This window comes from Streptomyces sp. GESEQ-35, assembly GCF_017948485.1.
Taxonomy (GTDB): domain Bacteria; phylum Actinomycetota; class Actinomycetes; order Streptomycetales; family Streptomycetaceae; genus Streptomyces.
Genome location: NZ_JAFFSX010000023.1, coordinates 115,343 through 170,623 on the forward strand (window position 1 = coordinate 115,343; position 55,281 = coordinate 170,623).

Annotated in this window: 62 protein-coding genes and 1 tRNA gene (2 of these 63 only partly in view); 14 read left to right on the forward strand and 49 right to left on the reverse strand. The window is 66.7% G+C overall.

What is annotated here, in order from left to right:
- From KCH87_RS34745 to KCH87_RS34765, 5 genes are all read left to right on the forward strand, one after another.
- Positions 1–10: the 3' end of a glycoside hydrolase family 26 protein gene (locus KCH87_RS34745; RefSeq protein WP_247197277.1), read on the forward strand. 1,334 nt of this gene lie to the left of the window's left edge; 10 of the gene's 1,344 nt are visible here — the last part of the coding sequence; the start codon falls outside the window, past its left edge; the stop codon is at positions 8–10.
- Positions 11–262: 252 nt separating this feature from the next.
- Positions 263–1,714, forward strand: a complete 1,452-nt coding sequence (locus KCH87_RS34750) for a glycosyltransferase family 2 protein (protein WP_247197258.1) — start codon at positions 263–265, stop codon at positions 1,712–1,714.
- A 21-nt stretch (positions 1,715–1,735) separates the two neighbouring features.
- The gene (locus tag KCH87_RS34755; RefSeq protein ID WP_210591617.1) at positions 1,736–2,965 is read left to right on the forward strand and encodes a hypothetical protein; all 1,230 of its coding nucleotides are present in this window, start codon (positions 1,736–1,738) and stop codon (positions 2,963–2,965) included.
- A gap of 15 nt (positions 2,966–2,980) precedes the next feature.
- Complete coding sequence (locus KCH87_RS34760; RefSeq protein WP_210591619.1) at positions 2,981–4,078, forward strand: NDP-sugar synthase; 1,098 nt, start codon at positions 2,981–2,983, stop codon at positions 4,076–4,078.
- 35 nt (positions 4,079–4,113) lie between these two features.
- The gene (locus KCH87_RS34765) at positions 4,114–6,141 is read left to right on the forward strand and encodes an acyltransferase family protein (protein ID WP_308298992.1); all 2,028 of its coding nucleotides are present in this window, start codon (positions 4,114–4,116) and stop codon (positions 6,139–6,141) included.
- A 6-nt stretch (positions 6,142–6,147) separates the two neighbouring features.
- On the opposite strand, the gene truA is transcribed toward KCH87_RS34765, so the two are convergent.
- The 37 genes from truA to KCH87_RS34950 form a co-directional block, all read right to left on the reverse strand.
- Complete coding sequence (gene truA, locus KCH87_RS34770) at positions 6,148–7,008, reverse strand: tRNA pseudouridine(38-40) synthase TruA (protein ID WP_210591622.1); 861 nt, start codon at positions 7,006–7,008, stop codon at positions 6,148–6,150.
- Positions 7,009–7,135: 127 nt separating this feature from the next.
- The gene (gene rplQ, locus KCH87_RS34775) at positions 7,136–7,633 is read right to left on the reverse strand and encodes a 50S ribosomal protein L17 (RefSeq protein ID WP_210591624.1); all 498 of its coding nucleotides are present in this window, start codon (positions 7,631–7,633) and stop codon (positions 7,136–7,138) included.
- A 117-nt stretch (positions 7,634–7,750) separates the two neighbouring features.
- Positions 7,751–8,773: a DNA-directed RNA polymerase subunit alpha gene (locus tag KCH87_RS34780; RefSeq protein ID WP_003966937.1), complete on the reverse strand. Its 1,023-nt coding sequence runs from the start codon at positions 8,771–8,773 to the stop codon at positions 7,751–7,753.
- Positions 8,774–8,893: 120 nt separating this feature from the next.
- Positions 8,894–9,298, reverse strand: coding sequence for a 30S ribosomal protein S11 (rpsK, locus tag KCH87_RS34785; RefSeq protein WP_003956432.1), 405 nt, complete (start codon positions 9,296–9,298; stop codon positions 8,894–8,896).
- Positions 9,299–9,367: 69 nt separating this feature from the next.
- Positions 9,368–9,748 (reverse strand): 30S ribosomal protein S13, encoded by a 381-nt coding sequence (gene rpsM, locus KCH87_RS34790; protein ID WP_053753917.1) that lies wholly within the window; start codon positions 9,746–9,748, stop codon positions 9,368–9,370.
- Positions 9,749–9,971: 223 nt separating this feature from the next.
- Positions 9,972–10,085 carry a 50S ribosomal protein L36 gene (gene rpmJ / locus KCH87_RS34795; protein WP_003998809.1) on the reverse strand — a complete coding sequence of 38 codons (114 nt, stop codon included), beginning with the start codon at positions 10,083–10,085 and terminating at the stop codon, positions 9,972–9,974.
- Positions 10,086–10,142: 57 nt separating this feature from the next.
- Positions 10,143–10,364: a translation initiation factor IF-1 gene (gene infA, locus KCH87_RS34800; RefSeq protein WP_003948620.1), complete on the reverse strand. Its 222-nt coding sequence runs from the start codon at positions 10,362–10,364 to the stop codon at positions 10,143–10,145.
- Between the two features lie 251 nt (positions 10,365–10,615).
- Positions 10,616–11,452, reverse strand: coding sequence for a type I methionyl aminopeptidase (gene map, locus KCH87_RS34805; protein WP_210591626.1), 837 nt, complete (start codon positions 11,450–11,452; stop codon positions 10,616–10,618).
- A 134-nt stretch (positions 11,453–11,586) separates the two neighbouring features.
- Positions 11,587–12,249 carry an adenylate kinase gene (locus tag KCH87_RS34810; protein ID WP_210591628.1) on the reverse strand — a complete coding sequence of 221 codons (663 nt, stop codon included), beginning with the start codon at positions 12,247–12,249 and terminating at the stop codon, positions 11,587–11,589.
- On the reverse strand, positions 12,249–13,562 hold the full coding sequence (gene secY, locus KCH87_RS34815) for a preprotein translocase subunit SecY (RefSeq protein ID WP_210591630.1): 1,314 nt from the start codon (positions 13,560–13,562) through the stop codon (positions 12,249–12,251). Before secY ends, KCH87_RS34810 begins: the two co-directional genes overlap by 1 nt.
- A gap of 243 nt (positions 13,563–13,805) precedes the next feature.
- The gene (gene rplO / locus KCH87_RS34820; protein WP_031041533.1) at positions 13,806–14,261 is read right to left on the reverse strand and encodes a 50S ribosomal protein L15; all 456 of its coding nucleotides are present in this window, start codon (positions 14,259–14,261) and stop codon (positions 13,806–13,808) included.
- A gap of 2 nt (positions 14,262–14,263) precedes the next feature.
- Positions 14,264–14,446, reverse strand: a complete 183-nt coding sequence (gene rpmD, locus KCH87_RS34825; protein ID WP_005481207.1) for a 50S ribosomal protein L30 — start codon at positions 14,444–14,446, stop codon at positions 14,264–14,266.
- A complete protein-coding gene (gene rpsE / locus KCH87_RS34830) occupies positions 14,446–15,054 on the reverse strand; it encodes a 30S ribosomal protein S5 (RefSeq protein WP_013001409.1) in 609 nt (202 codons plus the stop codon). Before rpsE ends, rpmD begins: the two co-directional genes overlap by 1 nt.
- Positions 15,055–15,094: 40 nt before the next feature.
- Positions 15,095–15,478: a 50S ribosomal protein L18 gene (rplR, locus tag KCH87_RS34835; protein ID WP_210591632.1), complete on the reverse strand. Its 384-nt coding sequence runs from the start codon at positions 15,476–15,478 to the stop codon at positions 15,095–15,097.
- 3 nt (positions 15,479–15,481) lie between these two features.
- A complete protein-coding gene (rplF, locus tag KCH87_RS34840; protein WP_210591634.1) occupies positions 15,482–16,021 on the reverse strand; it encodes a 50S ribosomal protein L6 in 540 nt (179 codons plus the stop codon).
- Positions 16,022–16,045: 24 nt separating this feature from the next.
- A complete protein-coding gene (gene rpsH / locus KCH87_RS34845; protein ID WP_013001411.1) occupies positions 16,046–16,444 on the reverse strand; it encodes a 30S ribosomal protein S8 in 399 nt (132 codons plus the stop codon).
- Positions 16,445–16,655: 211 nt separating this feature from the next.
- Positions 16,656–16,841 carry a type Z 30S ribosomal protein S14 gene (locus KCH87_RS34850; RefSeq protein WP_003948630.1) on the reverse strand — a complete coding sequence of 62 codons (186 nt, stop codon included), beginning with the start codon at positions 16,839–16,841 and terminating at the stop codon, positions 16,656–16,658.
- Positions 16,842–16,846: 5 nt separating this feature from the next.
- Positions 16,847–17,404 (reverse strand): 50S ribosomal protein L5, encoded by a 558-nt coding sequence (gene rplE, locus KCH87_RS34855; protein ID WP_210591636.1) that lies wholly within the window; start codon positions 17,402–17,404, stop codon positions 16,847–16,849.
- Complete coding sequence (rplX, locus tag KCH87_RS34860) at positions 17,404–17,727, reverse strand: 50S ribosomal protein L24 (protein WP_210591638.1); 324 nt, start codon at positions 17,725–17,727, stop codon at positions 17,404–17,406. The genes rplE and rplX overlap by 1 nt, the downstream gene beginning before the upstream one ends.
- A gap of 2 nt (positions 17,728–17,729) precedes the next feature.
- Positions 17,730–18,098, reverse strand: a complete 369-nt coding sequence (gene rplN / locus KCH87_RS34865) for a 50S ribosomal protein L14 (RefSeq protein WP_003992364.1) — start codon at positions 18,096–18,098, stop codon at positions 17,730–17,732.
- Between the two features lie 100 nt (positions 18,099–18,198).
- Positions 18,199–18,486, reverse strand: a complete 288-nt coding sequence (gene rpsQ, locus KCH87_RS34870; RefSeq protein WP_053753927.1) for a 30S ribosomal protein S17 — start codon at positions 18,484–18,486, stop codon at positions 18,199–18,201.
- Complete coding sequence (gene rpmC, locus KCH87_RS34875; RefSeq protein ID WP_005481220.1) at positions 18,486–18,710, reverse strand: 50S ribosomal protein L29; 225 nt, start codon at positions 18,708–18,710, stop codon at positions 18,486–18,488. The genes rpsQ and rpmC overlap by 1 nt, the downstream gene beginning before the upstream one ends.
- On the reverse strand, positions 18,710–19,129 hold the full coding sequence (rplP, locus tag KCH87_RS34880; RefSeq protein ID WP_210591640.1) for a 50S ribosomal protein L16: 420 nt from the start codon (positions 19,127–19,129) through the stop codon (positions 18,710–18,712). The genes rpmC and rplP overlap by 1 nt, the downstream gene beginning before the upstream one ends.
- Before the next feature lie 5 nt (positions 19,130–19,134).
- On the reverse strand, positions 19,135–19,986 hold the full coding sequence (rpsC, locus tag KCH87_RS34885; protein WP_210591642.1) for a 30S ribosomal protein S3: 852 nt from the start codon (positions 19,984–19,986) through the stop codon (positions 19,135–19,137).
- Positions 19,986–20,333 (reverse strand): 50S ribosomal protein L22, encoded by a 348-nt coding sequence (gene rplV / locus KCH87_RS34890; RefSeq protein WP_210591645.1) that lies wholly within the window; start codon positions 20,331–20,333, stop codon positions 19,986–19,988. Before rplV ends, rpsC begins: the two co-directional genes overlap by 1 nt.
- Before the next feature lie 40 nt (positions 20,334–20,373).
- Positions 20,374–20,655: a 30S ribosomal protein S19 gene (gene rpsS, locus KCH87_RS34895; RefSeq protein WP_007384069.1), complete on the reverse strand. Its 282-nt coding sequence runs from the start codon at positions 20,653–20,655 to the stop codon at positions 20,374–20,376.
- 12 nt (positions 20,656–20,667) lie between these two features.
- Positions 20,668–21,504 (reverse strand): 50S ribosomal protein L2, encoded by an 837-nt coding sequence (gene rplB, locus KCH87_RS34900; protein ID WP_093824855.1) that lies wholly within the window; start codon positions 21,502–21,504, stop codon positions 20,668–20,670.
- Between the two features lie 38 nt (positions 21,505–21,542).
- A complete protein-coding gene (gene rplW / locus KCH87_RS34905) occupies positions 21,543–21,962 on the reverse strand; it encodes a 50S ribosomal protein L23 (RefSeq protein ID WP_210591648.1) in 420 nt (139 codons plus the stop codon).
- Positions 21,962–22,618 (reverse strand): 50S ribosomal protein L4, encoded by a 657-nt coding sequence (gene rplD, locus KCH87_RS34910; RefSeq protein WP_210591651.1) that lies wholly within the window; start codon positions 22,616–22,618, stop codon positions 21,962–21,964. Before rplD ends, rplW begins: the two co-directional genes overlap by 1 nt.
- A 7-nt stretch (positions 22,619–22,625) precedes the next feature.
- Complete coding sequence (rplC, locus tag KCH87_RS34915) at positions 22,626–23,270, reverse strand: 50S ribosomal protein L3 (RefSeq protein ID WP_030619125.1); 645 nt, start codon at positions 23,268–23,270, stop codon at positions 22,626–22,628.
- 17 nt (positions 23,271–23,287) lie between these two features.
- Entirely contained in the window at positions 23,288–23,596 is a 309-nt protein-coding gene (rpsJ, locus tag KCH87_RS34920; protein ID WP_003948644.1) for a 30S ribosomal protein S10, read from the reverse strand.
- 482 nt (positions 23,597–24,078) lie between these two features.
- Complete coding sequence (locus KCH87_RS34925; RefSeq protein ID WP_374199078.1) at positions 24,079–25,227, reverse strand: acyltransferase family protein; 1,149 nt, start codon at positions 25,225–25,227, stop codon at positions 24,079–24,081.
- Positions 25,228–25,530: 303 nt separating this feature from the next.
- Positions 25,531–26,724: an elongation factor Tu gene (gene tuf, locus KCH87_RS34930; protein ID WP_147995149.1), complete on the reverse strand. Its 1,194-nt coding sequence runs from the start codon at positions 26,722–26,724 to the stop codon at positions 25,531–25,533.
- Positions 26,725–26,879: 155 nt separating this feature from the next.
- Entirely contained in the window at positions 26,880–29,009 is a 2,130-nt protein-coding gene (fusA, locus tag KCH87_RS34935; protein WP_210591657.1) for an elongation factor G, read from the reverse strand.
- A gap of 39 nt (positions 29,010–29,048) precedes the next feature.
- Entirely contained in the window at positions 29,049–29,519 is a 471-nt protein-coding gene (gene rpsG, locus KCH87_RS34940; protein ID WP_007384059.1) for a 30S ribosomal protein S7, read from the reverse strand.
- 2 nt (positions 29,520–29,521) lie between these two features.
- The gene (gene rpsL, locus KCH87_RS34945; RefSeq protein WP_003948652.1) at positions 29,522–29,893 is read right to left on the reverse strand and encodes a 30S ribosomal protein S12; all 372 of its coding nucleotides are present in this window, start codon (positions 29,891–29,893) and stop codon (positions 29,522–29,524) included.
- Positions 29,894–30,203: 310 nt separating this feature from the next.
- Positions 30,204–30,824, reverse strand: coding sequence for a DUF1707 and DUF4190 domain-containing protein (locus tag KCH87_RS34950; RefSeq protein WP_374199076.1), 621 nt, complete (start codon positions 30,822–30,824; stop codon positions 30,204–30,206).
- 243 nt (positions 30,825–31,067) lie between these two features.
- On the opposite strand from KCH87_RS34950, the gene KCH87_RS34955 reads away from it, so the two are divergent.
- The 6 genes from KCH87_RS34955 (at position 31,068) to KCH87_RS34980 (ending at position 37,368) form a co-directional block, all read left to right on the forward strand.
- The gene (locus KCH87_RS34955; protein ID WP_210591659.1) at positions 31,068–31,784 is read left to right on the forward strand and encodes a Crp/Fnr family transcriptional regulator; all 717 of its coding nucleotides are present in this window, start codon (positions 31,068–31,070) and stop codon (positions 31,782–31,784) included.
- Between the two features lie 123 nt (positions 31,785–31,907).
- Entirely contained in the window at positions 31,908–32,648 is a 741-nt protein-coding gene (locus tag KCH87_RS34960) for a hypothetical protein (protein WP_210591661.1), read from the forward strand.
- A complete protein-coding gene (locus tag KCH87_RS34965; protein WP_210591664.1) occupies positions 32,645–34,795 on the forward strand; it encodes a hypothetical protein in 2,151 nt (716 codons plus the stop codon). The genes KCH87_RS34960 and KCH87_RS34965 overlap by 4 nt, the downstream gene beginning before the upstream one ends.
- A 12-nt stretch (positions 34,796–34,807) precedes the next feature.
- Positions 34,808–35,878: a hypothetical protein gene (locus KCH87_RS34970; protein WP_210591666.1), complete on the forward strand. Its 1,071-nt coding sequence runs from the start codon at positions 34,808–34,810 to the stop codon at positions 35,876–35,878.
- Positions 35,875–36,384, forward strand: coding sequence for a Pycsar system effector family protein (locus tag KCH87_RS34975; protein WP_210591667.1), 510 nt, complete (start codon positions 35,875–35,877; stop codon positions 36,382–36,384). The genes KCH87_RS34970 and KCH87_RS34975 overlap by 4 nt, the downstream gene beginning before the upstream one ends.
- A gap of 27 nt (positions 36,385–36,411) precedes the next feature.
- Complete coding sequence (locus KCH87_RS34980) at positions 36,412–37,368, forward strand: M48 family metalloprotease (RefSeq protein WP_210591669.1); 957 nt, start codon at positions 36,412–36,414, stop codon at positions 37,366–37,368.
- Positions 37,369–37,423: 55 nt separating this feature from the next.
- Here KCH87_RS34980 and KCH87_RS34985 read toward each other — a convergent pair whose 3' ends face one another.
- The 11 genes from KCH87_RS34985 to KCH87_RS35035 form a co-directional block, all read right to left on the reverse strand.
- Entirely contained in the window at positions 37,424–41,323 is a 3,900-nt protein-coding gene (locus KCH87_RS34985) for a DNA-directed RNA polymerase subunit beta' (RefSeq protein WP_210591671.1), read from the reverse strand.
- A gap of 102 nt (positions 41,324–41,425) precedes the next feature.
- On the reverse strand, positions 41,426–44,911 hold the full coding sequence (rpoB, locus tag KCH87_RS34990) for a DNA-directed RNA polymerase subunit beta (RefSeq protein WP_210591673.1): 3,486 nt from the start codon (positions 44,909–44,911) through the stop codon (positions 41,426–41,428).
- A gap of 608 nt (positions 44,912–45,519) precedes the next feature.
- Entirely contained in the window at positions 45,520–45,903 is a 384-nt protein-coding gene (rplL, locus tag KCH87_RS34995) for a 50S ribosomal protein L7/L12 (protein WP_210591767.1), read from the reverse strand.
- Positions 45,904–46,026: 123 nt separating this feature from the next.
- On the reverse strand, positions 46,027–46,557 hold the full coding sequence (rplJ, locus tag KCH87_RS35000; protein WP_210591677.1) for a 50S ribosomal protein L10: 531 nt from the start codon (positions 46,555–46,557) through the stop codon (positions 46,027–46,029).
- A 281-nt stretch (positions 46,558–46,838) separates the two neighbouring features.
- Positions 46,839–47,696, reverse strand: a complete 858-nt coding sequence (locus KCH87_RS35005; RefSeq protein ID WP_210591679.1) for a DUF1396 domain-containing protein — start codon at positions 47,694–47,696, stop codon at positions 46,839–46,841.
- Between the two features lie 92 nt (positions 47,697–47,788).
- The gene (locus tag KCH87_RS35010) at positions 47,789–48,625 is read right to left on the reverse strand and encodes a hypothetical protein (protein WP_210591681.1); all 837 of its coding nucleotides are present in this window, start codon (positions 48,623–48,625) and stop codon (positions 47,789–47,791) included.
- 134 nt (positions 48,626–48,759) lie between these two features.
- Positions 48,760–49,485 (reverse strand): 50S ribosomal protein L1, encoded by a 726-nt coding sequence (gene rplA, locus KCH87_RS35015; protein ID WP_210591683.1) that lies wholly within the window; start codon positions 49,483–49,485, stop codon positions 48,760–48,762.
- 74 nt (positions 49,486–49,559) lie between these two features.
- Positions 49,560–49,994, reverse strand: coding sequence for a 50S ribosomal protein L11 (gene rplK / locus KCH87_RS35020; protein ID WP_095853122.1), 435 nt, complete (start codon positions 49,992–49,994; stop codon positions 49,560–49,562).
- 167 nt (positions 49,995–50,161) lie between these two features.
- On the reverse strand, positions 50,162–51,016 hold the full coding sequence (gene nusG, locus KCH87_RS35025) for a transcription termination/antitermination protein NusG (protein WP_210591685.1): 855 nt from the start codon (positions 51,014–51,016) through the stop codon (positions 50,162–50,164).
- A 77-nt stretch (positions 51,017–51,093) separates the two neighbouring features.
- Positions 51,094–51,375 (reverse strand): preprotein translocase subunit SecE, encoded by a 282-nt coding sequence (gene secE, locus KCH87_RS35030; protein WP_210591687.1) that lies wholly within the window; start codon positions 51,373–51,375, stop codon positions 51,094–51,096.
- Between the two features lie 108 nt (positions 51,376–51,483).
- Positions 51,484–51,556 (reverse strand) — tRNA-Trp (locus KCH87_RS35035).
- Positions 51,557–51,828: 272 nt separating this feature from the next.
- Here KCH87_RS35035 and KCH87_RS35040 point away from each other — a divergent pair.
- Positions 51,829–53,055, forward strand: coding sequence for a pyridoxal phosphate-dependent aminotransferase (locus KCH87_RS35040; RefSeq protein ID WP_210591690.1), 1,227 nt, complete (start codon positions 51,829–51,831; stop codon positions 53,053–53,055).
- A gap of 136 nt (positions 53,056–53,191) precedes the next feature.
- Entirely contained in the window at positions 53,192–54,232 is a 1,041-nt protein-coding gene (locus KCH87_RS35045; protein WP_210591692.1) for an adenosine deaminase, read from the forward strand.
- Between the two features lie 153 nt (positions 54,233–54,385).
- Here the strand turns inward: KCH87_RS35045 and KCH87_RS35050 are convergent, their stop codons facing one another.
- The gene (locus KCH87_RS35050; RefSeq protein ID WP_210591695.1) at positions 54,386–54,988 is read right to left on the reverse strand and encodes a TetR/AcrR family transcriptional regulator; all 603 of its coding nucleotides are present in this window, start codon (positions 54,986–54,988) and stop codon (positions 54,386–54,388) included.
- Positions 54,989–55,097: 109 nt separating this feature from the next.
- Between KCH87_RS35050 and KCH87_RS35055 the strand changes: the two genes are divergently transcribed.
- A protein-coding gene (locus KCH87_RS35055; RefSeq protein WP_210591698.1) for an NAD(P)-dependent oxidoreductase crosses the window boundary here: on the forward strand, positions 55,098–55,281 show its 5' end (the start). It continues 449 nt past the right edge of the window; the window shows 184 of its 633 coding nt (coding positions 1–184); it begins with the start codon at positions 55,098–55,100; the stop codon falls past the right edge of the window.

Here is a 55,281-nt window from a genome sequence, read left to right on the forward strand (position 1 = left end):
CTTCACTTGATTAACTTTTGAACACATCTCCCTCACACCTGTTCCATGCACCCGACACGCATGCAAGTATCGTGCTCCTGTTCGGCCAATTTGTTTGGGCGCCTGGGGGGCATCTGAGCGGCGAGTGGCCGGCTAACGCCAACGAGGCGTTGAGGGGTGGGGATCCCAGAGTGAAGGTGCCGTGCTGCGCTCCGGCGTGCCACGGCTGAGATCTGTCGCTGCCTCAACGCACCACCGATCTCACGGGAGTTCCGCAGTCGTCATGGCATCGACACTGGTTGACGGGGGTGTGCCGCATTCGCGGCACAATCAGAAACTGGCCAAGCGCACGGCGGCTTGGCGGCCGGGAATTTTGCCGTTCCTCATTCCTCTGGTAGGGCTGCTCGTCTTCAGCCTCTGGTCGTACACACCCTCCGACTCACCGCTGGCCTGGCTGATCACCATCTGCTGGGCCCTGCCCGTCCCGGGTGTACTCGTGTCCATACAGGGCTTCGTCCTGATCCGCCGCCGTAACCGCAAGGCGCATCTGATGACCCCGCCCGCTCCGGTGGAGACGGATTTCCTGATCACGCTCGTGCCGACCATCGGCCGGCACGACACCTACCCGGCGCTGGAACGTTCCGTCTTGTCCTACGTGGAGCACCTCCCCGAGTGGTTCCCGTACATGCGGGTGGACGTCCTCACCGAGGAGGGCTGCGAGGCCGCCGACCGGATCGACGCCCTGGCGGCGACCAGCCCCCTGATCCGCGTGGTCACGGTCCCGAAGGTCTACCAGACCAGGAACGGCACCCGGTTCAAGGCCCGCGCCAACAACTACGCCCACGAGCTGCGCATCGAGGAGGGCGAGGCGCTGGAGAACGTCTGGGTGCTGCACATGGACGACGACACCGGCGTCGGCCCCGACACCGCGGCGTCCCTCGCCCAGTTCATCAACCGCCAGCGCCGGGCCACGCCCGACGAGGTCAAGCACATGGCGCAGGGCATCCTGACGTACCCGCGGGAGAACGCGGTCAGCATGTTCACGTGGTTCGCCGACGCCATTCGCCCGGCGGACGACATCGCACGATTCCGCGCCTTCACGGGCCTCGGCACGCCGGCCGCCGGCGTGCACGGCGAGCTCCTCGTCATCCGCGCGTCCATCGAAGCCGAGATCGGCTGGGACTTCGGCCCCAAGGAGATCGTCGAGGACGCCCGGCTGGCCCTGACCTTCTGCCGTATCTACCCGGGCCGCAGCGATTGGTTCAACGGCCGCTGCTACGGCGCCTCACCGGCCAACTCCAAGGACTTCATCAAGCAGCGCGAGCGCTGGGCCTGGGGCCTGGTCGCCCTCTGCTTCAACCGCAAGGTGCCGCTCCGTTACCGCTGGTTCCTGACCATCTGTGTGACGAGCTGGATCCTGGGCCCGCTCCAGCACGTCGGCACTGTGATCTTCCTGGGCTGGTTCATCGGCGACATGAACACCTCCCCCGTGACCCAGTCGGTCGTCGTGCTGTGGTCGATCAGCTTCGCCTATGTGATCTGGGCGTACTGGGAGGGCCTGCGGCTCAACGCGATCGCCTCGGCGAACGGCCGGCGCAAGTGGTGGGAGCCCTTCGCGGTGATCCTCATGCTGCCCCTGTTCTCCCTCATCGAGGGGATCGGCGGCATCAAGGGCCTGTGGAAGTTCATCCGCCGCGAGGAGAACAAGTTCGTCGTCATCGCCAAGCCCGCCTGACCCGGAAGAGACCGACACCTCATGAAGCGCGCCCGCTTGCCTCTGCTCGCCGTGCTGCCCGTAACCGTCATCTCCTTCGTGATCGCGGTCCCCTTCGTCGCCGGTGACCATCCGCTGCGCTGGGAGGCGGGCTCACTCCTGCCCGACCTCGTCCTCAACGGCGAGGACACCGGGCGGTCGGATGCCCCCGCCGACGGGACCACCGCCCCGGGCACCTCGACCCCGGGAGCCTCGGACATCGCCAAGGTGGACCAGGAATGGAAGGAGGGCATGCCGCAGTGGGGCGTCCAGCTCTACTGGGAGGACAACCCCAAGCACTCCACCGAGTACGTCGAGAAGCAGGCCAGACTGCACGCCGACTACCTGGTCGGTCTGCACGCCAACTCCGTCAGCGTGAGCTTCCCCTTCTTCACCGGCGACCTCGACTCCACCAAGATCAGCCAAGGTGGCAGGACACCCACGCCCGAGCGGCTCACCCGCGTCCTTCAGATCTTCCACGAGGCCGGGCTGCGCACGACCGTACGGCCGCTGATGGACGAGACGTCCCTCGATGTGGACAACGGCGGCTGGCGCGGAAAGATCGACCCCGCCGACCGCGACGCCTGGTTCTCCTCGTACAAGAAGTTCCTGACGCCCTACCTGAAGGCAGCGGAAGGTGAGCAGGCGGCGACCTTCGTCATCGGCACCGAGCTGAACTCCATGGAGGGCGACACCCGCTGGGACACCCTGGTCGCCTCCGCCGAGAAGACCTTCTCCGGCGAGGTCGCCTACGACGCCAACTGGGACAACTACGTCTCCGGCCGCATCAACATGCCGGTCAGCCACCTCGGCGTGGACGCCTACTTCCCCGTGAAGGTGGCCGACACCGCGCCCGTCGACACACTGGTGGACGGCTGGAACGACTGGCTGGACAAGAAGGCCACCGGCCCGCTGCCCAACATCACCATCGCCGAGGCCGGCATCGGCGCGATGAAGGGCGCCTACAAAGCACCCGGCGACTTCTACACCAAACGCGCGGTCAACCCCCAGGTGCAGGCCAACTGGTACACCGCCGTCTGCCAGGTCGTGCAGGAACGCCAGATGAGCGGCGTCTATTGGTGGTCGGTCTACTTCGACGACGACCCGAACTCGAAGCCGGACGACAAGGTCGCCTCCCGGCTCGACTTCGCCGGGCGCCCTCTCACCGAGAAAGCCATCAAGTCCTGCTTCACCTCTGATTACGCAGGCCCTGGGACCGACACCGCTAGCTGACCGAGCGAGGCAATCATGCAAGAAGCCATCATTTTGGTGGGCGGCAAGGGAACCCGCCTGCGCCCCCTGACGAACCACACCCCGAAACCGCTGCTGAACGTCGCGGGCTCGTCCTTCATCCGGCACCAGATAGCCAAGCTGATGGACGCCGGGGTCGAGCACGTGGTGTTCGCCACCTCATATCTCGCCAGTCTCTTCGAGGAGGAGTTCAGGGACTTCTCCCAGGAGCTGGAGATCTCCTACGCGGTCGAGAGCGTCCCGCTCGGCACGGGCGGCGCCATCCGCAACGCGGCCCGCCTGCTGCGCGGTACGTCGGATGCACCTGTTCTCATCCTCAACGGCGACATCCTGTCCGGCGTCGATCTGCGCGCCATCCTGGAGCACCACGAGGCGCACCGAGCGGATGTGACCCTGCACCTCACCCGGGTCGCCGACCCGCGCGCCTTCGGCCTGGTCCCCACCGACGAGACCGGAAGGGTGCTGTCCTTCCTCGAGAAGCCCAAGACGGCCGAGGAGTGCGTCACCGACCAGATCAACGCCGGCTGCTACGTCTTCAGCCGGTCCGTGCTGGACGCCATTCCGGCCGACCGCGAGGTCTCGGTCGAGCAGGAGACCTTCCCGCAGCTCGTCGCCCAGGGGCAGCGCGTTTTCGGCCACATCACGACCGACTACTGGCGGGACCTCGGCACACCGCTGGCCTTCGTCCACGGGTCCGCCGACCTGATCACCGGCACGGCGGCCTCTCCCCTGGTGGAGCGCCCGGCCGATGCCCTGATCCATCCCACAGCCACCGTCGACCCGACCGCCCGCATCACGGGCGGCTCGACGATCGGCCCGCACGCCGTCATCGGCGCACATGTGGTCGTCGACCGCTCCATCATCGGCGGGAACGTCACCGTGGCCGACGGTGCCCGGATCCACGAGTCCGTGGTCGACCACGACTCCTCGATCGGCAGCGAATCGTTCCTTCTCGAGGCCGTGGTGGGCTGCCATGCGCACGTCGGCGCCCAGAACGAACTGCCCGCCCAGCTCCGGCTGTCGTGCGGCATCCGCATTCCTGCCCAGGGTGTGCGCGTCAGCGGTACGGCTGTCGCCTGCCCGACGGTCCACTGAAGTCGCCGGCCCGCCCGGACAGTTACTGGAGAACCGTGACCCGCCATCGTTCAACGGCCGCGCAGACAGAGCCTCTTCGCAAGTACCGGCCGGACATTCAGGGCCTGCGTGCCGTCGCCATCATGATGGTGGTCAGCATGCACGTCGGCATACTCGACATCCACGGCGGCGTGGACGTCAGCTTCGTGCTGAGCGGCTTCCTCATCGGCAGCCAGCTCCTCGCCGAGATCGACAAGACCGGCAAGGTGTCACTGAGCAAGTTCTGGGCCCGCCGTATGCGGCGACTCGCCCCGGGCATGGCCGTCGTCATCCTCGCCACGGCGGCCCTGGCATGGGTCTACGGCAGCCCGCTCAGGTTCCGCGGCTACATGGAGGACGGTCTCGCCTCCGCACTGAGCATCATGAACTGGCGGCTCGTCGAGACGGGCACCGACTACTTCGCCAACGACGGAACCCAGTCCCCGTACCAGCACTTCTGGTCGCTGGGCATCGAGGAACAGTTCTATGTGGCCGCCCCGCTCGTCCTGTTCACCACGGTCTGGCTGAGCCGCACCGTCTTCCGCAACCGCGTCCTGGTGGGCCTGTTCCTCGTGGCCGTGGTGGGCGGGTCACTGTATCTGTCCGTCCAGCAGACCGCTTCGAACCAGCCCCTCGCGTACTTCGGCACCCACACCCGCATCTGGGAACTCACCTTCGGCATCCTGCTGGCCCTCGGTGCTCCGCTTCTCTCCCGAATGAATCGTGGGCTGGCGGCGTTCATCTCCTGGGCGGGACTGGCCACCGCGATCGGCACCGCGCTCCTCATCACCCCGGAAACCGCCTTGCCGGGATACGCCGTGGCCGGCCCCGTACTGGGCGCTTCCATGGTCATCGCCGGCGGGTGTGCCGCTCCCCGCCTGGGCGCGGAACGGCTGCTGAACAACCCGGTGTTCAACTCCGTCGCCAACGTCAGCTACGGCTGGTACCTCTGGCACTGGCCGATCCTCATCCTCTGGCCGGACATCACCGGCCACGAGCTCTCCTACTCGGACCGGTTCCGTGTCGCCTCGCTGTCGCTGATCCTGGCGTACGCCATGTTCTACATGGTCGAGGCCCGCTTCCGGAACAACCCCCAGCTGGTGGCCCGCCCCTGGAAGGGAATCTTCGCCGGCGGTACGGCCGTTGCGGGCACCGCCGCTGCCGCGGCCTTCGCCATGACCGCGCTCCCGCTGAACCTCTCGACCACGGCCGTCGCCGCGGACGGGACCGTCGGCTACTCCGGCCCGGATTCGGTGAGGAATTCCGTGCCCCAGACGAAGCTCTCCAACGTCGCCCAGAGCTCTCTGCCGAAGTCTCCCGACGACAAGACCCACTACGGCTGTATCGACAACACCGATGTCACCGAGTTCGTCATGCGCGACAACTGCGTCATCGGAGACCCTCAGGGGAAGGCCTCGATCGTCGTGATCGGCGACTCCCACGCCTGGCAGTGGGGCGACGCCTTCCATGAGATCGGGAAGAAGCTCAACGCCAAGATCATCACCATGGCGAAGGGCGGCTGCTCCCCCGAGGTCTACTCCATCAAGAACCCCGAGCTGAACCGCGAGTACTCCGAGTGCGACAGCTGGCGGGAATCGGCGTTCGAACAGCTCAAGAGCCTCAAGCCCGATGTCATCGTCGTCACCAACCGTGTCCGCCAAGAGGCGCGCGAAGCCGGCGCCGAAAAGGCCTTCCAGGTCTTCGAGGACACCGGCGCCAAGCTGGTCTACCTCACGGACACCCCGCAGCCCGGCAGGAACGTACCGGACTGTCTCGCCACCCACACCGACGACATCTCGGCCTGCAATCCCGCACAGGACCAGGCCATCGAGTATCCCGAGTACCGGGCGATGGAGCAGAAGGTGGCCAAGCGCCACGGCGCCGAAGTCATCGACACCCTGCCCGCGTTCTGTGCCGACAACGTATGCCCGACGGTGATCGCCGACCAGATCGTCTACTTCGACTCGAGCCACATCACGGCAGGCTACGCAAAGACGCTGGTTCCCTATCTCCAGCCGACCCTGAAAGCGGTCCTGGCCGACTGACCCCCCTCACCCGCAACACCCCGCCGACGGCAACGTCCGCTTGTTCCGCGCCTCCCTGTTCCGCGCGGCCAGCAACTCGTCGGCGGGGTAACCGACTTCCTCCAGCGTCAGCCCATGCGGCCGTACGACGTGCACGGCGGAGTCGCGTACGCCGGCGGCGAGCACCTTGCCGGGCCAGTCGGCCCCCCGATGCCCGTCCCCCACGAACAGCAACGCCCCGATCAACGACCGCACCATGTTGTGGCAGAAGGCATCGGCCCGAACCGTCGCGGTGATGATCCCGTCGTCGCCCCGCACCAGGCTCAGCTCCTGAAGGGTACGAATGGTGGTCGCCCCCTCCCGCTTCTTGCAGTAGGCGGCGAAGTCGTGCTCGCCCAACAGCCGCCCCGCCGCCTCGTTCATGGCGTCGACGTCGAGCGGCCAGTCGTGCCAGAGGACATGGCTGCGCAGCAACGGATCAACACCACCCGGATTGTCGGTGACGCGATACGCATACCGCCGCCAGACAGCCGAGAACCGTGCGTTGAAGCCGCTGGGCGCCTCCCGCAGGGCCCACACCCGAACATCCTTGGACAGCCGCCCGGCAAGCCGCTTGAGCAGCTTCTCGTGATGCTCCCCCCACACCTCCCGAGGCAGATCGACATGCGCGACCTGCCCCCGCGCGTGCACCCCGGCATCGGTACGCCCGGCCACGGTCAGCTCATACGTCGTGTTCCCCGACCGCGTGACAGTCCGCAGGGCATCCTCGATCTCCCCCTGCACGGTCCTGCGCCCACCGGCCTGCTTGGCCCAGCCGGAGAACTCGGTCCCGTCGTACGACAGGTCGAGCCGGACACGGACGTAACCGGGCTGAACTTCGTCACTCACCCCTGGATCCTTTCAGGTACACAAAAGCGGGCCCGCCCCTCGAAAGGAACGGACCCGCTGAGCGCCCCGTAAGGGGCGCGGGGAACTGCGCGAGCAACCACGACGGCGCCGCAGCCAAAGGACAGCCTTACGCGTCCTTGGACTCCTCGTCGGCCTTGGTCACGTCAACCTTGGCGTCCTCGACCGGAGCCTCAACAGCAGCCTCGCTGTCCTTGGCGGCACGCTTCGTCGCCGCCTCGGCCTCACCCGTCGCAGCCTGTGCAACGGTGAGCGCCTCGACCAGCTCGATGACAGCCATGGGCGCGTTGTCGCCACGGCGGTTACCGATCTTGGTGATGCGGGTGTAGCCACCCGGACGGTTCTCGTAGCGCGGGCCGATCTCGGTGAAGAGCGTGTGCACGATGCTCTTGTCCGTGATCACCTGGAGCACCTGACGGCGGTTGTGAAGGTCGCCGTTCTTCGCCTTGGTGACCAGACGCTCGGCGTACGGCCGCAGACGGCGGGCCTTCGCCTCGGTGGTGGTGATACGGCCGTGCTCGAACAGCGCCTTCGCGAGGTTCGCGAGAAGCAGCTTCTCGTGCGCGGCACCGCCGCCCAGACGGGCACCCTTGGCGGGCTTCGGCATGGTTCTTCTCCTGTGTGTCTGCCCCGGCCGTATCAGGTACCGGGGTCAGTATCCGAGCAGACGGTCGTCTGTCGGAGATCCGGGGTCCGCTGACGCGAACCCCGGAGGTGGAACCGATCAGTACTGCTCGGTCTCCACAAAGCCGGCGTCCGCGTCGTCGTCCGCGCCGAACGCGTCCGCAGCAGCGGTGGGGTCGAATCCGGGCGGGCTGTCCTTCAGGGCCAGGCCCATGCCGGCCAGCTTCGCCTTGACCTCGTCGATGGACTTCGCACCGAAGTTACGGATGTCCAGCAGGTCGGCCTCGGAGCGCGCAACCAGCTCACCCACGGAGTGGATGCCCTCACGCTTGAGGCAGTTGTACGACCGAACGGTGAGCTCCAGCTCCTCGATCGGCAGGGCGAGATCAGCGGCAAGGGCGGCGTCCGTGGGGGACGGGCCCATGTCGATGCCCTCGGCGTCGATGTTCAGCTCACGGGCGAGACCGAACAGCTCGACCAGGGTCTTACCGGCGGACGCCATGGCGTCACGCGGACGCATGGCCTGCTTGGTCTCGACGTCGACGATCAGCTTGTCGAAGTCGGTCCGCTGCTCGACACGCGTGGCCTCGACCTTGTACGTGACCTTCAGCACCGGCGAGTAGATGGAGTCGACCGGGATACGGCCGATCTCCTGGCCCACCTGCTTGTTCTGCACGGCGGAGACATAACCACGGCCACGCTCGACCGTGAGCTCCATCTCCAGCTTGCCCTTGCCGTTGAGCGTGGCGAGGACGAGGTCGGGGTTGTGCACCTCGACACCGGCCGGCGGCGCGATGTCGGCGGCGGTGACCAGACCCGGACCCTGCTTGCGCAGGTACATCACGACCGGCTCGTCGTGCTCCGAGGAGACGACCAGCTGCTTGATGTTGAGGATCAGGTCGGTGACGTCCTCCTTGACGCCCGGCACGGTGGTGAACTCGTGCAGGACACCGTCGATCCGGATGCTGGTGACAGCAGCGCCGGGAATCGAGGAGAGGAGGGTACGACGGAGGGAGTTGCCGAGGGTGTAGCCGAAGCCCGGCTCCAGCGGCTCGATCACGAACCGGGAGCGGAACTCGTCTACGACCTCTTCGGTCAACGAGGGACGCTGAGCAATCAGCATGTTGCGATCCTTCAGTCATGGGCGCCCGCTATTTGACGCCCTACTGCTACTGCAAGGGTACGGGCGATACGCCTCCGAAGAGCCGTACCGCCCGAAAGCCCAAAAACTACCGGCCGTGCGTCAGACGCGGCGGCGCTTCGGCGGACGGCAGCCGTTGTGCGGGGTCGGGGTGACGTCCTGGATGGAGCCGACCTCAAGACCGGTCGCCTGGAGCGAACGGATGGCGGTCTCACGACCGGAACCCGGGCCCTTGACGAACACGTCGACCTTGCGCATGCCGTGCTCCTGGGCGCGGCGGGCAGCCGACTCGGCGGCCATCTGCGCGGCGAACGGCGTGGACTTCCGGGAGCCCTTGAAGCCGACGTGGCCGGCGGAGGCCCAGGAGATCACGTTGCCGGACGGGTCCGTGATGGAGACGATCGTGTTGTTGAACGTGCTCTTGATGTGCGCGTGGCCGTGAGCGACGTTCTTCTTTTCCTTGCGGCGCACCTTCTTGGCAGCGCCCTGACGACCCTTGGGGGGCATCTATAACTCCTACGGGGAGGTGGTCGGTCCTACAGCGAAGACCGCTGATGAAGCGTTGTCCGCTGCGGACTACTTCTTGCCCGGCTTCTTCTTACCGGCGATGGCGCGACGCGGGCCCTTGCGGGTACGAGCGTTCGTGCTGGTGCGCTGACCGCGGACGGGCAGACCACGACGGTGACGGAGGCCCTGGTAGCAGCCGATCTCCACCTTGCGGCGAATGTCGGCCTGGACCTCACGACGGAGGTCACCCTCGGTCTTGATGTTGTTGTCCACGTACTCGCGGATCGCGACGAGCTGCTCCTCGGAGAGGTCGCGAACACGGGTGTTCGGGTCGATGCCCGTTTCCGCCAGCGTGAGCTGCGAAAGCGTCCGGCCGATGCCGAACACGTAGGTCAGGGCGACCTCCACGCGCTTTTCGCGCGGGATGTCAACACCGGAAACGCGTGCCATTCAATGGCTCCAGTTGTCGTTCGGAGGTCTGACGCGGAACCGACTCCCAGCCGCCGGCCTCTTCACGCTGTTCAAAAGATGCAGCCAAAGATTAGGTACGAACTGGGTCCCCGGCCTCCGACCGGGGGTATCAGGCCTGATGAGTCTCAGCCCTGGATTCCGCGTATGAACATGTACTGCTTACGTCGCGCGAAGTCTGCGGATGCAGAGGTTCGGTCTTGCGTCAGCCCTGGCGCTGCTTGTGGCGCGGGTTCTCGCAGATGACCATGACCCGACCGTGACGGCGGATCACCCTGCACTTGTCGCAGATCTTCTTGACGCTCGGCTTGACCTTCATTGGTGAGGTTCTCCGGGTCAGTGCCACCACCCCGGCGAGCCGGGGCACAGGCAAGATCTACTTGTAGCGGTAGACGATCCGGCCACGCGTCAGGTCGTACGGAGACAACTCCACCACGACCCGGTCGTCAGGGAGGATGCGGATGTAGTGCATACGCATCTTGCCGCTGATATGTGCCAGGACCTGGTGGCCGTTCTGGAGCTCGACCTTGAACATGGCGTTCGGAAGAGACTCAACGACAGTGCCCTCGATCTCGATGGCACCTTGCTTCTTGGCCACGCTTCGCCCTTCGAATCGACTACCTTGATCGACTCCCTTGCGGGGCGCATGCAGGCATGCGGGTGCACGAGAGCCGACGAGTCAGTCTACGTCAGCGCACCCGGAAAGACGAATCGTGGAAGTCTGCCCCGGCAGGCAGATCATTAAGCGCCCGGGACTGAAGCGCCCCGTAAGGGGCGCGGGGAACTGCGCGACAAGCCCCCACCGGGCTGCGGTCGCCACACAACAGGAACCCGCCCCCCATTGGGCGCTCAGCCCAGCGGATCCGGAGCAGCAACGACCCCGTACTCAGCCAATTTCGCCCGCCCCCCGTCGGGAGACGTCAGCACCAGCGGCCCCTGCTCGGTCAGCGCGACGGAGTGCTCCCAGTGGGACGACCACGTACCGTCCGTGGTGACAACCGTCCAGTCGTCCGCGAGGACCTCGGTCTTCGGGGTGCCCAGGGACACCATCGGCTCGATGGCAAGGCAGAACCCGGGCACCAGCTTCGGCCCCTTGCCGCGCCGCTTCTCGACGTAGTTCAGCAGATGCGGGTCCATGTGCATCTCCGTGCCGATGCCATGACCGCCGTAGTCCTCGATGATCCCGTACCGCCCGCCGCCGGGCTTGGGCTGCCGGCGGATGTACGTCTCGATGGCACGGGAGACGTCCACAAGACGGGACCCCTGCTTCATCGCCGCGATGCCGGCCCACATCGACTCCTCCGTCACCCGGGAGAGCTCGACCAGTTCCGGAGCATGACCGGAGCCGACGAAGACGGTGTAGGCCGCGTCACCGTGCCAGCCCTCGATGATCGCGCCGGCGTCGACGGAGATGATGTCGCCGTCCTTGAGGACGACCTCGTCGGACGGGATGCCGTGGACCACGACCTCGTTCACGGAGGTGCAGATGGTGGCCGGGAAGCCGCCGTACCCGAGGAAGTTCGACTTCGCTCCGTGCTCCGCGAGGACCTTCCGCGCGACCTCGTCCAAGTCCTTCGTGGAGGCACCCGGCACAGCCGCCTCCCGCGTCGCCGCGTGAATCGCGGCAACGACCAGCCCCGCCTCACGCATCTTGGCGATCTGCTCAGGGGACTTGATCTGGACCATGGCGGCGGGGGCCTTTCTGGAACGGGGAGAAAAGGGGCTGCTCCAACAACCATACGTGCGCGGTCTGCGTCCGCTCTCACGCAGGAGCCGCGGCCCCCCGACAGGGAACCGCGGCTACAGCAACGTACGAATGACTACTTCTCGACGCCCTCGCGCTTCAGCGCTTCCAGCGCGCGACCGGTGACCTCGTCCACCGGGCCCATCGCGTTGATCGTCACGACCAGGCCCTGCGTCTTGTAGTAGTCGATGATCGGCTCGGTCTGCGTGTGGTAGACCTCGAGTCGCTTACGAACCGTGTCCTCGGAGTCGTCGTCGCGCTGGTACAGCTCGCCGCCGCAGACGTCGCAGACACCGGCCTGCTTCGGCGGGCTGTACGTCACATGGAACACATGCGCGGAGTCCCTGCGGCAGATCCGCCGCCCGGCGATCCGCTTCACGACCTCTTCCTCGGGTGCTTCGAGGTCCAGGACCGCGTCCAGCTTGACGTCCTCGGTCTCCAGGACCTCGTCCAGCGCCTCGGCCTGCGAAACATTGCGCGGGAAGCCGTCGAGCAGGAAGCCGTTCTCCGCGTCGGGCTGCTCCATGCGGTCCTTGGCCATCGCGATGGTGACCTCGTCCGGGACCAGGTTGCCGGCGTCCATGTAGGACTTCGCGAGTTTGCCGAGCTCCGTCTGCTGGCTGATGTTCGCGCGGAAAAGGTCGCCCGTGGAGATGTGCGGGATGCGCAGCTTCTCGGCAAGGCGCGAGGCCTGCGTACCCTTACCGGCGCCCGGCGGCCCGACGAGGACGATTCGCATCAGCGGAGGAACCCTTCGTAATTGCGCTGCTGGAGCTGGCTCTCGATCTGCTTCACCGTCTCGAGACCGACACCCACGATGATCAGGATGCTGGTACCGCCGAAGGGGAAGCTCTGGTTTGCCCCGAAACCAGCCAACGCCACTGTCGGGACGAGAGCGATCAGACCCAGATACAGCGAACCCGGCCAGGTGATCCGATTGAGTACGTAACTCAGGTACTCAGCGGTCGGTCGGCCAGCCCGGATGCCCGGGATGAAGCCACCATACTTCTTCATGTTGTCGGCTACTTCTTCGGGGTTGAAGGAGATAGCCACGTAGAAGAACGCGAAGAACACGATGAGCAAGAAGTACATCGTGATGTAAATCGGGTGGTCGCCCTTCACCAGGTGTGACTCGATCCACGTCTTCCAGCTCGAGTTGCCACCGGAGAACTGAGCGATCAGCGCCGGGATGTAGAGAAGTGACGACGCGAAGATGACGGGAATCACACCCGCCTGGTTCACCTTCAACGGAATGTAGGTGGATGTACCGCCGTAGGACCGGCGGCCGATCATGCGCTTCGCGTACTGCACCGGGATACGGCGCTGGGCCTGCTCCACGAAGACCACCAGGCCGACCATGAACAGGCCGACGAGGATGACGGTGCCGAACTCGATCCAGCCGTCGGCCAGGGTGCCCTGCTGCTTGATGGCCCACAGAGCTGACGGGAACGTCGCGGCGATCGAGATGAACATCAGGATCGACATGCCGTTGCCGATGCCGCGGTCGGTGATGAGCTCACCGAGCCACATCACGGCGGCCGTACCGGCGGTCATGGTGATGACCATGGTGATGGTCACGAAGATCGACTGGTCCGGAACGATCTCGCCGGCCACGGGGCAGCCCTGGAAGAGTGCGCCGGTGCGTGCGGTGGCGACCAGGCCGGTGCCCTGCAGAATGGCCAGTGCCACGGTCAGGTAACGGGTGTACTGCGTGATCTTCGCTGTGCCGGCCGAGCCCTCCTTCTTCAGGGCCTCGAGCCGCGGGATCACCACCGTCAGCAGCTGCAGGATGATGCTCGCGGTGATGTACGGCATGATGCCGAGCGCGAAGATCGTGATCTGCAGCAACGCACCGCCGCTGAACATGTTCACCAGACCGAACAGCCCCTGGTTGCCCTTGGCCACGTCGATACAGGTCTGGACGTTCTGATAGTCGACACCCGGGATCGGGATGTGCGTACCGATCCGGTACACCACGATGATGCCGAGCGTGAAGAGCAGCTTCTTGCGCAGGTCGGGCGTCTTGAACGCCCGGGCGAACGCGGTGAGCACGGTGCCTCCTGCGACCCCCGCGCTACTGCGTCAAGGGTGACGGTTGTGAGCTTCCGATGGATAACGACATATGTAACGGTCAACTGCCGCTCTGAGTGCCTCATGCGACGCACTCAGTAAAAGTTGGCAGTGCAGGCCACCTTACCCGCGGGACTGCCACCCTTGGAACGACCAACCGGGGATACCCCATTTGTGGGGTATCCCCGGTCGGGATCGCTCAAGTCATCGAGACGCCTGTGGTGTTCAGACGAGCTCGGTGACGGTGCCGCCGGCGGCGGTGATCTTCTCCTTGGCGGAGCCGGAGACGGCGTCGACCGTCACCTGAAGCGCCACGGAGATCTCGCCCTGGCCGAGCACCTTGACGAGGCTGTTCTTGCGAACGGCACCCTTGGCGACGAGACCCTCGACGGTGACCTCGCCACCCTCCGGGTACAGCGCGGACAGCTTGTCGAGGTTCACGACCTGGAACTCGGTCTTGAACGGGTTCTTGAAGCCCTTGAGCTTCGGGAGACGCATGTGGAGGGGCATCTGCCCGCCCTCGAAGCGCTCCGGAACCTGGTAGCGGGCCTTGGTGCCCTTGGTACCACGACCGGCCGTCTTGCCCTTCGACGCCTCACCACGACCGACACGGGTCTTGGCGGTCTTGGCGCCGGGGGCCGGACGGAGGTTGTGGATCTTCAGCGGGTTGTTCTCCGCCATGATCAGTCGACCTCCTCGACCGTCACGAGGTGGCGGACGGTGTGCACCATGCCGCGGAACTCGGGGCGGTCCTCCTTGACGACCTGCGTGTTGATGCCCTTGAGACCAAGGGAGCGCAGGGTGTCACGGTGGTTCTGCTTGCTGCCGATGTACGACTTCGTCTGCGTGATCTTGAGCTGTGCCATTACGCAGCACCAGCCCCGGCACGCGCACGCAGCAGAGCCGCGGGAGCGACGTCCTCGAGGGGCAGACCACGGCGGGCCGCGATCTCCTCGGGACGCTGCAGACCCTTCAGGGCCTCCACGGTCGCGTGCACGATGTTGATCGCGTTCGACGAGCCGAGCGACTTCGACAGGATGTCGTGCACGCCCGCGCACTCGAGCACGGCACGCACCGGGCCACCGGCGATAACACCGGTACCGGGGGAAGCAGGCTTGAGCAGGACGACGCCCGCAGCCTTCTCGCCCGTGATCGGGTGCGGGATGGTGCCCTGGATACGGGGGACCTTGAAGAAGTGCTTCTTGGCCTCCTCAACACCCTTGGCGATGGCGGCCGGCACCTCCTTGGCCTTGCCGTAACCGACACCCACGGTGCCGTCACCGTCGCCCACTACGACGAGCGCAGTGAAGCTGAAGCGACGACCACCCTTCACAACCTTGGCGACGCGGTTGATCGCGACAACGCGCTCAACGTACGCGGTCTTCTCGGCGGCAGCTGCGCCGCCGTCACGGCCCTTCCGGTCCCGCCGCTCGCCGCCACCGGCACCGCCACCGCGGCGCTGGGGTCCAGCCATTGGAATTACCTCTCTTCGTTTTCCGCTAGCTACGAACGGCTCAGAACTTCAAGCCGGCTTCGCGGGCGGCGTCCGCCAGAGCGGCGATGCGCCCGGCGTACTGATTGCCACCACGGTCGAATACGACAGCCTCGACACCGGCGGCCTTGGCACGCTCGGCGACCAGGGCGCCGACCTGCTTGGCCTGGGTCGACTTGTCACCCTCGGCACCGCGGATCGAGGTGTCCAGGGTGGACGCCGACGCCAGGGTGTGACCCTGGATGTCGTCGATCACCTGGGCCACGATGTGGCGGTTGGAGCGGGTAACGACCAGGCGGGGACGCTCCGCCGTACCGGCGATCCGCTTACGGATCCGGATGTGACGGCGCTTGATCGCGGCGCGCTTGTAGGCGTCGCCCTTCAGGATCTTCTGTCCGTATGCCATGGCTTACTTACCCGCCTTTCCGACCTTGCGGCGGATGACTTCGCCCTCGTACTTGACGCCCTTGGCCTTGTACGGGTCGGGCTTGCGCAGCTTGCGGATGTTGGCCGCAACCTCGCCGACCTTCTGCTTGTCGATGCCCTCGACCGAGAACCGCGTCGGGTTCTCGACCTTGAAGGCGATGCCCTCGGGGGCCTCGACCAGGATCGGGTGGCTGTAGCCGAGCGCGAACTCGAGGTTCGAACCCTTGGCGGTCACTCGGTAACCGACACCGCTGATCTCGAGCTTCTTCACGTAACCCTGGGTCACGCCGGTGATCATGTTCGCCACCAGCGTGCGGGACAGGCCGTGCAGGGCCTTGTTCTGACGCTCGTCGTTGGGGCGGGTGACGTTCAGAACGCCGTCCTCAGCCTTGGCGATCTCGATCGGCGCGGCAACGGTGTGGCTCAGGGAACCCTTGGGGCCCTTGACCGAGACCGTACGGCCGTCGATGGTGACGTCCACGCCGGCGGGAACCGTGATGGGGAGCTTGCCAATGCGCGACATAGCTGTTTCCTCCGTTCCCTTCCGCTACCAGACGTAGGCGAGAACTTCTCCGCCTACGCCCTTCTTGCCGGCCTGCTTGTCGGTGAGGAGCCCGTGGGACGTGGAGATGATCGCCACGCCGAGGCCACCGAGCACCTTGGGCAGGGAGGTGGACTTCGCGTAAACCCGGAGACCGGGCTTGGAGATCCGCTTGATGCCCGCGATGGAGCGCTCACGGTTCGGGCCGAACTTCAGCTCGAGAACGAGGTTCTTGCCGACCTCGGCGTCCTCGACCTTCCAGCCCGTGATGAAGCCCTCCTGCTGGAGGATCTCCGCGATGTGCGACTTGATCTTCGATGCCGGCATCGTCACGGAGTCGTGGTATGCCGAGTTCGCGTTCCGCAGACGCGTAAGCATGTCTGCGATCGGATCAGTCATGGTCATGAATTGGCCTTCGGCCTCTCTCGCCGGGGTTTCCTGGTGCGCCATCCCTCTCCCCGATCCGAGACGGGACGGGTGCGGCGCGGTGGACCTACGGCGTAGTAAGTCGTATGGGCGTCAGGCGCCCAACCCCCCAAGCCTAAGCCATGGAGAGGTGGGCTCCTGACACTGCCCTTTACTTACCGAGAGCTTCCGGAATCCCTTATTTGGGGGATTACCAGGAGCTCTTGGTCACGCCCGGCAGCTCGCCACGGTGAGCCATCTCACGAAGGCACACACGGCAGAGGCCGAACTTGCGGTACACGGAGTGCGGACGGCCGCAGCGCTGGCAGCGCGTGTAGCCACGTACACCGAACTTGGGCTTACGAGCAGCCTTGGCAATCAGAGCCTTCTTCGCCATCTCGCTTACGCCTCCTTGAAGGGGAAGCCGAGGTGACGGAGAAGGGCACGGCCCTCAGCGTCGTTGGTCGCCGTGGTGACCACGGTGATGTCCATACCCCGGACGCGGTCGATCTTGTCCTGGTCGATCTCGTGGAACATGACCTGCTCCGTGAGACCGAAGGTGTAGTTGCCACGGCCGTCGAACTGCTTGGGGGACAGACCACGGAAGTCGCGGATGCGCGGCAGCGCGAGCGACAGGGTGCGGTCCAGGAACTCCCACATGCGGTCGCCACGGAGCGTGACGTGGGCACCGATCGGCTGACCCTCACGCAGCTTGAACTGCGCGATGGACTTGCGGGCCTTGGTGACGGCCGGCTTCTGACCGGTGATCGTGGTGAGGTCGCGGATGGCGCCGTCGATCAGCTTGGAGTCGCGGGCGGCGTCGCCCACACCCATGTTGACCACGATCTTGACGAGGCCGGGGATCTGCATGACGTTCTCGTAGGAGAACTCCTCACGCAGCTTGCCCGCGATCTCCTCGCGGTACTTCGTCTTCAGACGCGGAGTCGTGGTGGTAGTCATCAGATGTCCTCACCCGTCCGCTTGGCAACGCGGATCTTGTTGCCTTCGTCGTCGAAGCGGAAACCGACACGCGTGACAACCTTGTTGCCGTCCTTCTCAACGACCAGCTGGACGTTGGAGACGTGGATCGGCGCCTCGGTCGTGACGATGCCGCCGGCCTGCGAACCGCGAGCGGTCGGACCGGCCTTGGTGTGCTTCTTGACCCGGTTGACACCCTCGACCAGGACGCGCTCCTCGCGCGGGAAAGCGGCAATGACCTTGCCCTGCTTGCCCTTGTCCTTACCGGTGATGACCTGGACCAGGTCGCCCTTCTTGATCTTCATGCTTACAGCACCTCCGGCGCGAGCGAGATGATCTTCATGAACTTCTTCTCGCGCAGCTCACGGCCGACCGGGCCGAAGATACGGGTGCCGCGAGGGTCGCCGTCGTTCTTCAGAATGACAGCGGCGTTCTCGTCGAAGCGGATGTACGAGCCGTCCGGACGGCGGCGCTCCTTGACGGTGCGAACGATGACCGCCTTGATGACGTCACCCTTCTTCACGTTGCCGCCGGGGATCGCGTCCTTGACGGTGGCGACGATGACGTCACCGATGCCCGCGTAGCGGCGACCGGAGCCACCGAGCACACGGATGCAAAGGATCTCCTTCGCACCAGTGTTGTCGGCGACACGCAGTCGCGACTCCTGCTGGATCACGTCTATCTCCTGTTTGTCTGCCGGTTCCCGGCAGGGGCTTCAGTGACGAAGCCCCTGCCGAGCCTGGCGGAACTGACCTGCGGGATTTGCCCCGCAGGAATTACTTGGCCTTCTCGAGGATCTCGACGATGCGCCAGCGCTTCGTCGCGGACAGCGGACGCGTCTCCATGAGGAGGACACGGTCGCCGACGCCCGCAGCGTTCTGCTCGTCGTGCGCCTTGAGCTTGTTCGTACGGCGGATGACCTTGCCGTACAGGGCGTGCTTGACGCGGTCCTCGACGGCGACGACGACGGTCTTGTCCATCTTGTCGCTGACGACGAGACCCTCACGGGTCTTGCGGAAGCCGCGGGCCTCTGCAGTCTGCTCAGTCACGTTGCTCTCACTCATCAGGCGCTCTCCACCGTCTCGATGCCCAGCTCGCGCTCACGCATCAGGGTGTAGATCCGCGCGATGTCCTTACGGACGGCCTTGAGCCGACCGTGGTTCTCGAGCTGACCCGTCGCCGCCTGGAAGCGGAGGTTGAACAGCTCTTCCTTGGCTTCGCGGAGCTTGTTGAGCAGCTCCTCGTCACCCAGCTCGCGCAGCTCGGACGCCTTGGTACCGGCCGACATCACGCTTCACCTGCCTCGCGCTTGACGATCTTGCACTTCATCGGCAGCTTGTGAGCCGCACGGGTCAGGGCCTCGCGCGCGATCTTCTCGTTGGGGTAGGACAGCTCGAACATGACCCGGCCCGGGTGCACGTTCGCGACCCACCACTCCGGAGAACCCTTACCGGAACCCATGCGGGTCTCGGCAGGCTTCTTCGTGAGCGGGCGGTCCGGGTAGATGTTGATCCAGACCTTGCCACCACGCTTGATGTGGCGGGTCATGGCGATACGGGCCGCCTCGATCTGGCGGTTGGTCACGTACGCCGGCGTGAGGGCCTGGATGCCGTACTCGCCGAACGCAACCGTCGTACCGCCCTTGGCCTGACCACGGCGCTTCGGGTGGTGCTGCTTGCGGTGCTTGACCCTACGGGGGATCAGCATGTCGGTCAGGCCTCCGTTCCGGTGCTCTCAGCCGGAGCGGCAGCGGCGGCGGGAGCCTCGGCCTTGGGGGCCTCGGCAGCCGGCGCGGACTGCTGCTGCGGCTTGCGGCCGCGGCCGCCACGCTCGCCACCACGGCCACCGCCGCGGGCCGGGCGGTCGCCGCCCGCACCGCCACCACGGGCCGGGCGGTTACCCGCACGGGCAGCGGCGTTCTCGGCGCGGACCTCGGCGATGTTCTTGACATCGCCCTTGTAGATCCAGACCTTCACACCGATACGGCCGAAGGTCGTCTTGGCCTCGAAGAAGCCGTAGTCGACGTTTGCGCGGAGCGTGTGCAGGGGCACACGGCCCTCGCGGTAGAACTCCGAGCGGGACATCTCGGCGCCGCCGAGACGGCCACCGCACTGGATCTTGATGCCCTTGGCGCCCGCCTTCATCGCCGACTGCATGCTCTTACGCATGGCACGGCGGAAGGAGACACGGGAGGACAGCTGCTCGGCGACGGCCTGGGCCACCAGCTGAGCGTCCGTCTCCGGGTTCTTGACCTCGAGGATGTTCAGCTGGACCTGCTTGCCGGTCAGCTTCTCCAGGTCACCGCGGATGCGGTCGGCCTCGGCGCCACGACGGCCGATGACGATGCCCGGGCGCGCGGTGTGGATGTCCACACGGACGCGGTCACGGGTGCGCTCGATCTCCACCTTCGAGATACCGGCGCGCTCCATGCCGGACGTCATCATCCGACGGATGGCGACGTCTTCCTTGACGTAGTCCTTGTACAGCTTGTCGGCGTACCAACGCGACTTGAAGTCGGTCGTGATACCGAGCCGGAACCCATGCGGGTTTACCTTCTGGCCCATTACCGGGTTCCTTCCTTGCTGCTGACGACCACGGTGATGTGGCTGGTCCGCTTGCGGATCCGGTAGGCACGGCCCTGGGCGCGCGGACGGAACCGCTTCAGGGTCGGACCCTCGTCGACGTACGCCTCGGAAACGAAGAGGCTGTCGGCATCGGTGTGGTCGTAATTGTGCGCGGCGTTGGCGATGGCGCTGTCCAGCACCTTGCCCACCGGCTGGCTGGCGGCCTGCGGGGCGAAACGCAGGACCGCCTGAGCCTCCGTGGCGTCCATGCCACGGATGAGGTCCACCACGCGGCGGGCCTTCATGGGCGTGACGCGGATGTACCGCGCCTGGGCCCTGGCTTCCATGGTTGTCCCTTCAGTGTTTGTCATGGTCGTTCACCCCGCCTTAGCGGCGCTTCGACTTCCGGTCGTCCTTGACGTGACCCCGGAAGGTGCGCGTCGGCGAGAACTCGCCGAGCTTGTGGCCGACCATGGACTCGGTGACAAACACCGGGATGTGGGTCTTGCCGTTGTGCACCGCGATCGTGTGGCCCAGCATGGCCGGGACGATCATCGAGCGACGGGACCAGGTCTTGATGACGTTCTTGGAACCGGCTTCGTTCTGGGCGTCCACCTTCTTGATCAGGTGGTCGTCGACGAAGGGCCCCTTCTTGAGACTGCGCGGCATCTAAACCCGCTCCTAGCGCTTCTTGTTCGTCTTGCGGCGGCGGACGATGTACTTGTTCGACGCCTTCTTGGGCGAACGAGTACGACCTTCCTTCTGACCCCAGGGGCTGACCGGGTGGCGACCACCGGAGGTCTTGCCCTCACCACCACCGTGGGGGTGGTCAACCGGGTTCATCGCCACACCGCGAACGGTCGGGCGGACGCCCAGCCAGCGCTTGCGCCCGGCCTTGCCCCAGTTGATGTTGGACTGCTCGGCATTGCCGACCTCGCCGACCGTGGCGCGGCAGCGCTGGTCGACCAGGCGGATCTCACCGGACGGCATGCGGAGGTGGGCCATCGAGCCCTCCTTCGCGAGCAGCTGCACGGAGGCACCGGCGGAACGGGCGAACTTGGCGCCGCCACCGGGACGGAGCTCGATCGCGTGGATCGTGGTACCGACCGGGATGTTGCGGAGCGCCAGGTTGTTGCCCGGCTTGATGTCGGCCCCGGGACCGTTCTCGACGCGGTCGCCCTGCGACAGGTTGCGGGGGGCGAGGATGTAACGCTTCTCGCCGTCCGCGTAGTGCAGCAGCGCGATGCGCGCGGTGCGGTTGGGGTCGTACTCGATGTGCGCGACCTTCGCCGGCACGCCGTCCTTGTCATGGCGACGGAAGTCGATGACACGGTAGGCGCGCTTGTGTCCGCCACCCTGGTGGCGAACGGTCACACGACCGGCGTTGTTACGGCCGCCCTTGCTGTGCAGCGGGCGGACCAGCGACTTCTCCGGCGTGGACCGCGTGACCTCGACGAAGTCGGCGACGCTGGAGCCGCGACGGCCCGGCGTAGTCGGCTTGTACTTGCGGATTCCCATTTCTCAGTCCTCGTCCGATATCGGACGATCCGACCCGCTTACGCGGTCGGACCGCCGAAGATGTCGATACGGTCGCCCTCAGCGAGGGTCACGATCGCGCGCTTGGTGGCCGCACGCTGGCCGAAGCCGGTGCGGGTCCGCTTGCGCTTGCCCTGGCGGTTGATCGTGTTGACCCCGGTGACCTTGACCGAGAAGACCGCCTGGACGGCCTGCTTGATCTGGGTCTTGTTGGCACTCGGGTCGACCAGGAACGTGTACTTGTTCTCGTCGATGAGCGCGTAGCTCTTCTCCGACACGACCGGCTTCAGCAGGACGTCACGGGGGTCCGTGTACGACTTGCTCAGCGGGGTGACGACGGTGTTCTTGCCCTCGGCCTCGTGGCGACGCGCCTTGGCGACGCGCGCGACCTTCTTGGCCTTGGCGGCCTTGGAGGCGATGGAGGGGTGACGGATAGCCATCAGGCCTCGCTCCCTTCGGTGTCATTGGCCTTCGGGCCGGACACGAAGGACTCGAAAGCGGCCTGGGTGAAGACCACGTCGTCCGAGACGAGAACGTCGTACGTGTTCAGCTGGCCCGGCTCCAGGATGTGGACCTGGGGCAGGTTGCGGGCGGACAGCCACGCGGCCTCGTCGGCACGGTCGATGACGAGCAGCAGGTTCTTGCGCTCGCTGATCTTGCCGAAGAGCGTCTTCGCGGCCTTCGTCGAAGGCGACTCGCCCTCGATGACGCCGGAGACGACGTGGATGCGGTTGTTGCGGGCCCGGTCGGTGAGGGCGTGGCGCAGGGCCGCGGCCTTCATCTTCTTCGGGGTCCGCTGCGAGTAGTCACGCGGCTGCGGGCCGTGGACGACGCCACCGCCGGCGAACTGCGGCGCACGGGTCGAACCCTGACGGGCGCGGCCGGTGCCCTTCTGGCGGTAAGGCTTCTTGCCACCACCACGGACTTCACCGCGGGTCTTGGTCTTGTGGGTGCCCTGGCGGGCAGCGGCCAGCTGTGCGACGACGACCTGGTGAAGCAGCGGAACGCTGATCTTCTCCACGTCGAAGATCTCCGCGGGGAGCTCGACGCTACCGGCCTTCTCGCCAGCGGGCGAAAGGATGTCAACAGTGCTCATCGGTACCTCAGGCCCCCTTGGCCGCGGTGCGGACCAGGACGAGGCCGCCGTTCGGACCGGGAACCGCGCCCTTGATGAGCAGCAGACCCTTCTCCGCGTCAACGGCGTGGACGGTCAGGTTCTGGGTGGTGACCCGCTCGTTGCCCATACGCCCCGCCATGCGGAGGCCCTTGAACACACGGCCCGGGGTGGCGCAGCCACCGATGGAACCGGGAGAGCGGTGCTTGCGCTGGGTGCCGTGACCGGCGCCGAGGCCCTTGAAGTTGTGACGCTTCATGACACCGGCGAAGCCCTTGCCCTTGCTCTTGCCGGTCACGTCCACCTTGACGCCGGCCTCGAAGACCTCCGCGGAGATCTCCTGACCCAGCGTGTACTCGGAGGCGTCCGCGGTGCGGATCTCGACGAGGTGGCGGCGGGGCGTGACGTCGGCCTTGGCGAAGTGGCCCTTGAGGGGCTTGTTCACCTTGCGCGGGTCGATCTCGCCGAAGGCGATCTGGACCGACTCGTAGCCGTCACTGTCATTCGTACGGACCTGGGTCACGACGTTCGGGCCGGCCTTGACGACGGTGACCGGAACAACACGGTTGTTCTCGTCCCACACCTGCGTCATGCCGAGCTTCTCGCCCAGGATGCCCTTGATCTGCTTAGCCATTCTCAGATCACCGACCCTCAGAGCTTGATCTCGATGTCGACACCGGCCGGGAGGTCGAGTCGCATCAGAGAGTCAACGGTCTTGGGGGTCGGGTCGAGGATGTCGATCAGGCGCTTGTGCGTGCGCATCTCGAAGTGCTCGCGCGAGTCCTTGTACTTGTGCGGCGACTTGATGACGCAGTACACGTTCTTCTCAGTGGGCAGCGGCACCGGGCCCGCGACCGACGCACCAGTGCGGGTCACCGTCTCGACGATCTTCTTCGCCGAGGAGTCGATGACCTCGTGGTCGTAGGCCTTGAGCCGGATGCGGATCTTCTGTCCCGCCATGGCTACTCAGCAATCCTGTCTCTCGTACGCTCTGGAACCCGGTGTTCGCTTCGTTTCCGCCGACCCACGCGGTCGGGTGTGTCGCACTCCCACTGACACAGATGTCCCATATGGAACATCCCTTGCTGGGGAACACGGCCCTTCCGGAACCGCAAGCCGAGGGCGACTGCATCTATTAGCTGACGCGGGCCACCGGGTGCCTGGCCTGTGCTGCACTGACACTTCCCGGAAGATTCCCGTACGTCCGCCCCAGCGCTGCCGTAAGGCAGTTAGGGCGACGAGTACTGTGGGACTCGCTTCCGGTCCTCCCGGCGGGAGGCGCGCAGCATCAACACTCGACCGAGCAACTCGGACAGTCTGCCATATGGGGCAGGGGGCTGGCCAATCGAGCCGGAGAGAATACCCCGAGGGTGACGTAGGTCAAACACCGGTGCGTGCCGCGCGGCCCGCGGCGAGTCCCCACCGAGTCCGCCCAGGCCTTCTCAGGCCGCCCGCTGGAAGTCCCGCAACCGTACGAAGGAAGAGTCCAGCCCTCTCTTCAACGCCCGCGCCACCGGCCGTTCCACGAGTCGGTGCACCAGCCAGGCCAGCACCAGGAACCCGGCGATGAGGCCCGCGATCAGCAACCGCGGGTCCAACGTGTTGTGCAGGCGGCTGATGAGCACCGTTCCGGCGACGTAGTGCACGAGATAGAGCGGGTAGGTCAGGGAGCCCGCCGTCACCAGCCACTTCCACTGGATGCGGTCGGTGTAGCCGAGGGCGACGGCGACCATGAACAGCATGAAGGCGGTGAAGATGACCACCGCGCCGCGCCAGCTGCTGACCCCCTCGTGCCCGACCCGCTCCCCCAGCTCCAGTTGGCCCATGAGCCAGGCCATCGCGAGGATGCCCCACAGCAGCAGGTCCTGGCCGAAGCGGTGCATCAGGTAGAGGGCGAGGCCGGCGATGAAGTACCAGGCGGCGCTCGGGTCGGCGACCAGCACCATCAGCGGGAACTTGGAGATCGGGGCGAGCATCGCGGCGGCGCCCCAGACGCAGCAGAAGATGACGACCCTGCGGTAGGTCAGGCCCATGGCGACGACGATGAGGAACAGCAGATAGAAACGGAGCTCGGACCAGAGGGTCCAGTACACGCCGTCGACGTTCGGAACGCCCGAACCCGCTTGCAGCATCGTCAGGTTGAACAGGACCTTCCGCATCGACAGCCGCTCCCACACCCCGGGCATGAGCACCAGCACGGCCGTCGTGAAGAAGACGGCGAACCAGTAGGCGGGGTAGAGGCGGATCACCCGGGACACGAAGAAGTCCTTCGGCGTACGGCCCCAGCAGGACATGCAGATCACAAAGCCGCTGATCACGAAGAAGATCTCGACGCCGATCCAGCCGAAGGACGAGATGCGGAACACCGTCGGCATGATCTCGGACACCGGCCGGTCCCAGATCACGTTGCCCGGCCTGTCGACCCGGCTGGTGCCGACGAAGTGGTGCAGGACCACCATCAGGGCGGCGAGCAGGCGGATGCCGTCGACGACATAGAGCCGCGGGCGCTTCCGCAAGGCGGCGCGGGTGGACGTGCTTGGGCTCGGTGTGGGCGTCAGCTGTGGTGGGCGTTCGGCCACCACCGCCGGCATCGGCACCGACAAACGGCTGCGCACACCCTGCATCAAGAGACCTGGCCATCCTCGGTAGTTGCTCGGGGCCCGGCGGCCACGGACGACCGCTTCACGCTACGGCTGTACGTTCCGCCCCACCGGGACAGAAAAGAACATTCCCCCCGCACGCACTCCGAAATTCCCGGAACTCTTGCTAATCCGCCCCACAACGTTCGACTAGGTTTCACCTTGCAAGAGCACAACCATCGGGCATGTTCGAAAAAGAAAAGGCCCGTACGACCGAAGTCATACGGGCCCTTTCAGAGATCTACCAGGTCAAGACTACTTGTTGATCTTGGTGACCTGGCCGGCGCCCACGGTCCGGCCACCCTCACGGATGGCGAACTTCAGGCCCTCTTCCATGGCGACGGGCTGGATGAGCTCAACGGTCATCTCAGTGTTGTCGCCCGGCATGACCATCTCGGTGCCCTCGGGGAGGGTCACAACACCGGTCACGTCAGTCGTACGGAAGTAGAACTGGGGACGGTAGTTGTTGAAGAACGGCGTGTGGCGGCCGCCCTCGTCCTTGGACAGGATGTACGCCTGCGCCTCGAACGAGGTGTGCGGGGTGACCGAGCCGGGCTTGATGATGACCTGGCCGCGCTCGACATCCTCGCGCTTGATGCCACGGAGGAGCAGACCGACGTTCTCACCGGCCTGGCCCTCGTCGAGCAGCTTGCGGAACATCTCGATGCCGGTGACCGTGGTGGTGGTCTTCTCGGTCTTGATGCCGACGATGTCGACGGTCTCGTTGACCTTGAGGACACCACGCTCGATACGGCCGGTGACGACCGTGCCACGACCGGTGATCGTGAAGACGTCCTCGATCGGCATCAGGAACGGCTTGTCGACGTCACGCTCGGGCTGCGGGATGTTCTCGTCGACGGCCTTCATCAGGTCGAGGACGGTCTTGCCCCACTCGGCGTCGCCCTCAAGGGCCTTGAGCGCGGAGACCTTGACGACCGGCAGGTCGTCGCCCGGGAACTCGTACTCGGAGAGCAGCTCACGGACCTCGAGCTCGACGAGCTCCAGGATCTCCTCGTCGTCCACCATGTCGGCCTTGTTCAGGGCGACGACGATGTACGGAACGCCGACCTGGCGGGCCAGGAGCACGTGCTCCTTGGTCTGCGGCATCGGGCCGTCGGTGGCGGCGACCACGAGGATGGCGCCGTCCATCTGCGCCGCACCCGTGATCATGTTCTTGATGTAGTCCGCGTGACCGGGGCAGTCGACGTGGGCGTAGTGACGCGTCTCCGTCTGGTACTCGACGTGCGCGATGGAGATGGTGATACCGCGCTGGCGCTCCTCAGGAGCCTTGTCGATCTGGTCGAAGGCCGAGGCCTCGTTCAGGTCCGGGTACGCGTCGTGCAGCACCTTGGTAATGGCGGCCGTGAGGGTCGTCTTACCGTGGTCGATGTGACCGATGGTGCCGATGTTGACGTGCGGCTTAGTCCGCTCGAACTTCGCCTTCGCCACTGGGGTCCTCCTGTGGAGTGGTTCTGAACGCCTTGCTTCATCGGCGCCAGGTGATCTTTGCTGGAAAGCCCGGGCCCGGGGCATTCTCACCATGATTGTGGCGGAATGCCCCCTGAGGCTCCGGAGTCAAGCCTAAAGCGTGTGAACGGAGTGCGTTACTCGCCCTTGGCCTTCGCGATGATCTCCTCGGCGACGTTCCGCGGAACCTCGGCGTAGGAGTCGAACTGCATCGAGTAGCTTGCGCGACCCGATGTCTTGCTGCGGAGGTCTCCGACGTAGCCGAACATCTCCGAGAGGGGCACGAGACCCTTCACGACGCGGGCACCGGCCCGCTCCTCCATGGCCTGGATCTGACCACGGCGGGAGTTGATGTCGCCGATGACCTCACCCATGTAGTCCTCGGGCGTGGTGACCTCGACGGCCATCATCGGCTCGAGCAGCACGGGGCTGGCCTTGCGCGCGGCCTCCTTGAAGGCCTGCGAACCGGCGATCTTGAACGCGAGCTCGGAGGAGTCGACCTCGTGGTAGCCACCGTCGAGAAGCGTGACGCGGACGCCCGTCATCTCGTAGCCCGCGAGGATGCCGAACTGCATGGCCTCCTGCGCACCGGCGTCCACCGACGGGATGTACTCCCGCGGGATACGGCCACCGGTGACCTTGTTCACGAACTCGTACGCCGGACCGTCGGCCTCGGTGATGGGCTCGATCGCGATCTGCACCTTGGCGAACTGACCGGTACCACCGGTCTGCTTCTTGTGGGTGTAGTCCACGCGCTCGACGGCCTTGCGGATCGTCTCGCGGTACGCGACCTGCGGCTTGCCGACGTTGGCCTCGACCCTGAACTCACGGCGCATACGGTCGACCAGCACCTCGAGGTGCAGCTCGCCCATACCACCGATGATGGTCTGGCCGGTCTCCTCGTCCGAGTGAACCTGGAAGGAGGGGTCCTCCTCCGCGAGACGCTGGATGGCGACACCCAGCTTCTCCTGGTCACCCTTGGACTTGGGCTCGATGGCGACCTGAATGACCGGCGCCGGGAAGTCCATGGACTCCAGGATGACCGGGTTCTTGTCGTCGGACAGCGTCTCACCGGTGGTGGTCTGCTTCAGGCCCATGACGGCGACGATGTCGCCGGCGCCCACCGCCTCGATCTCCTCACGCTTGTTCGCGTGCATACGGTAGATCTTGCCGATGCGCTCCTTCTTGCCCTTGACGGAGTTCAGCACGGCGGTGCCGGACTCCAGGCGGCCCGAGTAGACCCGGACGAAGGTGAGCTTACCCAGGTGCGGGTCGCTCATGATCTTGAAAGCGAGGGCGGACAGCGGCTCGTCCTCGGACGGCTTGCGCTTGATCACGAGCTCCGGGTCCTTGACGTCGTGGCCCTCGATGGCCTCGACGTCAAGCGGAGTCGGGAGGTAGCGCACAACCGCGTCGAGCAGGGGCTGAACGCCCTTGTTCTTGAACGCGGTGCCACAGAACACCGGGGTGACCGTGGTGTCGTTGGACTTGCCGGACGCGATGGTGATGCGACGGATCGCGGCGTACAGCTGCTCCTCGGTGGGCTCCTGGCCCTCCAGGTACAGCTCCATGATCTCTTCGTCGTTCTCGGCGACGCCCTCGATCAGCTTGCCGCGGTACTCCTCGGCAGCCTCGACGTGCGTGGCCGGGATGTCGACGACGTCGTACATCTCGCCCTTGGCCGCCTCGGCGGACCACACGAGCGCCTTCATGCGGACCAGGTCCACAACGCCCTTGAAGTCGGCCTCGGCACCGATCGGAAGCTGCATGACCAGCGGCTGGGCGCCCAGGCGGTCCGAGATCATGTCCACGCAGCGGTGGAACTCGGCGCCGGTACGGTCCAGCTTGTTCACGAAGCAGATGCGCGGCACGCCGTAACGGTCGGCCTGACGCCACACCGTCTCGGACTGCGGCTCGACACCGGCGACACCGTCGAACACCGTGACGGCACCGTCGAGGACGCGGAGCGAACGCTCCACCTCGACCGTGAAGTCGACGTGCCCGGGGGTGTCGATGATGTTGATCGTGTAGTCGTTGTCCTCGAGCGGCCAGTGACAGGTGGTGGCAGCAGAGGTGATCGTGATGCCACGCTCCTGCTCCTGCTCCATCCAGTCCATGGTCGCAGCGCCGTCGTGGACTTCACCGATCTTGTAGCTGACGCCGGTGTAGAAGAGGATCCGCTCGGTGGTGGTCGTCTTGCCCGCGTCGATGTGGGCCATGATCCCGATGTTGCGGACCTTGGCCAGGTCAAGTGAAGTGGTAGCCATAAGGCTTCAGTCTTCTCTCGGTCTCGATGGGGGTAGCGACTACCAGCGGTAGTGCGCGAAGGCCTTGTTGGACTCGGCCATCTTGTGGGTGTCCTCGCGCTTCTTCACGGCCGCGCCGAGGCCGTTCGAGGCGTCGAGAAGCTCGTTGAGGAGACGCTCGGTCATGGTCTTCTCGCGACGGGCGCGGGAGTAACCGACCAGCCAGCGCAGCGCCAGGGTGTTGGCGCGGCCGGGCTTGACCTCGACCGGCACCTGGTAGGTGGCGCCACCGACACGGCGGGACTTGACCTCAAGGGTCGGCTTGATGTTCTCGAGAGCGCGCTTGAGCGTGATGACCGGGTCGTTGCTGGTCTTCTCGCGCAGGCCCTCCATGGCGCCGTAAACGATGCGCTCGGCGGTGGAGCGCTTGCCGTTCAGCAGCACCTTGTTGATGAGCGACGTGACAAGAGGAGAACCGTAGACCGGGTCGATGATGACCGGGCGCTTCGGGGCGGGGCCCTTACGAGGCATTTCTACTTCTCCTTCTTGGCGCCGTAGCGGCTGCGGGCCTGCTTGCGGTTCTTCACACCCTGAGTGTCAAGGGAACCGCGGATGATCTTGTAGCGAACACCCGGCAGGTCCTTCACACGGCCACCACGCACGAGCACGATGGAGTGCTCCTGCAGGTTGTGTCCCTCACCCGGAATGTAAGCGGTGACTTCGATCCCGCTGGTCAGACGCACACGCGCGACCTTACGCAGGGCCGAGTTCGGCTTCTTCGGGGTGGTCGTGAACACACGCGTGCAGACGCCGCGGCGCTGGGGCGAACCCTCGAGCGCGGGCGTCTTGTTCTTCTCGACCTTGTCCTGCCGGCCCTTCCGGACCAGCTGCTGGATCGTAGGCACTACTTCTCCGGTTTCTGTGTGCCGAATGGTGAAGCTAACCTGGAACGTCGCCGACCCACGCGGTCGGGTGTGTCGAATCCTGCAGAATCCCGCCGCGAGGCGGGAAGGGCGCGGATTGCGGTGGCCAGTGACGGCTCCCCTTATGCGGTTGAAGGCACGCACGAGAGCCAGGGCACACCCCAGGCACAAGGTCTGAGCGTACCTACCTCATTCGCTGCGGTCAAAACAAATGGACCTGGACCGCATCGCCGTACGGAGCATGTCAAGCCCCAACGTCACCGATGATCTTCGAATCCCTCGCCGGGATCCGTCAGGCGGCGGCGGCCGCGGCCACGATCATCGCTGTCAGTATGAGCGCCCAGGCGACGGTGGAAAGCCAGCCGAGCACGAGCCCGGTGAGGGCGAGCGCGTCGCCCGCGTCCCCGGTGCGGCGGATCTCGGCGCGGGCGGCGTGGCCCAGCACCACGGCGGGGATGCCGGTCAGCCCGAACGTCACCAGACACATCCCACCGCAGACCGCGGAACCGACGGCCTTGCTGTTCATCCTCGGCCGCATCGGCAGGAACGTCCCCGGCACGCTCGTGACGGGCGCAGGGTGCGGTACGGGGCCCAACGGCAGGTCGGCGACCAGAAGCGCCAGCTCACCGACCGTACGAGCCGTGTAGGCCCGCGCGACCCGCTTCTCGAACTCGGGCTGCTCCAGTCGCCCTTCGCCGTACCCCGCCCTGAGCACGTCCACGGCGCGCTCACGGTCGGCATGCGAGGCAAGCATGGACGGGCTGTCGGGGCCGGCCCACGCCTGGGCCGGACCGTCCTGGCCGGCCCATGGCTGCGGGACGCCGTCACCCTGCCACCGCTGCGGGGGATGGCTCACCTGCCACTGTCGCGGGGCGTCTTTCCCCTGCCACGGCTGCCACGACGGGTGCGTCATGGAGCACCTCCCCCGTAACTGGTCGGAGTTCCTCCATGATGCGCCGAAACCGGCATGTCCGGCACCGGGGACGACCCGGAGAAAACCCGGAGACATCCCCGAGACCGTCGGGCGGCTGAGCCGAGCCGATGCGAGCACCTCGGCCACGGCGGCCGGTTGTCGCCGGTTTCCCGGGCCTTTCCTTCAAGTACGTTGACAGGTTGCGAAGGCACATCGGTGCAGGTGAACGTGGGGGAGAAAGGCATGCTCGGGGGGCAGACGCACGTATGGGACGACGACGGTTTCGACGACAGGGTGCCGTTCCTCGCACGGCTGGAAAAGGAGGACCGGGTCGCCCTGCTCGCCATCGGCCGCCCGCTGAGCTACCCGGCGCGCAGCGTCGTCATGCGCCAGAACGAGCCGTCCACCCATGTGCTGCTCCTCCTGCACGGCTGGACCAAGGTCACGGTGATCGCCGTCAACGGCTACGAGGCCCTGCTCGCCCTGCGCGGCCCGGGGGACATAGTCGGCGAGGGCGCGGCCCTCAGCAGGAGCCGGCGCTCCGCGACGGTCACCGCCCTGGAGCCGGTCGAGGCGGTCGTCGTCGAACAGTGCCATTTCACCGCGTTCCTCGCCGAGAACGCCCGCGTGACCCTGCGCCTGCTCAGCCTCGCCACCGACCGGCAGCGCTCGACGGACCGCCGCAGGCTGGAATGGGCCGCCCTGACAGTGCGTGAGCGGCTGGCCGTCCTCCTGCTCGAACTCGTGCGTACCCACGGCAAGCGCACCGACGAGGGAATCGAACTCACCATCGGCCTCAGCCAGCAGGAGTTCGCGGGCTCCGTCGGCTCCTCACGGGAAGCGGTCGCCCGGCTCCTCAAGGACCTGCGAAGCCGTCAGGTGGTCGTCACCCGGCGCCGCAGCATCGTCGTACTCCGTCCCGACGTACTGCGCCGCATCGTCGCCGGGAGCACGGCCTGACGGCACGGGAGCCGCCGTCCCGTCTGTGCACACGGTCACAGTTCGTCCGTGTCATCGGGCCTTCGCCGCGCGTCCAGGGCCAGTCATCGTGCTGGGCACCAGTCCGACTCGCGAGAGGCAGCCATGACCGACCCCGTGTACCGCACCATCCTGCTCTTCGACATCGAGCAGTTCGGCAAACGCGACAACGTGGAGCAGGCGTATCTGCGCCGCATCCTCTACGACGTCGTCGACGCCACGCTCCTCACCGCCGGCGTCGACGAGACGTCCCGGCTGCGCGCGGACCGCGGTGACTCCGTCATGGAGCTCATCGACACCCACGCCTCCGTGCCGACACTCGCCAAGACCCTGCTGACCGAGACACCCGCGCTGCTGCACAGCAAGAACCGGCTGATCGCGGAGAGTACGCGGATGCGTCTGCGCATCGTGCTGTCCGCGGGGTACGTCGCCGTGGACGACCTCGGAGGCTGGGTCGGCAGGGATCTCAACCACGCCGTACGGCTGCTGGACTGCGCCCCGCTGAAGGACGCGCTGAAGGACCGCGGCGACGACTGCGTGCTGTGCGCGTCCGACGGCGTCTACCAGGGAGTCGTGCGCAACGGCCACCTGGGCGTGCGGCCGGAGGACTTCCACCGGATCACCGTGGAGACGAAGGAGGGGCCGACGGTCGCCTGGCTGCACGGCGCACCCGCCTCCCGTGAGCCGGACTTCCCCACGGCCGACGCCGACGGCCCGGCCGACCGTACGCCGTCCACCCAGCACAACACGACCCGCACCAAAGGCGATCACATCGGCCAGAGTGGTGGCGTCTCCGCCTCCCACACCTACAACGTGGACTCGGCCCGGCGAGGTGAGCGGCGGTGAGCCCGGACGACGTGGCGCCCGCCAAGGCGGCGCCCGCGGAGGGTGGCGAGCAGGACGGCAAGCAGAAGAAGCAGGACGAGTCGGCCGAGGCACAGGAGCAGCAGCGGCAGGAGGCCTGGGCCGCGCGCCGGAACCTGATCGCCCACGGCCCGTCGTTCGTCATGCCGTTGGCACGGACGCGCATCGAACGCGACCTTCTCGGCGTCAGCGGCGGCACCGTCAAGGGCGACGTGAACTTCAACTTCGGCCCGCGCCAGGAGCGTACGGAACACCTCTCCGGTGAGATCCGCCGGGAACAGATCGAGGAGTTGTCGTACGTCTTCCACGACTGCCCGAGCTTCGACGAGGCGCTCGTCCGGCTGCACGCCGACCGGGTCGTGATCCTGGCCGGCGGGCGGGACACGGGACGGCGTTCGGCGGCTCTCATGCTGCTGCGGCGGCTGCGGGCCGGGCAGGTGCGCAACCTGGACCCGCCCGCCTCGCTCGCGGTCCTCCTGGAGCAGCTGGCCGATGCGACCGGTTACGTCCTGCTCAACCTGGCCACCAGTCGTAGCCACCCGTTACGCGAACCGCATCTGCTGGGCCTGCGCGAGCAGTTGGAACGCACTGACGGCTACCTGGTGATCACGGTGGAGCCGTCGGCGGCCCTGGAGGACGTCCCGTTCGTGCGCTGGGAGCCTCCGGCGGCCGAGGACATGCTGCGCTCCCACGTCGTCCGGCACGCCGGGGACGCCGCGTGGACCGGGCTCAGCGAGCTCGCGCCGGCGACGGAGTTCCTGGCTCGCCAGCAACGGCCGGGCGCGATCGAGGAGTTCGCGTTGCAGCTCGTCGCCTTCCACCACGGTGAGATCGACGAGGAGAAACTCGCCGCCTACGGCGAGCATGCGGTGACCACCCAGGTCGCCGCCTCGCTCGCCGACGAGCAACGCCCGACCTCGTTGCACGAGAAGGCGTTCCTCATCGCGCTCGCCGTGTTCGACAGGGCGCCGTACGCGGTGACCGCCGAACTCGCCGACCTGCTCTACGTACGGCTGCAAGAGACGGCCAGCCCCCGTGAGCCGGCCAGGATCCCGGTCTTCGGCGGCTCGCGCGAGGAACGGCTCCGCCGCGCCCATGCCCGCGGCTACGTCGACACCGAGGTCACCGAGTGGGGACCCCTCGTCGGCCGGTACTTCGCCGCCTTCCGGGACGAGCGCACGGCCCCGCTCCTGCTGGAGGAGGTGTGGAACCTCCACCCGTCCGCCCGGCCCGCACTCGTCGAGTGGATCCAGGAACTCGCCGAGGACGGCCGCCCGCTGGTCCGGACCCGGGCGGCCTCGGCCACCGCCCTGCTCGCCACCGCCGACCTGTCGTCGGCCATGGCCCTGCTCATCGAACCCTGGGCGGACGACGACGAGTTCAACTCCTGGCTGACGGCGGCCAACGCCCTCACCATGGCCCAACTGCTGGAGGTTCCCGCCGTCTTCCGCATCCTGCACGACTGGTGCACCGGCGACTACGAGGGCCGCCGCTGGACGGCCGTCCGCACCTACGGCCTGCTCGGCCCAGTGCACTACGAACACGCCCTGAACGCCTTGCTGGACGCCATCCGAGGACAACGCCGGCAGCAGGACCTGGAGGGCGACGAGGACGACGCCGAGGCCTATGCGGAGTTCGTGAAGGAGGAGGCCATCCAGTTCGCGGACGCCCTCGAACTCCTGCTCCTCGCACTGCGCAAACCCGTGCTGAGCGCCCTCGCCGAACACCTCACCGGCGACCGCGCGGTCCGCGAGTACGCACTGCTCGCCTTCCTCCAGGCCTGCCGGCAGTCCAATGAGCACAACGACCGCCCACTCGTCCTCGACTGGTACGCCCAGGCCGCGGCGGCGGTCGACGACACGGACGCACAGCACCTCATGACGTTCTGGCAGGCCGCGCTGGCCGACCGGACCCGCACTGCGCAGGCACTGCGCATCCTGCGCGGCTGGGTCCTCACCGCGGATCGCGACCCCGAGTCCGAGGCGGCCCTCACCTCCCTGCTGCCCGCTCTCGTCGCGACGCCCGCCAACCACAGCCGCGTCAGCCACCTGCTGCGCACGGTCCACGAGGCCGGAAAACTCCGCTCACCGGCGGCCGGCCGGCTGCTCGCACGCATCTCCCTTTCCTGAAGGAGGCCGACCATGCAACACACCGACCCGCTGTCCGACCCACCGCCCGAGCCCGAGGAGCGGCCGGAGGACCCGGCACCGGACGAGCGACAGACCGAGCGACTCGACTGGTTCGGTCAGCGGCCCGAGGACCCTGTCGCACCCCGCCCCGACGCGGACCCCGTCCGCAGGGTCTGGCAACTGTCCGGTCGGCGGCACAGCAGCCGGCGCTACACCGGGGACCTCAACAACGCGCTGGTCCTGGTCACGCGGAAGGGGGTGTACAAGACGTACATGCCGCCGGACCGGCCCACGTCCGTATGGGGCTACGTCGCCCTGTACGAGGTGAACACGGACCTCCACGACTTCCGGCTGAACGTGCCCCTGCCCAGCACGCTCGACAGCTTCGAGTTCGAGGCCACCGCCGACATCACCTGGCGCGTCGCCGTTCCCGAGCTGTTCGTGAAGAGCCAGGAACGCGATGCGCCCGGCCTCGTCACCCGCAGGCTCCTGCGCGTGATGAGGACCGCCGGCCGCAGTCATCCCATCAAGGCCAGCGCCGAGGCGGAGACGGCCGTACAGGGGGCCGTCGACGCCGCCCTGCCGATCGGCGTCGCCGAGGGCCTGGAGGTCACCTGCTTGGTACGCCTGCGCCGCGATGCCACCGAGCGGACCCACGAGGACCGGCTGCGCAAGGCCCGCCATGAGGCGGAGGCCGCCGAACCGGAGCACAAGGCGGTCTGGCGCCGCGAGAAGCTCGCGGCGAAGCGGACCGCCAAGAAGATCAGCTTCTACGAGCATCACCTGGCCAGGGGCGGTACGGCCGCGGTCGCCCTGCATCTGGCGGTGCACCCGGAGGACACCGCTCTGGTCCTCGATCGCCTACAGACCGAGCAGGCGGAGCTGGTGAAGAACCAACTGCACCTGATCGACCAGGCGTTGGAGAACAAGCGGCTGGAGGACTACCAGCTCGACCTGCCCCACCAGCTCATCGCGGAACGGATGACGGCCATCCTGCGGGCGACCGGAACCACCGCCGGCACCGAACTGCCCCCGCCGTACCCGGAGCCGTCGCTCGAGAAGCCCCCGGACGACGGGCCATGACCAGGGTCCCGCGAGCCCCTCGGTCCCGCGCCGACGTCCAGCTGCTCGCCGACCTCCGCGCGGAGATCGCCCGCGCTGATGCCAAGGCCACGGTCCTGGTGGGCGTGCTCGGCCTGACGGCTGGGGTGCTGAGTTCCCTGCTGATCAACCTCCGTTGGAGTCCCGCCCGGCTCCCGGTGTCCGCCGCCCTGCTGTGGTGGTCGGGAGCCGTACTGCTGGTCACCTCGCTCTTCGCCCTGCTGCTCGCCGTCACGCCCCGCTACGGCAGCAGCCGCTGGGCCCCCGGCCTCCCGCTCACCTACTTCGGCGACATTCGCCTCGCCGTCCGCGCCGGCCTGCTCGCCTCCGCCATCGCGGACACGGAACGCGCCCCCGCTCGGGCGCTGCGTGCCGCCCTCACCGAGAACAGCCGTATCGCCGCTCGCAAGCACTTCTGGATCCGGACCGGCCTGATCGCCTTCGGCGGCTCGGCGGTCCTGCTCCCCGTATCGCTGCTCGTCGCCTGAACCCGTCCCCACTCGGAAGGAAGTGCCATGGCCCTGCCCCGCGAACCCAAGGAACCCAAGGAACCCAAGGAGGACTTACCTCTCCGCCCCGGCCGCGTCCACATATCCGCACGTCAGCGAGGCGCTGACAGCACCGCCCTCGGACATCTGGCGCTCCACCTCCCCCACGCGCTCGCCAGCCTGGCCGTCGTCTTCGTGGTCTCGTACCTCGTCAGCATCGTGAGCGGTCTTCCCTGGTGGGTCCCGTTCGGGTGCTGGACACTGAGCGGCGCCGTGGTCTTCAACCGGCCCTGCGAACGCCTCCTGGCCCGCTGGCACTACCGGCTGCGCCACCCCGGCCCCGAGGAGGAGCGGAAACTGCGGCCCGTCTGGCGGGAGGTGACGGGCCGCGCCGGAGTCGACGCGAACGCGTACCAGCTGTGGATAGAGAACAGCGACGAGATCAACGCCATGGCGGCGGCCGGCCACATCGTGAGCGTGACCAGCCACTCGCTGAAGGCACTCACCCCCGCCCAGCTGGGCGGCATACTCGCCCACGAGCTCGGTCATCACACCCGGGGCCACGCCTGGGCGTCGCTGCTCGCGCACTGGTACGCACTGCCCGCCCAGCTCGCCTGGCGACTGGTGCTCCGGCTGGCCTCACGTGTCGAGCGGCTCTCCGCGGGCGCCGCGACGCTGGCAGTCGTCCTGGCCGTGGCCGTCGTACTCGCGCTGGCGAGCGCCACGTACGGCCTGATCTTCCTTCCGCTGGCCACGCCGTACCTGGTGGCCGCCGTCTCCCGGCGCGCCGAGCTGCGCGCCGACGAGCACGCCGCGGGCCTCGGTTTCGCCGCACATCTGATGGAGGTGCTGCGTACGGAGCAGGACCGGCAGGAGTCCCGGCAGGACGCCCCGGACGGAGTGATGATGCGGCTGCTCGACTCGCACCCCGACGTCCACACGCGGATGCATCACCTCCAGGCCTACCTGGAACGCGGGCGATGACATGCCGAAGGGCGGCCACCCCAAAGGTGACCGCCCCTCAACTCAAGCGACTCGCTTACTGGTTGTACGGACCGTAGTCGTAGTCCTCCAGCGGAACGGCCTGGCCGGAGCCCGTGCCGAACGGCGAGTAGTCGATGTCGTCGTAGCCGACGGCCGAGTACATCGCGGCCTTCGCTTCCTCGGTCGGCTCGACCCGGATGTTGCGGTAGCGGGACAGACCCGTACCAGCCGGGATGAGCTTACCGATGATGACGTTCTCCTTGAGGCCGATGAGGCTGTCGGACTTGGCGTTGATCGCCGCGTCCGTCAGGACTCGGGTCGTCTCCTGGAAGGAGGCGGCCGACAGCCAGGATTCCGTCGCCAGCGAGGCCTTGGTGATACCCATCAGCTGCGGACGACCGGAGGCCGGGTGACCGCCCTCCTGGACCACACGACGGTTCTCGGTCTCGAACTTCGAGCGCTCGACCAACTCACCGGGCAGCAGCTCGGCGTCGCCGGACTCGATGATCGTCACCCGGCGCAGCATCTGCCGGATGATGATCTCGATGTGCTTGTCGTGGATCGACACACCCTGCGAGTTGTAGACCTTCTGGACCTCGCCCACCAGGTGGATCTGGACCGCGCGCTGGCCGAGGATACGCAGCACGTCGTGCGGGTTCTGGGTACCCACGGTGAGCTGCTGGCCCACCTCGACGTGCTCGCCCTCGCTGACCTTCACACGGGCACGCTTCGAGATCGGGAACGCCGTCTCGTCGCTGCCGTCGTCCGGCGTGATGACCAGCTTCTTGGTCTTCTCGGTCTCCTCGATCCGCACGCGGCCGGCGGCCTCGGAGATCGGGGCGACACCCTTCGGGGTACGGGCCTCGAAGAGCTCGACGACACGCGGCAGACCCTGGGTGATGTCGTCACCGGCCACACCACCGGTGTGGAAGGTACGCATCGTCAGCTGGGTACCGGGCTCACCGATGGACTGGGCGGCGATGATGCCGACCGCCTCACCGATGTCGACCAGCTTGCCGGTGGCCAGCGAGCGGCCGTAGCACATGGCGCAGGTGCCGACGGCGGACTCGCAGGTCAGGACCGAGCGGGTCTTGACCGTCTCAATGCCGGCGGCGACCAGCTGGTCGATGAGGACGTCACCGAGGTCGACGCCCGCCGGGGCGAGCACCTTGCCGTCGACGACGATGTCCTCGGCGAGGCAGCGCGCGTACACGCTGGTCTCGGCGTTGTCCGCCTTGTTGAGCACACCGTTCGCATCGCGCTCGGCGATCGCCAGCTTGAGGCCACGGTCGGTACCGCAGTCCTCCTCGCGGATGATCACGTCCTGCGAGACGTCCACCAGACGACGGGTCAGGTAACCCGAGTCGGCGGTACGCAGAGCGGTGTCGGCGAGACCCTTACGGGCACCGTGCGTGGAGATGAAGTACTCCAGCACGGACAGGCCCTCACGGAAGGACGCCTTGATCGGACGCGGAATCGTCTCGTTCTTGGCGTTCGACACCAGACCACGCATACCGGCGATCTGACGCATCTGCATCATGTTGCCTCGTGCGCCCGAGTTCACCATCATGAAGATCGGGTTGGTCTTCGGGAAGTTCTCGTTCATGGCCTCGGCAACCTCGTTGGTCGCCTTGGTCCAGATCGCGATGAGTTCCTGGGTGCGCTCGTCCTTGGTGATCAGACCGCGCTCGTACTGCTTCTGGACCTTCTCGTCCTGCGCCTCGTAGCCCTTGACGATCTCCTTCTTCGCCTCGGGAACGACGACGTCGGAGATGGCCACGGTGACGCCGGAACGGGTCGCCCAGTAGAAGCCGGCCGCCTTCAGGTTGTCGAGCGTCGCCGCCACGATGACCTTGGGGTAGCGCTCGGCGAGGTCGTTGACGATCTCGGAGAGCTGCTTCTTGCCGACCTCGTAGTCGACGAACGGGTAGTCCTCGGGCAGCAGCTCGTTGAAGAGCGCGCGGCCCAGCGTGGTGTTCAGCCGGAAGCTGTCACCCTGCTGCCACTCCGGGTCGCCCTCCTCCTGCGCCGGCGGGGTCCACCCGCGGGGCGGGATGGTGCCGACCGGGAAGCGGATGTCGACCTTCGACTGGAGCGAGAGCTCGCCCGCGTCGAACGCCATGATCGCCTCGGCCGAGGAGCCGAAGGACCGGCCCTCACCCTTGACGTTCCGCATCTCGCTGTCGGTGGTGAGGAAGAACAGACCGAGGACCATGTCCTGGGTCGGCATCGTCACCGGACGGCCGTCGGCGGGCTTCAGGATGTTGTTCGAGGAGAGCATCAGGATGCGCGCCTCGGCCTGCGCCTCCGCGGAGAGCGGAAGGTGCACGGCCATCTGGTCACCGTCGAAGTCCGCGTTGAACGCGGTGCAGACGAGCGGGTGGATCTGGATGGCCTTGCCCTCGACCAGCTGCGGCTCGAAGGCCTGGATGCCGAGGCGGTGCAGCGTGGGCGCACGGTTCAGCAGAACCGGGTGCTCCGCGATGACCTCTTCCAGCACGTCGTACACGACCGTGCGGCCGCGCTCGACCATGCGCTTGGCGCTCTTGATGTTCTGCGCGTGGTTCAGGTCGACCAGGCGCTTCATCACGAACGGCTTGAAGAGCTCCAGCGCCATCGCCTTCGGCAGACCGCACTGGTGCAGCTTCAGCTGCGGACCGACGACGATCACGGAACGCGCGGAGTAGTCCACACGCTTACCGAGCAGGTTCTGACGGAATCGACCCTGCTTGCCCTTCAGCATGTCGCTGAGGGACTTCAGCGGGCGGTTACCGGGACCGGTGACCGGACGGCCACGACGGCCGTTGTCGAACAGCGCGTCGACGGCCTCCTGGAGCATGCGCTTCTCGTTGTTCACGATGATCTCGGGCGCGCCGAGGTCGAGAAGCCGCTTCAGGCGGTTGTTCCGGTTGATCACACGGCGGTACAGGTCGTTCAGGTCGGAGGTCGCGAAGCGGCCACCGTCCAGCTGCACCATCGGGCGAAGGTCCGGCGGGATGACCGGGACGCAGTCGAGGACCATGCCCTTGGGGCTGTTGGTGGTGCTCAGGAACGCCGAGACGACCTTGAGCCGCTTGAGGGCACGGGTCTTCTTCTGGCCCTTGCCGGTCCGGATGATCTCGCGGAGGCGCTCGGCCTCCTCGTCCAGGTCGAAGGACTCCAGGCGCTTCTGAAGCGCCGCGGCACCCATCGAACCGTCGAAGTACGTGCCGAAGCGGTCACGCAGCTCGCGGTAGAGGAGCTCGTCGCCCTCCAGGTCCTGGACCTTGAGGTTCTTGAACCGGGTCCACACCTCGTCGAGGCGGTCGATCTCGCGCTGCGCACGGTCACGCAGCTGCTTCATCTCACGCTCGGCACCTTCGCGCACCTTGCGGCGTACGTCGGCCTTGGCGCCCTCGGCCTCGAGCTCGGCCAGGTCGGTCTCGAGCTTCTTGGCGCGGGCTTCGAGGTCGGAGTCCCGACGGTTCTCGACCTGCTGACGCTCCACGGAGACGTGTGCCTCCAGGGAGGGCAGGTCACGCGTACGGCGCTCCTCGTCGACGTACGTGATCATGTACGCCGCGAAGTAGATGACCTTCTCGAGGTCCTTGGGCGCCAGGTCCAGCAGGTAGCCGAGGCGCGAAGGAACACCCTTGAAGTACCAGATGTGTGTGACGGGGGCGGCCAGTTCGATGTGGCCCATCCGCTCACGGCGCACCTTGGCGCGAGTCACCTCGACGCCGCAGCGCTCACAGATGATGCCCTTGAACCGGACACGCTTGTACTTACCGCAGTAGCACTCCCAGTCCCGGGTCGGACCGAAGATCTTCTCGCAGAAGAGTCCGTCCTTTTCGGGCTTGAGGGTGCGGTAGTTGATGGTCTCGGGCTTCTTGACCTCGCCGTGGCTCCACTGACGGATGTCGTCAGCGGTGGCCAGACCGATCCGGAGCTCATCGAAGAAGTTGACGTCGAGCACTATGCGTCAATCCCTCTCAGGGTTGTAAGTCTTGGGGTCTGAAACGGGGTCCCGGGGTCGGCGGACCTTCGCTGATCTCTCAGGAAGGCCCGCCGGACTCCGTCAGACCTCTTCGACGCTGCTCGGCTCACGCCGGGACAGGTCGATGCCGAGCTCCTCCGCAGCGCGGAAGACATCCTCGTCGGTGTCACGCATCTCGATGGACATACCGTCGCTGGACAGCACCTCCACATTCAGGCAGAGAGACTGCATCTCCTTGATGAGCACCTTGAAGGACTCGGGGATGCCGGGCTCGGGGATGTTCTCGCCCTTGACGATGGCCTCGTAGACCTTCACGCGGCCGGTGACGTCGTCGGACTTGATGGTCAGCAGCTCCTGGAGGGCGTAAGCGGCGCCATAAGCCTCCAGCGCCCACACCTCCATCTCGCCGAACCGCTGGCCACCGAACTGCGCCTTACCACCCAGCGGCTGCTGGGTGATCATCGAGTACGGACCGGTCGAACGGGCGTGCAGCTTGTCGTCGACCAGGTGGTGCAGCTTCAGGATGTACATGTAGCCGACCGAGATCGGCTCCGGGAAAGGCTCACCCGAGCGGCCGTCGAACAGCGGTGCCTTACCGGTCGGGAGCACCATGCGCTCGCCGTCGCGGTTCGGGATCGTGTGCTCCAGCAGACCGGCGAGCTCGTCCTCACGCGCACCGTCGAAGACCGGGGTGGCGACGTTGGTACCGGGGTCGACGGCGTCGGCGCCGATGACCTGAAGCCGCTGTGCCCACTCCTCGCCGAGGCCGGAGACGTCCCAGCCGCGGCTGGCGAGCCAGCCGAGGTGGATCTCCAGGACCTGTCCCGGGTTCATTCGGGACGGGACACCCAGCGGGTTGAGGATGATGTCGACCGGGGTGCCGTCCTCCAGGAACGGCATGTCCTCGATCGGCAGGATCTTGGAGATGACGCCCTTGTTGCCGTGCCGGCCGGCGAGCTTGTCACCGTCGGTGATCTTGCGCTTCTGCGCGACGTACACGCGCACCAGCTGGTTCACACCGGGCGGAAGCTCGTCGCCCTCCTCGCGGTCGAAGACGCGGACGCCGATGACCTTGCCGATCTCACCGTGCGGCACCTTCAGCGAGGTGTCGCGCACTTCGCGCGCCTTCTCGCCGAAGATCGCGCGGAGCAGGCGCTCCTCCGGGGTCAGCTCGGTCTCGCCCTTGGGCGTGACCTTGCCGACCAGGATGTCGCCGGCGACGACCTCGGCACCGATACGGATGATGCCGCGCTCGTCGAGGTCGGCGAGGACCTCCTCGGAGACGTTCGGGATGTCCCGGGTGATCTCCTCGGGGCCGAGCTTGGTGTCACGGGCGTCGACCTCGTGCTCCTCGATGTGGATCGAGGAGAGGACGTCGTCCTGCACGAGGCGCTGCGACAGGATGATCGCGTCCTCGTAGTTGTGACCCTCCCACGGCATGAACGCGACGAGCAGGTTCTTGCCCAGCGCCATCTCGCCGTTCTGGGTGGCCGGACCGTCGGCGAGGACCTGGCCCTCGATGATCCGGTCACCCTCGTTGACGATGACCTTCTGGTTGACCGAGGTGCCCTGGTTGGACCGGGAGAACTTGGCCAGGCGGTACGTGATGTACGTGCCGTCGTCGTTGGCGGTGGTGATGTAGTCCGCGGAGACCTCCTGGACCACACCGTCCTTCTCGGCCTTGACCACGTCACCGGCGTCCACGGCGGAGCGGTACTCCATGCCGGTGCCGACGAGCGGGGACTCGGACTTGATGAGGGGCACGGCCTGACGCATCATGTTCGCGCCCATCAGGGCACGGTTGGCGTCGTCGTGCTCCAGGAACGGGATCATGGCGGTCGCGACCGACACCATCTGGCGCGGCGAGACGTCCATGTAGTCCACGTCGGAGCCGGGGACGTAGTCGACCTCGCCGCCACGGCGGCGGACGAGCACCCGGTTCTCCTCGAAGCGGAAGTCGTCCGACAGCGGGGCGTTGGCCTGCGCGATGACGAAGCGGTCTTCCTCGTCCGCGGTCAGGTAGTCGACGTCGTCGGTGACCTGGCCCTCGACGACCTTGCGGTACGGCGTCTCGATGAAACCGAACGGGTTGATCCGGCCGTACGAGGCGAGCGAACCGATCAGACCGATGTTCGGGCCTTCCGGCGTCTCGATCGGGCACATCCGGCCGTAGTGCGACGGGTGCACGTCGCGGACCTCGAAGCCGGCCCGCTCACGGGAGAGACCACCCGGGCCGAGGGCGTTCAGACGACGCTTGTGCGTCAGCCCCGACAGCGGGTTGTTCTGGTCCATGAACTGGGACAGCTGGCTGGTGCCGAAGAACTCCTTGATGGAGGCGACGACCGGCCGGATGTTGATCAGCGTCTGCGGCGTGATCGCCTCGACGTCCTGGGTGGTCATGCGCTCACGCACGACGCGCTCCATACGGGCGAGACCCGTACGGACCTGGTTCTGGATCAGCTCGCCGACGTTACGGATACGACGGTTGCCGAAGTGGTCGATGTCGTCCGTCTCGACGATGATCGAGCGACCGGACTCGCCGACCGTCTCGGTCTCACCGGCGTGCAGCTTCACCAGGTACTTGATCGTGGCGATGATGTCGTCGGTGGTGAGCACACCGGCGTCCAGCGGCTCGTCCGCGCCGAGCTTCTTGTTCACCTTGTAGCGGCCGACCTTGGCGAGGTCGTAGCGCTTCGGGTTGAAGTAGAGGTTCTCGAGCAGCGTCTGAGCAGCCTCGCGCGTGGGCGGCTCGCCCGGACGCAGCTTGCGGTAGATGTCGAGCAGTGCGTCGTCCTGGCCCTGGGTGTGGTCCTTCTCCAGGGTGGCGCGCATGGATTCGTACTCGCCGAACTCCTCGAGGATCTGCTCGGTGGTCCAGCCGAGAGCCTTCAGGAGAACGGTGACGGACTGCTTGCGCTTGCGGTCGATACGGACACCGACCATGTCGCGCTTGTCGATCTCCATCTCCAGCCAGGCACCCCGGGACGGGATGATCTTGGCGGAGAAGATGTCCTTGTCGGACGTCTTGTCGATGGAGGAGTCGAAGTAGACACCGGGCGAGCGGACCAGCTGCGACACCACGACACGCTCGGTGCCGTTGATGACGAAGGTGCCCTTGTTCGTCATGAGCGGGAAGTCGCCCATGAAGACCGTCTGGGACTTGATCTCGCCGGTCTCGTTGTTGGTGAACTCAGCGGTGACGAAGAGCGGGGCCGCGTACGTGAAGTCGCGCTCCTTGCACTCGTCGATGCTGTTCTTCGGAGGCTCGAAACGGTGGTCGCGGAAAGTCAGCGACATCGACCCGGAGAAGTCCTCGATCGGAGAGATCTCCTCGAAGATCTCCTCCAGACCGGACTTGGTGGGGACGTCCTGACCGGACTCGAGAGCCGCCTCGACCCGACTCTGCCAGGCGGTGTTTCCGAGCAGCCAGTCAAAGCTCTCGGTCTGCAGCGCGAGCAGGTTGGGAACCTCGAGGGGCTCCTTGATCTTTGCAAAGGAGATGCGCAGCGGGGCGGTGCTGGCGCCGTTGTTCATATTCGCGGTCGAGGCAGTGCGCGAGGCGGCCAAGAGGGGGTCCTTCCGAGGGCTCGGACTCACTACGCGCGTACCGGTCCCCCTCAAGTGCACAGAGACAGGCCTCCCCGAATTGGCCATTCGGCCAGGTCAGAGACGGTTCGGTCGTCGGTGCTCAAGCGAGGGCATGCCCCTGGTGACGGGCAGGGGACAGCTAACAGGCAGCGCAAAGGGTCAGTGTAGCCACAAGGCACACTGATGTCCAGTGCGGGTTTTTCGAGACCCTCGTTGTTCTCGACACCTGCGCAAGCCCACGCCCTCAATGCACGTTGATACTGCCCTCTTCGTCGCCGATCCATGCCTCGGATCCGGATCGTTGTGACGACGCGTCCTGAGAATTGCGCGCTGCGTGCGGTTCGTCAAGGCCCCCCTTGCCCAAACCGGGTGCTGCCATCGTCACTTGCAGCCGGCTCCGGAGGTGCCCGGAGACACGACGAAGATCACCATACTCCGCGCATCCACGCGTGCAAGGCCGCCACCACCAGGCACCCGGGAACGCCGAAGAGCGACCACCCGGATGGATGATCGCTCTTCGGTGCGCTCGCGTTACAGCCCTACGGCTGTATCAGCTCGCAAGGGTCCGTGTAGGGACCCTCAAGGTCTTACTTGACCTCGACGGAGGCGCCGGCGGCCTTGAGGGACTCGGCAGCCTTCTCGGCGGCCTCCTTGGCGACCTTCTCGACGACGGGCTTCGGGGCGCCGTCCACGAGGTCCTTGGCCTCCTTGAGGCCCAGGGAGGTCAGCTCACGCACGACCTTGATGACCTGGATCTTCTTCTCGCCGGCACCCGTGAGGATGACGTCGAACTCGTCCTGCTCGGCCTCGGCCTCGACGGCAGCGGCGGGACCGGCCGGGCCGGCCACGGCGACCGCGGCGGCGGCGGTGACGTCGAACTTCTCCTCGAAGGCCTTCACGAACTCGGAAAGCTGGATGAGGGTCATCGTCTCGAACTCGGCGAGCAGTTCGTCCTGGGTGAGAGCCACGATGGCTTCCTTCCACTAATTTTCGGCTGGTGCCGTGATGTACATGTCTGGCGGGCGTACGTTCGGCCCGCTACGACCGTTGCCTTCGGCGGGCTGCCTCAGGCGGCGGTCATTTCGCGAGCCGAGTTACTCGGCACCGCCCTGCTCGTCCTGCTTGGCGCGAAGCGCGTCCACGGTGCGGACGAGCTTCGACGGAAGCGCCTGGAAGACCTGGGCAGCCTGAGTCTGCTTGGCCTTGAAGGCGCCCGCCAGCTTGGCGAGCAGAACCTCGCGGGACTCGAGGTCCGCGAGCTTCTTGATCTCGTCGGCGGACAGCACCTTGCCGTCAAGGACACCGCCCTTGATGACGAGGTTCGGGTTGTCCTTGGCGAAGTCACGAAGACCCTTCGCCGACTCCACCGGGTCACCGGTGACGAAGGCAACCGCCGTCGGACCGTTGAACAGGTCGTCGAGCGTCGAGATCCCGGCCTCGTTGGCCGCAATCTTGGTCAGCGTGTTCTTCACCACGGCGTACTGGGCGTTCTCACCGAGCGAACGACGCAGCGTCTTGAGCTGCGCCACGGTGAGACCCCGGTACTCGGTCAGCACGGCGGCGTTCGAGCTACGGAACTGCTCCGTCAGCTCGGCTACCGCGGCAGCCTTGTCGGGCCTTGCCATAGAGCGTCGGCCTCCTTCCGGGTGATGGGACCGCTCAGAAGGGGCTGAGGAAAACGAAACGCCCCGGCGCAGGCGCACGGGGCGTAGCTCTACCGATCACGTAAGCAATGCATGCGTTTCGGGAGCGACTTCCACAGTCACCTGCGCGGGTCGTCCGCGGTTCAGCGGATCCTTCGGCCACCGCGCCCTCTCACGAGCACACGGCAACGACCAGCGGTCTTTGGCTTCTGTAGGAGAGTACGTGACCGAATCCCTGTCGGGCAAATCCGGTCCTACGGTGCTCAGCCGGCCTGGGCTTCCTTCATCATCTCGGCCAGGTCGGCGGTGTCCTTCGCGGGCGGAGCCGTGACGGTCACCGGCTTGTTGTAGTCGAGGAAGGTGATGGTCATGTCGAGCGGGCCCTTGTCGGCGTCGCCCTTCATGCGGAACTGCTTGGTGTGGTCGTCGCCGTCCACCCACATGTCCATCGTGAGCTCGTCGATGCCCATCTTCTCGTACTGGTCGAGGCTCTTCTCGCGCTGCTCGCGCGTGGCCTTGTCCTCGCCCTTGAAGGAGTTCCGGATGTCGTCGGCGGTGACGGTGCCCGAGTAGTGGGTCGTCTGCACGCCGTCGACGGTCTCGGTGCCGACCTTCTTCACGTCCTTGGCGCCGGTGAGGAAGGTGGACTCGCTGGCCGGGTTCTGGTCGGCCTGGCCGGCGCCGGGTGCGGTCGCGCCGAGCCCGCCCTCCTCGCCGAGCGCGGACAGGTCGAACTTGAGCCAGCTCTTGCCGTCCATCTCCTTGGCCATCTCGGCGTTCCCGCCGATGTACATGGCCTTGTCGACGAGCCGGATCTCCGCCGTGCCCGCCGCTCCCTGGTCGGGAGCAGTCATCTTCATGCTCATGGCGACGGTGGGCTTGATCCGCATCGAGGCCGTGGCCTTGATCTGCCCCTGCTCCGGTACCTCACCGGTCATGCGGTAACGGAAGGAGGTGATGGCCTCCGTGTTCTTCGCCGCTTTGGCGACGGCCGCCGCCGGCGTCATCTTCGGCGACTCCTCGCCCTTGGCACAGCTCACCGCTCCGGCGGCGAGGGCCACGGCGGCGAGGCCGGCGCCGATCGCCCGAGAGCGCGCTGAACGTCGTACGGAAGACCGCATTGATTCCCCCCACGGAATACATGGTTGATGCACAGTAAGGACGCGAGCTTATCCGGGAGTGGTTGCGGAGGTCTCCTGGAATTGAGTGGGACTCAGGAGGGGCTTGCGCTCTGCTGGTCCAGGAGCGCCTTGAAGTCCTGGGTGTCGGCGGCAGGCGGCTTCCGCACCGGGACCTGTACGCCGTAGTCGCTGTAGAGGGCGGTCTGGGTCAGCCGGCCGCTCGCCGTGCTGCTGTTCTCGACCTTCTTGACCAGCAGGTTCCTGGCGTTGACCCAGATGTCGACGGTCTCCGTGGTGACGCCGGCGCCCTGGAGTTGTCGTCTCAGCGCGGCGTCGGTGACGTCGGCCGCGGTCACGGTGCCGGAGTAGTGGGTGGTGGCCTGTCCGGCCACGGTCTCCTCGGCGACCTTGTGCACGTCGTCGGAGTCCAGCAACAGTCGCACCGACTGGTGGGGCGTGGTGCTGCGCATCTGGTCGGCGAGGCCGGCGCCGCCGCCGAGATCCTCAAGGTCTTCGTAGGCGTACTTGAGCCAGTGCTTGCCGCCCGCCTTGGCGGCGAAGGCGTCACCCATCCGCGCGTAGTAGGCGTCGGACAGATAGCGGGCCTCCATGGAGGTCACGCCGAGTCCTCGCATCGTCTCGGCCGCCGTGCCGCCGGTGTACGTGATCGTCAGGGTGCCGCGGAGGCCCTTGCCCCAGCTGAGAGAGCCGTCGGCGGTGAGGGACACCTGGGTGCCCATGACGGTGCTTGACCGCACCCGGGCCGAGTCGGCCCGGTCGGTGGCGCGCTCGGCGGCGCGCAGGGCGGCGAGGGAGGCGGAAGCCGTGGGCTCCTTCACCTCGGGCCCGTCGGGAGAAGCGGAGGAGGTGCAGGCGGCTGTCGCCGTCAGCACGGCGGTCGCCGCGAGCCGGACCGTCGTCCTCTTCATCCGTCCCCCTGGTCTCCTGTGGTCTGTGCGCACGCTAACCCAGAGCACAGGACCCTCACATGGGAACGGGCCCCCCACCTCGAAAGGTGCGGGGCCCGTGACCGACTTCAGCGAGCCGTGAGGGCTCGGCCCGGTCAGACAGCTGCCGGGTCCTCCTCGGTGAGGAGGTTGCGGGTGCGGTTCGGGTCGACCGGAATGCCGGGGCCGATCGTGGTGCTGATCGCGGCCTTCTTGATGTAGCGACCCTTGGCGGCGGACGGCTTCAGACGGAGGATCTCCTCCAGCGCGGCGCCGTAGTTCTCCACCAGCTTGGTGTCGTCGAAGGACGACTTGCCGATGATGAAGTGCAGGTTCGAGTGCTTGTCGACGCGGAACTCGATCTTGCCGCCCTTGATCTCGGTCACGGCCTTGGCCACGTCCGGGGTCACGGTGCCGGTCTTCGGGTTCGGCATCAGACCACGGGGGCCGAGGACGCGGCCGAGGCGGCCGACCTTGCCCATGAGGTCCGGGGTGGCGACGACGGCGTCGAAGTCCAGACGGCCCTTCGTCACCTCGTCGATGAGCTCGTCGGAGCCGACGATGTCGGCGCCCGCGGCACGCGCGGCCTCGGCACGGTCGCCGGTCGCGAAGACCAGGACCCGGGCGGTCTTACCGGTGCCGTGCGGGAGGTTCACGGTGCCACGGACCATCTGGTCGGCCTTGCGCGGGTCGACACCCAGACGGAAGGCGACCTCGACGGTGCCGTCGAACTTGGTCGTGGAGGTCTCCTTGGCGAGACGGACGGCCTCGAGCGGGGCGTAGAGCTTGTCCCGGTCGATCTTGGCGTCCGCAGCGCGGAGAGACTTGCTGCGCTTGCTCACTTCTTCTCCTGGGGATTCTTAGGAGTCGTGGTCCGGGCCGAGCAGGCCCCGCCACTACTGCTGGGAGTTGGGGTTCAGCCCTCGACCGTGATGCCCATGGAACGGGCGGTGCCGGCGATGATCTTCGACGCGGCGTCCAGGTCGTTGGCGTTGAGGTCGGGCATCTTCGTGGTGGCGATCTCGCGGACCTGCGCCTGGGTGATCTTGGCGACCTTGGTCTTGTGCGGCTCGCCGGAGCCCTTCTCCACGCCCGCGGCCTTGAGGATCATCTTGGCGGCCGGCGGGGTCTTGGTCACGAAGGTGAAGGAGCGGTCCTCGTAGACCGTGATCTCCACCGGGATGACCCAACCGCGCTGCGACTCGGTCGCCGCGTTGTAGGCCTTGCAGAACTCCATGATGTTCACGCCGTGCTGACCCAGCGCGGGGCCGACCGGCGGAGCCGGGTTGGCCGCACCGGCCTGGATCTGGAGCTTGATGAGCCCCGTGACCTTCTTCTTCTTGGGAGGCATTGCTCTCTCCGGGTCCTAGTGAGAGGTGATCGCCTGCCACCCGATCATCCGGATGGAGGCATACCGCACAACGATAACGGGTATCCCTGCGTGGCCAAAAACCGAGCAGGTCAGACCGGCTTCAGCAGCCCGTCTGACCTGTTCGGAAGCTGTACGTCCAGAAGGTGCTAGTTCTTCTGGATCTGGTCGAAGGACAGCTCGACCGGGGTCTCCCGGCCGAAGATCTCGACCAGGCCCTTGACCTTCTTCGAGTCCGCGTTGATCTCGTTGATGGTGGCCTGAAGCGTGGCGAACGGGCCGTCGGTGACGGTGACCGAGTCGCCGACCTCGAAGTCCAGCACCTGGACCTCGACCTTGCGCTGCGGGGCGGGCTTGCCCTCGGCCTCGGCGGCCTCACGGGCGGCCTTCTCCTCGGCCTCCGGGGCGAGCATCTTGACGATCTCGTCCAGGGTCAGCGGGTACGGGTCGTAGGCGTTGCCCACGAAGCCGGTGACGCCGGGGGTGTTGCGGACGACGCCCCAGGACTCGTTCGTCAGGTCCATGCGGACGAGGACGTAACCCGGGAGCTTGTTCTGCTTGATCGTCTTGCGGTCGCCGTTCTTGATCTGGACGACCTCTTCCTGCGGCACCTCTGCCGCGAAGATGTAGTCCTCGACGTTCAGCGAGACGGCGCGCTGCTCCAGGTTGGTCTTCACCCGGTTCTCGTAGCCGGCGTAGGTGTGGATGACGTACCACTCACCGGGCAGCGTGCGGAGTTCCTCGCGCAGGGCGGCGACGGGGTCGACCGGCTCGGCCGGCTCCTCTTCCTCGATCGCCTCAGCCTCAACGGCCTCGTCCTCAACGGCCTCGTCCTCGGCCGCCTCGTCCTCGACGTGTACGGCGGCTTCCTCGGCGGGCTCACCCTCGACGGCGTCGGCAGCCTCGACCTCGTCCAGGTCGTCGTCGGCACCCTCGACGATCTCGAGCTCGTCTTCCACGGACTCGACCGGCTCGATGGCGTCGTTCACGTTCGGGTCAGACACTGTGGCTGCTTCTTCCTGGATACATGGGGGTGGAACGCGCGAAAGGGGCGCCTGGTACGGCGCCCTTCGCTTTCGGCTCAGCCGAAGACGTACTTGGCGGCCTTGTCGAGTCCGAAGTCAATCAGAGTCACCAGGCCGATCATCACGACGACGAAGATGATCACGACGGTCGTGTACGTCGAGAGCTGGTTGCGCGTCGGCCAGACGACCTTGCGGAGTTCCGCGACGATCTGGCGGTAGAAGAGCGCAAGCCGCTTCAGCGGGCCCTTCTTCGCACGCTTGCCGCCCTTGCGGCCCTGCTGCCTCGGCGTTTCATCCTGGGCATCAGGCGTGTCGATGGAGCCCACGGCGTCCGTCATTCGTCCTCACCTGATTCCGGGTCGTGGCCGTGCCGCGCCCGGTCTGAGCCGCACGGCGCATTGCTGCTGTACGTACATGCGCACACATCCTGGCGAAGGTGTGTGTAGCAGGGCCGGAGGGACTTGAACCCCCAACCGCTGGTTTTGGAGACCAGTGCTCTACCAATTGAGCTACGACCCTTTGGTTCTCCCCAAACGTACCGCATCCGCCCGGATGCTCGGTGTGCACCGGATGAGCGCGGCCCGTACGAGGCCAACGAGGTGAGAGTGTACGTGTTCTGCGGCCGGTCGTCGAACAGAAAGTGCCCGTAGGGGCTTTGTCGGTGACGGGGCGACAGAAGATCACCCTGGCCGGGGGCCGGTTCCGCACGCTTGTTCAGCGATCGGCCCGGTGTTGTTCAGTCCGTGAAACCCGCGTGCCGGGCAGGTTTCCGGTCTGAAACGATGGGCCCCATGAGCCCTGCAACCCCTCCCACCGAGCGCCGGGTCTCCGCCCGAGTCGGCGCGATCTCCGAGTCCGCCACCCTCGCCGTCGACGCCAAGGCCAAGGCCCTCAAGGCCGCCGGGCGTCCGGTGATCGGCTTCGGCGCCGGCGAGCCCGACTTCCCGACCCCGGACTACATCGTCGAGGCCGCGATCGAGGCCTGCAAGAACCCGAAGTACCACCGCTACACGCCGGCGGGCGGTCTGCCCGAGCTGAAGGCCGCGATCGCCGCGAAGACGCTGCGCGACTCCGGCTACGAGGTCGACCCGTCGCAGATCCTCGTCACCAACGGCGGCAAGCAGGCGATCTACGAGGCCTTCGCCGCGATCCTCGACCCGGGCGACGAGGTCATCGTCCCGGCGCCGTACTGGACGACGTACCCGGAGTCGATCCGGCTGGCCGGCGGTGTGCCGGTGGACGTCGTGGCCGACGAGACGACCGGCTACCGGGTGAGCGTGGAGCAGCTGGAGGCGGCGCGCACCGAGAAGACGAAGGTCGTCCTCTTCGTGTCCCCGTCGAACCCGACCGGCGCGGTCTACAGCGAGCAGGAGACCGAGGCGATCGGCCGCTGGGCTGCGGAGCACGGCCTGTGGGTGCTGACGGACGAGATCTACGAGCACCTGGTGTACGGCGACGCGTCGTCCGTGTCGCTGCCCGCGGTGCTGCCCGAGCTGCGCGACAAGTGCATCGTGGTCAACGGTGTGGCGAAGACGTACGCCATGACGGGCTGGCGGGTCGGCTGGATCATCGGCCCGAAGGACGTGGTGAAGGCGGCGACGAACCTCCAGTCGCACGCCACGTCGAACGTGTCGAACGTCGCCCAGGTGGCGGCCCTCGCGGCGGTCTCCGGCAGCCTGGACGCGGTCGCGAAGATGCGTGAGGCCTTCGACCGGCGCCGCAGGACGATCGTGCGGATGCTCAACGAGATCGACGGCGTGCTGTGCCCGGAGCCGGAGGGCGCGTTCTACGCGTACCCGTCGGTGAAGGCTCTGCTCGGCAAGGAGATCCGTGGCAAGCGCCCGCAGGACACGGTCGAGCTGGCCGCGCTGATCCTGGAGGAGGCGGAGGTCGCGGTCGTACCCGGCGAGGCGTTCGGGACGCCGGGCTATCTGCGGCTGTCGTACGCGCTGGGTGACGAGGATCTCGTCGAGGGCGTGAGCCGCATCCAGAAGCTGCTGGCGGAGGCCAGGGACTGACGGGTCCTGTCCGGCCTGAGGCCGGGAACCTGGGGCACATACCGGTTTTGGTATGTGCCCCATTCGTTTGTGCGAGCAAGACCACTAACGGGGAAAGCGCTACCGGGACGACAGGAACGTACGGCAGGATCCTGGAATGGAGCGTGTACGTGATGTCTCTGAGCTGCCGAAGGCCCATCTGCATCTGCATTTCACCGGATCGATGCGGCCCACCACCCTGCTGGAGCTGGCCGACAAGTACGGCGTGCGTCTGCCCGAGGCGCTGACCGAGGCACTGACCAGCGGGGAGCCACCGAGACTACGGGCGACGGACGAGCGGGGCTGGTTCCGTTTCCAGCGGCTGTACGACTCCGCGCGCTCGTGTCTGCGGCAGCCGGAGGACATTCAGCGGCTGGTGCGGGAGGCCGCGGAGGAGGACGTCAGGGACGGCTCGGGGTGGCTGGAGATCCAGGTCGACCCGACGTCGTACGCCCCTCGGCTGGGCGGTCTGATCCCGGCGCTGGAGATCATCCTGGACGCGGTGGAGTCGGCGATGCGGGAGACCGGGCTGGGGATGCGGGTGCTGGTCGCCGCGAACCGGATGAAGCATCCGCTGGATGCCCGCACGCTGGCTCGGCTGGCGGTGCGGTACGCGGAGCGTGGTGTGGTGGGATTCGGGTTGTCGAACGACGAACGACGGGGCATGGCGCGGGACTTCGACCGTGCGTTCCACATCGCGCGGGAGGGCGGCCTGCTGTCGGCTCCCCACGGCGGCGAGCTGACTGGCCCGGCGTCCGTGCGTGACTGCCTGGACGACCTGCACGCGAACCGGATCGGGCACGGCGTGCGTGCGGCGGAGGACCCGCGGCTGCTGAAGCGGCTGGCCGACCGGGGGGTCACCTGCGAGGTGTGCCCGTCGTCGAATGTGGCCCTCGGCGTGTACGAGGAGCCTGAGGACGTTCCGTTGCGGACGCTGTTCGAGGCGGGTGTTCCGATGGCGCTGGGCGCCGACGATCCGCTTCTGTTCGGGTCCCGGCTGGCCGCCCAGTACGAGCTTGCCCGCCGTCATCATGGCTTCACGGACGCGGAGTTGGCGGAGCTGGCCCGCCAGTCGGTACGGGCGTCGGCGGCGCCGGAGGATGTGCGGCGGAAGCTGCTGTCGGGGGTGGACGACTGGTTGGCGGGGGCGCCGGGGTAGCGCCAGGGCCTGTCCGGCGGATCAGGTCGCAGGAAACCAACGGTGCCTCATCAGCGCAGGTGAGCGGGGACGATGGGGAGTCGGCGACCGACGACAACGCCGCGGATCGGCGGACCGGGCCCCGCGTCTGCGGCATGATCCGCCGGGCAGGCTCTAGGCGGTGATGCCGGCCAGGAGCGTGCGGGCGAGCCGTTGGGCGAAGGTGTCCACGGGCGGCCGTACGCCCTCCGGTGTCGCCTCGTAGGCGAACGCGCGCTGGGCGCAGGCGCCGAGCAGCAGGGACGCCGCCGCGAAGGTGTCGGCGTCGGCGCGGATCCGGCCCGCTTCCTGCTCGGCGCGGAGGTACGCGTCCAGGCCCTCGATGGGCTTGTGCGGGCCAAGGCCCATCTGTCTCATGGCGTCGTCGTGCCGCCGTTTGAGCTGGGTCTCGGCGTACAGCGAGGCGGCGATCGGGAAGCTCTGCTCGTAGAAGAGGGCCGCCTCTCGGGCGATCTCGGTGAGGTTCTCCTCGATCGTGTGCCCGCCCGGCTCGGCGGCGAGGCTGCTCAGCAGGGGGCCCAGCCGGGGCAGCCGCTCGGCGAGGACGCGGATGAACAGGTCTTCCTTGCTCGCGAAGTACTTGTAGAGCGCGGCTTCCGAGCAGCCGGCCGCCTTGGCGATCTCCTTGGTGGTGGCGCGGGCCAGGCCGACGGTGAGCATCAGCTCGTGGGCGGCGTCGAGGATGCGGACGCTGGCCGGTTTCTGCACGGATTCCACGAGGGCGGATCTTACCGGGGTTGACGGATGAGTGAGTACTTACCCACTCTGGAGTCAGACGGTGAGTGAATACTCACCCACCCAATGCGGCAGAGAGTCAGGAGAAGCCATGAACCTCACGGTTTTCGGTGCCACCGGCGGTATCGGCCAGGAGATCGTCCGGCAGGCGCTGACCGCCGGGCACCAGGTGACGGCGGTCGTACGGGATCCCGCGCGACTCCCGGTGACAGGCGCGGGCCTGGAGGTGTTCCGGGCGGACGTGACCGACCCGGACGCGCTACGCCCCGCGGTGA

Coding starts and splice junctions, on each gene's coding strand:
- rplF (WP_210591634.1), bottom strand. CDS start 16,021: ATGTCGCGCATTGGCAAGCTCCCCATCACGGTTCCCGCCGGCGTGGAC.
- KCH87_RS34750 (WP_247197258.1), top strand. CDS start 263: ATGGCATCGACACTGGTTGACGGGGGTGTGCCGCATTCGCGGCACAAT.
- KCH87_RS35005 (WP_210591679.1), bottom strand. CDS start 47,696: ATGCGGTCTTCCGTACGACGTTCAGCGCGCTCTCGGGCGATCGGCGCC.
- rplV (WP_210591645.1), bottom strand. CDS start 20,333: ATGGAAGCCAGGGCCCAGGCGCGGTACATCCGCGTCACGCCCATGAAG.
- rplE (WP_210591636.1), bottom strand. CDS start 17,404: ATGACTACCACCACGACTCCGCGTCTGAAGACGAAGTACCGCGAGGAG.
- KCH87_RS34950 (WP_374199076.1), bottom strand. CDS start 30,824: ATGACGCACCCGTCGTGGCAGCCGTGGCAGGGGAAAGACGCCCCGCGA.
- rplJ (WP_210591677.1), bottom strand. CDS start 46,557: ATGGCAAGGCCCGACAAGGCTGCCGCGGTAGCCGAGCTGACGGAGCAG.
- rpmC (WP_005481220.1), bottom strand. CDS start 18,710: ATGTCGGCCGGTACCAAGGCGTCCGAGCTGCGCGAGCTGGGTGACGAG.
- rplW (WP_210591648.1), bottom strand. CDS start 21,962: ATGGCTATCCGTCACCCCTCCATCGCCTCCAAGGCCGCCAAGGCCAAG.
- KCH87_RS34970 (WP_210591666.1), top strand. CDS start 34,808: ATGCAACACACCGACCCGCTGTCCGACCCACCGCCCGAGCCCGAGGAG.
- KCH87_RS34810 (WP_210591628.1), bottom strand. CDS start 12,249: ATGCGAATCGTCCTCGTCGGGCCGCCGGGCGCCGGTAAGGGTACGCAG.
- rpsQ (WP_053753927.1), bottom strand. CDS start 18,486: ATGAGTGAGAGCAACGTGACTGAGCAGACTGCAGAGGCCCGCGGCTTC.
- rpsG (WP_007384059.1), bottom strand. CDS start 29,519: ATGCCTCGTAAGGGCCCCGCCCCGAAGCGCCCGGTCATCATCGACCCG.
- map (WP_210591626.1), bottom strand. CDS start 11,452: ATGGTCCAGATCAAGTCCCCTGAGCAGATCGCCAAGATGCGTGAGGCG.
- KCH87_RS34980 (WP_210591669.1), top strand. CDS start 36,412: ATGGCCCTGCCCCGCGAACCCAAGGAACCCAAGGAACCCAAGGAGGAC.
- fusA (WP_210591657.1), bottom strand. CDS start 29,009: ATGGCTACCACTTCACTTGACCTGGCCAAGGTCCGCAACATCGGGATC.
- rplP (WP_210591640.1), bottom strand. CDS start 19,129: ATGCTGATCCCCCGTAGGGTCAAGCACCGCAAGCAGCACCACCCGAAG.
- KCH87_RS35040 (WP_210591690.1), top strand. CDS start 51,829: ATGAGCCCTGCAACCCCTCCCACCGAGCGCCGGGTCTCCGCCCGAGTC.
- KCH87_RS34850 (WP_003948630.1), bottom strand. CDS start 16,841: ATGGCGAAGAAGGCTCTGATTGCCAAGGCTGCTCGTAAGCCCAAGTTC.
- rpsE (WP_013001409.1), bottom strand. CDS start 15,054: ATGGCTGGACCCCAGCGCCGCGGTGGCGGTGCCGGTGGCGGCGAGCGG.
- rplQ (WP_210591624.1), bottom strand. CDS start 7,633: ATGCCGAAGCCCGCCAAGGGTGCCCGTCTGGGCGGCGGTGCCGCGCAC.
- secE (WP_210591687.1), bottom strand. CDS start 51,375: ATGACGGACGCCGTGGGCTCCATCGACACGCCTGATGCCCAGGATGAA.
- rpsC (WP_210591642.1), bottom strand. CDS start 19,986: ATGGGCCAGAAGGTAAACCCGCATGGGTTCCGGCTCGGTATCACGACC.
- rplC (WP_030619125.1), bottom strand. CDS start 23,270: ATGGCTAAGCAGATCAAGGGCATCCTGGGCGAGAAGCTCGGCATGACG.
- KCH87_RS35010 (WP_210591681.1), bottom strand. CDS start 48,625: ATGAAGAGGACGACGGTCCGGCTCGCGGCGACCGCCGTGCTGACGGCG.
- rplO (WP_031041533.1), bottom strand. CDS start 14,261: ATGGCGGAGAACAACCCGCTGAAGATCCACAACCTCCGTCCGGCCCCC.
- rpmD (WP_005481207.1), bottom strand. CDS start 14,446: ATGGCACAGCTCAAGATCACGCAGACGAAGTCGTACATCGGCAGCAAG.
- rpsH (WP_013001411.1), bottom strand. CDS start 16,444: ATGACCATGACTGATCCGATCGCAGACATGCTTACGCGTCTGCGGAAC.
- KCH87_RS34925 (WP_374199078.1), bottom strand. CDS start 25,227: ATGCCGGCGGTGGTGGCCGAACGCCCACCACAGCTGACGCCCACACCG.
- rplX (WP_210591638.1), bottom strand. CDS start 17,727: ATGAAGATCAAGAAGGGCGACCTGGTCCAGGTCATCACCGGTAAGGAC.
- rplD (WP_210591651.1), bottom strand. CDS start 22,618: ATGAGCACTGTTGACATCCTTTCGCCCGCTGGCGAGAAGGCCGGTAGC.
- rplR (WP_210591632.1), bottom strand. CDS start 15,478: ATGGCATACGGACAGAAGATCCTGAAGGGCGACGCCTACAAGCGCGCC.
- rplB (WP_093824855.1), bottom strand. CDS start 21,504: ATGGGAATCCGCAAGTACAAGCCGACTACGCCGGGCCGTCGCGGCTCC.
- rpsS (WP_007384069.1), bottom strand. CDS start 20,655: ATGCCGCGCAGTCTCAAGAAGGGGCCCTTCGTCGACGACCACCTGATC.
- KCH87_RS35045 (WP_210591692.1), top strand. CDS start 53,192: ATGGAGCGTGTACGTGATGTCTCTGAGCTGCCGAAGGCCCATCTGCAT.
- rplK (WP_095853122.1), bottom strand. CDS start 49,994: ATGCCTCCCAAGAAGAAGAAGGTCACGGGGCTCATCAAGCTCCAGATC.
- KCH87_RS34975 (WP_210591667.1), top strand. CDS start 35,875: ATGACCAGGGTCCCGCGAGCCCCTCGGTCCCGCGCCGACGTCCAGCTG.
- KCH87_RS34780 (WP_003966937.1), bottom strand. CDS start 8,773: ATGCTGATTGCTCAGCGTCCCTCGTTGACCGAAGAGGTCGTAGACGAG.
- KCH87_RS34760 (WP_210591619.1), top strand. CDS start 2,981: ATGCAAGAAGCCATCATTTTGGTGGGCGGCAAGGGAACCCGCCTGCGC.
- KCH87_RS34960 (WP_210591661.1), top strand. CDS start 31,908: ATGACCGACCCCGTGTACCGCACCATCCTGCTCTTCGACATCGAGCAG.
- rpmJ (WP_003998809.1), bottom strand. CDS start 10,085: ATGAAGGTCAAGCCGAGCGTCAAGAAGATCTGCGACAAGTGCAGGGTG.
- rpsM (WP_053753917.1), bottom strand. CDS start 9,748: ATGGCACGCGTTTCCGGTGTTGACATCCCGCGCGAAAAGCGCGTGGAG.
- rpsJ (WP_003948644.1), bottom strand. CDS start 23,596: ATGGCGGGACAGAAGATCCGCATCCGGCTCAAGGCCTACGACCACGAG.
- KCH87_RS34755 (WP_210591617.1), top strand. CDS start 1,736: ATGAAGCGCGCCCGCTTGCCTCTGCTCGCCGTGCTGCCCGTAACCGTC.
- KCH87_RS34955 (WP_210591659.1), top strand. CDS start 31,068: ATGCTCGGGGGGCAGACGCACGTATGGGACGACGACGGTTTCGACGAC.
- rpsK (WP_003956432.1), bottom strand. CDS start 9,298: ATGCCCCCCAAGGGTCGTCAGGGCGCTGCCAAGAAGGTGCGCCGCAAG.